This window comes from Delftia lacustris, assembly GCF_040267515.1.
In the GTDB taxonomy this organism is placed as follows: Bacteria; Pseudomonadota; Gammaproteobacteria; order Burkholderiales; family Burkholderiaceae_C; genus Comamonas; species Comamonas tsuruhatensis.
On sequence record NZ_CP141274.1, the window covers coordinates 6162895 to 6219822 of the forward strand.

A 56928-nucleotide genomic window follows, 5' to 3' on the forward strand; every position below is an offset into this window, starting at 1 on the left:
GGTCCATGAGGTTGTCGATCATCAGCCGGTAGTCGGCCTGGATGTGGAACATGCCGCCGCCATAGGCCCATTCGGGGTTGTCGTGCCAGGGCAGCTTCGGGATGAGCGCGGCATCGGCCAGCGCCTTGTCGCCGGGCCAGACCCAGATGAAGCCATGGCGCTCCTCGACGGGATAGCTGCGGATCTCGGGGAAGCCGCGCACGCGCTGGCCCGGCATGGCAATGGTCTTGCCGTCGCAGCCCATCTCCAGCCCGTGGTAGCCGCAGACCAGCTTGCCCTCGCAGACAAAGCCCAGCGACAGGGGCGCGCCGCGGTGCGGGCAGAAATCCTCCACGGCGGCAATGCCGTGCTGCGCGCGGTAGAACGCGATGCGCTCGCCGCAGATGCTCCGGCCCAGCGGCTTGTCCTGGATCTCGTCGGACGTGGCGGCCACGTACCAGGTGTTCTTGGGAAATGTGCTCATGGGGGTCTCCTTTATGGGTGGGGTCCGCAGTCCTTGGCGCTGCGGTGGCTGGGGCGCAGGCGGCCGAGGCCGCCGGCGCACATCAAGGGCAGATCAAGCGCAGATCAAGCGCGGGTCAGACTCGAATCAGGCTCGGATCAACTGCACGCCAGGAACCGCATGGCTGCCGGGCTCGCTCACGGCTTCGCGCAGGTTGCGGCGCGCAATGCGCGAGTGCTCTTTCATCAGCGCCTCGGCCCGCGCGCCCTCGCGCGCGGCAATGGCGTCCAGCACCTGGCGGTGCTGGTCCTGGGCCACCATCAGGCTGTGGCGCGCACGCGGGGATTCGGCCCGCGCCAGCACAAAGCCCGAAGGCGAGGCGAAGGGCATGCGCACCACGCGCTCCAGCTCGCGCTGCATGACGCTGCTGCCGGCCATGGAGTGCAGCAGGTCGTGGAATTCGGAGTTCAGCGCCACATAGCGCGAGAAGGCCTCGTCGCCCCAGTCGGGCGTCTCCAGCACACGGTCGATGGCGTCCAGGCAGCGGCCGGCCTGGGCCAGCAGCGGCTCGGCCACGCCGCGCTCGGCCGCCCAGCGCGCGGCCAGGCCTTCCAGCGTGCCGCGCAGCTCGATGGCATCGGCCACATCGGCTTCGGAGAACAGCCGCACGCGGTAGCCGCGCCCGCCGGCCATGGCTTCGAGCAGGCCTTCCTGCTCCAGCCGCATCAGCGCGGCGCGCACCGGCGTGCGCGAGATGCCCAGGCGCTGCACCACGGTGAGCTCGGCGATGCGCTCGCCTGCGGGCAGTTCGCCCGCAAGAATCATCTCGCGCAGTTGCAGCTGGGCCTTGATGACCTGGGAGTGGCTCTCCGCTTCGGAGGCGGCGGGGGCAAGCTGGGGGCTCATGGGGCTTTGTCTGGATGGAATGGCGTGAATGTATACATCCAAGGCGATTCATGGTGCATTTTTCCGCAAAAACACGGGAAAACACCAATCAAATGTATACAACCAATCCCAGAAAAGACAGTGACCCGCCTGTTTGTATACATCGCCATGGCATCATGGCCGGCTCCCTTTTTCCCCTGCCGCTGCAACCCAGGAGGTCACCCTTGCCGACGTTTTCCCGACACCCCGCCATGGCCGCCCACATCCTCAACCTGGCACGGGATGCCAGCGCCGATGCGCAGGCTCCGCAGGCCTATCCGATCAAGGACTTCTTCCGCAATCCGGAACGCGGCTTCTTCCGCCTGGCCGATGACGGAAGCATGCTGGGCTTCATGCAGCCCGTCAGCGTGGACGGCCATCCGGCGCGCATGAACATCCATGTGCAGGCGCTGGAGGGCAGCACCCCTGTGGGCGAGCCGCGCCGCATCACGGCCGAGACCGAGCGCGACATCAGCAACTTCTTCTGGAAGGGCCCGGATGTAGTGCTCTACCAGAAGGACTTCGGCGGCGACGAGAACTTCCATGTGCTGGCGGTCAACGCGCGCAGCGGCGAAGCCACCGACCTGACGCCCTGGGACGGCGTGCGCGCCAGCATCGAGGACGACCTGGAAGACGACCCCGACCATGTGCTGATCAGCCACAACCAGCGCGATGCCGAGGTCTTCGACGTATACCGCGTGAACGTGCACACGGGCGCGGCGCAACTGGTGGCGCAGAACCCCGGCAACATCGTCGGCTGGCAGACCGACCACGCAGGCCGCGTGCGGGCCGCCGTGGCCAGCGACGGCCTGAATAGCGCCCTGCTCTACCGCGACGACGAGGCCGGCGAGTTCCAGCCCCTGATCACCACCGACTACCGCACCAGCGTCAGCCCGGCCTTCTTCACCTTCGACGACCAAAAGCTCTACGCCCTGTCCAACCGGGGCCGCGACAAGCTGGCCCTGGTGGTCATCGACCCGGCCCGGCCCGACGAGGAAGAAGAAATCTTCGTGCCCGAAGAAGTCGATCTGGGCGCGGCGGCCTATTCGCGCAAGCGCTGCGTGCTGACCCTGGCCGCCTACCAGACCGACAAGCCGCAGTACCGCTTCTTCGATGCCGAGACCGAAGCCCTGTACGGCCGGCTGGCTGCGCAGTTGCCGGGCTACGACTTCGCCATCCAGGGCGCCAACCGCGCCGAGGACAAGTTCATCGTCGCCGCATTCAACGACCGCACGCCGGGCGCGCGCTACATCTACGACGCGGCCGCCGATGCGCTGACCAAGCTGGCCGACATCAACCCGGCCATTCCCGAGTCCGCCATGTCGCGCGTGCAGCCCGTCAGCTACACCAGCCGCGACGGCCTGACCATCCACGGCTACCTGACCCTGCCGGCCGGCCGCGAGCCCCGGAACCTGGCCTGCATCATCAACCCGCACGGCGGCCCCTGGGCCCGCGACGGCTGGGGCTACAACCCCGAGGTGCAGTTCCTCGCCAACCGAGGGTTCTGCGTGCTGCAGGTGAACTTCCGGGGCTCCACGGGCTATGGCCGCGCGTTCTGGGAAGCGGGATTCGGCCAATGGGGCCTGAAGATGCAGGACGACATCACGGACGGCGTGCACTGGCTGATCGACCAGGGCATTGCCGACCCTGCGCGCATCGGCATCTACGGCGGCAGCTATGGCGGCTATGCCACGCTGGCCGGCGTGGCCTTCACGCCCGACCTGTATGCGGCGGCCGTGGACTATGTGGGCGTGTCCAACCTGTTCACCTTCATGAAGACCATTCCACCCTACTGGAAGCCGCTGCTGGACCAGATGCACGCCATGGTGGGCGATCCCGAGCGCGACAGGGAGCGCCTGGCCGCCACCTCGCCGGCCCTGCATGTGGACCGCATCAAGGCGCCGCTGTTCATCGCCCAGGGCGCGCGCGATCCGCGCGTGAACAAGGACGAGAGCGACCAGGTGGTGAAGGCGCTGCGCGAGCGCGGCGTCGAGGTGCAGTACATGGTCAAGGAAAACGAGGGCCACGGCTTTCACAACGACGAGAACAAGTTCGAGTTCTACGAAGCCATGGAGCAGTTCCTGGTCACGCACCTCAAGCCCTGAAGCCGTCCAGGCACCCGGCCGCCCGGTCCCTCGGCCGCCCCGCGCTACAGCACGGCGGGCTCCCCGCTTTGCTGCAGCGCCCACATGTCCGCATAGCGCCCGCCCGCCGCGACCAGCTGGCCGTGGGTGCCGCGCTCGACGATGCGGCCCGCGTCCATGACCAGGATCTCGTGCGCATCGACCACGGTGGACAGGCGGTGGGCAATCACCAGCGCCGTCTTGTTGCGCGCGGCGCTTTGCAGCTCGGCCTGGATGGCGCGCTCGTTGGCCGAGTCCAGCGCCGACGTCGCCTCATCGAAGATCAGGATGGGCGGGTCCTTGAGCAGGGTGCGCGCAATCGCCACCCGCTGCTTTTCGCCGCCCGACAGCTTGAGGCCGCGCTCGCCCACGCGCGTGGCATAGCCCTGGGGCGTGGCCTCGATGAAGTCGTGGATGCGCGCGGCGCGCGCGGCCGCCACCACCTGCTCGCGGCTGGCGCCAGGGCGGCCGTAGGCGATGTTGTATTCCACCGTGTCATTGAACAGCACCGTGTCCTGCGGCACGATGCCCACGGCGCCGCGCACGCTGTCCTGGGTCAGCTCGCGCAGGTCGTGCCCGGCGATGCGCACATGGCCGGACTGCACGTCGTAGAAGCGGAAGATCAGCCGCGCCAGCGTGCTCTTGCCCGAGCCCGAAGGGCCGACCACGGCCACGGTCTTGCCGGCGGGAATGGTGAAGCTCACGTCCTTGAGGATGGGCCGCTCGGGGTCATAGGCGAAGTCCACATGCTCGAAGCGCAGCTCGGGCGGTGCGCCATGGGTCTGCAGCGGCTGGGCGCCGGGCGCGTCGGCCACCTCGCGTTCCTTGTCCATGAGGGTGAACATGCGCTCCAGGTCGGTCAGGCTCTGCTTGATCTCGCGGTAGATCACGCCCAGAAAGCCCAGTGGAATGTAGAGCTGGATCATGAAGGCGTTGACCATGACCAGGTCGCCCAGCGACAGGCGGCCATCCACCACGCCCTGCGTGGCGCGCCAGAGGATGGCGACCAGGGCCGTGGCGATGATCAGCTGCTGCCCGCAGTTGAGCATGCTCAGCGTGGTCTGGCTCTTGAGACGCACGCGGCGCAGCGCCTCCAGGTTCTCGTCATAGCGCCGCGCCTCGAAGCCCTCGTTGCCGAAGTACTTGACGGTCTCGTAGTTCAGCAGCGAGTCGATGGCCTTGGTGTGCGCCGCCGACTCCTGGGCATTGGCCTCGCGCCGAAAGCGCGTGCGCCACTCGGTCACCGTGACCGTGAACGTGATGTAGAACACCAGCGCCGCCAGCGTGATGACCGCGAACCAGATGTCGAAGCGCAGCGCCAGGATGCCCAGCACCAGCGCCATCTCGATGAAGGTGGGCAGGATGCTGTAGAGCGAATACGAGATCAGCGACTCGGTGCTGCGCACGCCGCGCTCGATGTCGCGCGTCATGCCGCCGGTCTGGCGCTCCAGGTGAAAGCGCAGGCTCAGCGCATGCAGGTGCTCGAAGGTGGACAGCGCAATCGCCCGCGAGGCGCCCTGCGTGGCCTTGGCAAAGACCAGGTCGCGCAGCTCGGTGAACAGCGAGCTGGAAAAGCGCAGCAGCCCGTAGGCCAGCAGCAGGGCCACGGGCACGACGAGCACGGCCCGGGCGTCGCCGGCCTTCAGATCCAGCTCATCGACCAGGTGCTTCAACAACACCGGCACGCCCACGTTGGCGAGCTTGGCCCCGATCATGAAGCCCAGCGCCGCCAGCACGCGCCACTTGTATTGCCACAGGTAGGGCAGCAGGCGCCGCAGCGCGTTCCAGTCCCGCGACGGTGCCGGGGTTGGGACTAAGGGTAAATCCGTAGGGGAAGCGCTCTCGCGTCGCATGAAAGACAATTCTCGGTTGTTATATTGACCCGATTGTGCCCATGCCACCCCGCCCAGACCTCCCGCCCCATCCCTTGCCCGCAGACAAGGAGCTGGTTCTCAAGGTCATTCCCATGCCTGCCGATGTCAACGCCAATGGCGACATCTTCGGCGGCTGGGTCATGGCGCAGGTTGACTTGGCAGGTTCGGTGCTGCCCTCGCGCCTGGGCCAGAGCCGCATGGTCACCGTGGCCGTGAACGAGTTCATCTTCAAGCAGCCCGTGCGTGTGGGCGACATCCTGTCGTTCTACTCCAGCGTGCAGCGCGTGGGCCGCACCTCGGTCACGGTCGATGTCGAGGTCTATGCCGAGCGCTTTGCCGACCAGGGCCGCTTCGTCAAGGTGACCGAAGCCCTGCTGACCTACGTGGCCATCGACGGCCAGGGCAAGCCCCAGTCGCTGCCGGACAACGACCAGGTGCGTTCCTGGCGCGCAGCGGCCGAGCGCAATGCAGAACGCAAGCAGCAGCAGGCCGGCTGAACCCGCCCCGCCTCTGCAGCCATGAAAAAGCGACCTTCGCAGGTCGCTTTTTCATTTCCGGCGCAGGGGTGGCTCAGGCCAGCGAGGGCGTGACGCGCGGCTGCAGCGAGGCGGCTGCGGTGGCCGCAGCCAGGGCCGCGGAACTGCTGGCGGCGCTGTCGCTGGAGGCGGCCGACGAGGAAGAGGACAGGCTGGAGGCGCTGGACGCCACGGCCGAACCCGAAGATGAACGCGGCGAGGAACCGGCCTCGATCTGGCCCGTGAGCTCGCCGCCCTCTTCGATCACCACCTTGCCGTAGCGGATCTTGCCGCTGACCTTGCCCGTGCCGTAGATGACCAGCTTCTCGCGCACGGTCAGCGTGCCGTCGAACACGCCATGGATCTCGGCGATGTCGATTTCGGCCGTGCCGTGGAAGGCACCCTGCTCGGCGATCTGGATCACGCGCGAGTCCATGGTGGCCTCCACCGTGCCTTCGACGACCAGCGTGTCGCAGTCGGTGATCTCCACGCCCTTGAGCTTGATATTGGGGCCTACGGTGAGCTTGCTGCCCTGGGAGTCCTGCGCCACGGCCGATGCCTGGCGCTGGGCGGTCGACGGACTTGTCACGCTGGAGCTGGGCGTGACGGCACCGGAGGGGCTGCCGCCCGTACCGGTGGCGCCTATGCCGCTGCCCAGGGTGTTGCGGGAGGTGAAAGCATCGTTGTCGCGCTTGCCAAAGAACGGGTTCTGAACAGCCATGGGTGGGTCTCCTTCGGAAAAATCCGATGCTACGCACACGAACTGGCAACAAATGCCGGCATCTCGCAAGAAAAGTAACCAGATAGTTCTCCCGTTTCATGTGCTTGCAAGCCTTTCTCGATCACACACCGCGCATGCGCAGGTCGCGCAGCGGACATGCGCAAATCAATAGGTGCATCTACACTCATTTCCATTACAGGCCACCTGCCCCACGCCCCATGACCTCCTCCACCTCAAGCGCCGCCAGTCCGGTCTGCACCTGCTTCATGGTGCGCAGCCTGTCGCGCAAGATCTCCCAGCTCTATGACGACACGCTCGCGCCCAGCGGCCTGCGCGGCACGCAGTTCAGCCTGCTGGTGCAGGCGCGCAATGCGCCCGACGGCCCGCCCACCGTCTCGGCCCTGGCCGAGCAGTTGCACACCGACCGCACGACGATGACGCGCAACCTGCGCACGCTGCAGCAGGCCGGCTTCATCGACCTGGTTCCCGGCGCGGATGCGCGCAGCCGCTGCGTGGTGGTCACGCCCGAAGGCCGCGCCCGCATCCGCGAGGCTGCCGCCCTGTGGCGCCAGGCCCAGCTGCGCGTGCGCGAGCTATGCGGCAGCGAGCAGATCGGCGCGCTGGAAAGCCTGGTGCTGGGCATGCTGCCCGTGCTGGAAACCGCCACGCAGGAGAGCGCGGAATGAGCGCCGCCCTGTCCTCCGCAGCCCCTGGCGCTGCGGCCAGCGGGTCCGCGCATCCGTTGGTCAGTGGCCCCATCGCCTCCACCCTGATGCGCCTGGCCGTGCCCAACATGGTGGCGCTGAGCATGTCGGTGCTGGTCGCCGTGGCCGAGACCTACTACGTAGGGCAGCTGGGAACCGTGTCGCTGGCGGCCATGGCCCTGGTGTTTCCGCTGGCCATGCTCACGCAGATGATGAGCAACGGCGCCATGGGCAGCGGCGTGTCCTCGGCCATCAGCCGCGCGCTGGGCGCGGGCGACGGCGCGCGTGCCTCGGCACTGGCCCTGCACTCCATCGTCATCGGCACCATCGCAGGCCTGCTGTACTCGCTCATCTTCGTGCTCTGCGGCGCCACCTTCTACAGCTGGCTGGGCGGGCGCGGCGAGGTGCTGGCAGCGGCCACAGGCTTTGGCGCCGTGCTGTTCAGCGGCGCCATCCTGGTGTGGCTGTGCAATACGCTGGCATCGGTGGTGCGGGGCACGGGCAATATGCGCATGCCGTCGGCCGTGATCTTTGCGGCCTCGCTGGTGCAGATCGCTGTCGGCGGCACGCTGGGGCTGGGCCTGGGACCCATGCCGCGCTGGGGCATGCCGGGCGTGGCCGTGGGCAACATCGTGGCCATGGCACTGGCCGTCGCAGTCTTCCTGGCCTATCTGCAATGGGGCCAGCAGCGCCTGCAACTGGACTGGCGCAGGCCCCGCCTAGCCTGGCCCATGTTCCGCGACATCCTGCGCGTGGGGGCCCTCGCCTGCCTGTCCCCCGTGCAAACGGCGCTGGCCGCGCTGCTGCTGACAGGCATGGTCGCCCGCCTGGGCCCGCTGGCACTGGCCGGCTACGGCATTGGCCAGCGGCTGGAGTTCCTGCTGATCCCCATGGCCTTCGGCGTCGGCATGGCCGCCGTGCCCATGGTGGGCATGGCCATGGGCGCCGGCCAGGTGGCCCGTGCGCGCCGCGTGGCCTGGTCGGGCGGCGCCATGGCTGCGGCCCTGCTGGGCGTGCTGGGGCTGGTGGTCATGGTCTGGCCGCAGCTGTGGTCGGGCATTTTCACCGGCGACCCGGCCGTGCGCGCCTACGCCGACCTCTACCTGCGCACCGTGGGCCCGGCCTTCGGGCTGTTCGGCCTGGGACTGGTGCTGTACTTCGCGTCCCTGGGCGCAGGCCGCGTCTGGGCGCCCGTGCTGGCCGGCACCGTGCGCCTGCTGATCGTGGTGGTGGGCGGCGGCTGGCTCATGTCCAGCGGCCTGGGCAGCGCCCAGTCGCTGTTCATCCTCGTGGCCGTGGCCATGGCCGCCTATGGCGCAGGCACGGCCTGGGCCGTGTGGCGCGCGCACTGGGGGTGAAGAAACACAAAAAGAAGGCCCGCAGTCAGCGGGCCATGCTTCAAGAAACGATGTACGCCGCCGTCCCCGTGGACAGCAAGCTGCCATCGGCCCCCAGGAATTCCATGCGCGTGTTGGCCACGCGCGAACCCAGCCGCAGCACCTCGGCGCGCAGGATGAATTCGCTGCCTATGCCGGGGCGCAGGTAGTCCACGCGCAGGTCGATGGTGCCCAGGCGCGAGAAGCGGTGCAGGCGCTGCAGCGGTGCGTCGTCCATGTGCTTGGCGCCGATGGCCGCCATGACGGCCAAGCCGCCCATGGAGTCCAGGCCGGCGCTGATCACGCCGCCGTGGATGCGCTGGTAGGCGGCGTGGCCTATGAGCTCGGCCCGCATGGTGATGCGGCCTTCAACCCGCTCGGGCAGCACTTCGGTGATGCGCAGGCCCAGCACCTGGTTGAAGGCGATCTGGCGCTCGAACACTTCGCGCAGCCCGGCGATGAACTCGGGCTCGAACTGCACGGGCGCCTCGGAGGCCTCGGAGGCCTTCGTGGATTTCAGCACTGGCTGAAGTCCGGCTTGCGCTTCTCCATGAACGCGGTGAACGCCTCCTTGGCAGCAGGCCCGCCCATCAGCTTGCCGAAGCTCGCGCCCTCCTCGGCCATGCGCTCGCGCACCAGGCCGGACTGGCCGGCCTTCATGAGGCGCTTGGTCTCGATCAGGGCCGACAGCGGCTTGGCCGCCAGCTTCCTGGCCTGGGCCTGGGCCAGCGCATTGCATTCGCTGGGCGGCACGACGCGGTTGACCAGGCCCACTTCCAGGGCGGCCTCGGCCAGGAAGGGCTCGCCCAGCAGCAGGGCCTCGGCCGCGCGGTGGTAGCCGAGCATCTGGGGCAGCAGCAGGCTGGAGGCCGCTTCGGGGCACAGGCCCAGGTTCACGAAGGGCAGCGAGAAGGCCGCGTTGTCGCCCGCATAGACCAGGTCGCAGTGCAGCAGCAAGGTGGTGCCGATGCCCACGGCCGGGCCGCAGACGGCGGCGATCACGGGCTTGGGAAAGGCGGCGATGTTGTGCAGGAAGCGCCAGACAGGGCGCTGCTCGCCCTCCGGCCTGGCGGCGCCGCCGGCCGACTGCTTGAGGAAGTCGGCAATGTCGTTGCCCGCGCTGAAGATGGCCATGTCGCCCTGGAAGACCACGCAGCGCACGGCGGCGTCTTCGCCGGCCTGGGCCAGCGCATCGGCCATGCTGGCGTACATGGCCTCGGTGATGGAGTTCTTCTTGTCTGCGCGGTTGAAGGTGATGGTGCAGACACCGGCTTCGGTGTGCACGAGGATGTCCTGGGTGGTTTCGCTCATGATGGTCTTGCCTTGCTTATTCCTTGAAATACACGATCTGGTGGCTGCTCGCCAGCATCACGCCGGCCTCGCTCCACAGCTGGGCGCTCTGGTCGAAGAAGCCGTTGCGAAATTCCTGGCCGCGCGCCTGGGCCAGCAGGTGGCCCGTGCCTGCGGCAGCCAGTTCCTCGCGCCCCGCATGGAAGTAGACGGTGATGGACACCGTGCCCGCCGGGGTGCGCTGTGCGCGGCGCAGCCACACGCGCGGGAAGAATACGTCAGCCAGGCCGGCCAGCGCGCAAAAATCCAGTGCGCGCGGCGGCTCGTCGCGCACCCACAGGCGCGTGAGGCTGTCGGTCTCGCGGCCATCCCAGGTCTGGGGAATGATGCCGTCGAGAAAGCGCATGTCGTAGCGGTTGAGCCACTCCACGCCGCCCAGCGGCGGCACGCGCGGCACGGCGGCAGGCGACGGCACCTCGGGCATGGCCAGGTCGGTACCGCCCCAGGTGCTGCGCCGCACGGCCGTGACGGCCGTGGCCGTGGTGACGACCTGGGCATCGCCATCCTGGTCGGGCTGGGTGATGGTCAGCAGCCAGTGCTGGGTGGAGCGGTTGGTGCGAACGGGGCGGGCCTCGATGTCGAAGCGCCCCGCGCCCAGCGCGGCCGCGTAGTTGACGGTGATGGACAGCGGATCGCCCAGACACAGCGGATGCTGCTGGATGGCCCGCACCAGCGCGGCGGCGGTGATGCCGCCGTACGGGCCCACCATGTTCCAGTAGTCCTGCGTGGTCTGGCCCTGGTAGTGGCCCACGGCGCCGGTGGGCGTGAGCGCCACGGCCTGGTCGAGAGGATGGATGTCTGTGCTCATGGCAAACGAGTGTGATGGCAAGCGGCGCCCGCGTCCGTCAAGCCGGCGACTCTGCGGGTGAGGGAAAGCGCGGGTGGGCCGCGGCGGCCGGCGCCTTGGTCCAGCCCGAGAACACGTCCACGGCCCGGCCCCAGAGCGCGTCGCGCATATCGGCGCGGAAGAAGCCGAAATGCCCTATGCGCCGCAACTGCAGGGCCTTGGGTTCGATGCGCTCGATGCGGCTGGGGGCATTGGCGTAGAGCGCGAACAGGTGCTCGGTGCCACGCCAGGTCATGAGTTCGTCGTCGCTCATGGACAGCGCCATCACCGGAAAGCGCACGGCGGCGTAGCTGCGCGCGGCGGCCTCGCCCTCGGCACCCACGCTGTAGCGCGGATTCAGGCACCAGCGGCGCCACTGCAGCATGACGCCGGCCGGCAGGTCGCCCACCTTGCGCAGGCGCCGGCCCGGAAAGTAGCCGCACAGGCGCGTGGCCACGGGCACCAGCACATGCCAGAAATAGGGAACCATGCGCTTGAGGCGGGGCGCATTGTCGCGCCAGTAGCCGCTGCCGGCCGCAATGCTCAAAAGGCCGTCCACCAGCTGCGGGGAGCGCAGCAGGCCAGGCAGCTGGGCGCCCAGGCTGTGGCCGATCAGGAACAGCGGCTGGTCCGGCAGCTGCGCCTTGGCATGGGCGATGACCGCCTCGTAGTCGCGCGCCCAGTCGCACAGGTCGGCACGCACCTGGCGCAAAGAGCCTTGCAGGGAATCGCCATGGCCCCGGTAGTCAAAGCTGGTCACCCGATAGCCCTGGCCCGCAAGCCAGGTGGCAAAGGCCTCGTAGAAGGCCTGGCGCACCCCCATGGCCCCGCCGATGACCACGCTGGCGCGTGGCGGGCCAGCGGGCGTGTAGACGCGCAGCGCCAGCGTGGCGCCATCGCTGCTGAGTTGGTGTTGTTCCATGGCTGTCTCCTGGTCAGTGCCGTTTCTGTGCCGGCTCGCATGGATGGGAAAAAATGGGATGAGCGAAAAAGACAAAGCCCCGCGAACGGGGCCTTGAGCAACGGTCAGACCCGCTCGAAGATGCCGGCGGCGCCCTGGCCCATTCCGACGCACATCGTCACCATGCCGTAGCGCAATTGCTTGCGGCGCAACGCATGCACCACGGTAGCCGAGCGGATGGCGCCTGTGGCACCCAGCGGGTGGCCCAGGGCAATCGCGCCGCCCATGGGATTGACCTTGGCGGGGTCCAGGCCCAGCGTGTTGACCACGGCCAGCGACTGGGCGGCAAAGGCTTCGTTGAGTTCGAACCAGTCGATGTCGTCCTGCTTGAGGCCCGCATAGCGCAGCGCGGCCGGGATGGCCTCGATAGGACCGATGCCCATGATGGCTGGCGGCACGCCCTTGCTGGCATAGCTCACGAAGCGCGCCAGCGGCGTGAGGCCGAAGCGCTGCACGGCGGCGCCGCTGGCCAGGATGAGCGCGCCTGCGCCATCGCTGGTCTGCGAGCTGTTGCCGGCCGTCACCGAGCCGCGCGCCGCGAACACGGTGCGCAGCTTGCCCAGGCCTTCGAGGCTGGTGTCGGGGCGTGCGCCCTCGTCCAGCTCCACGGTGCGCGTGCGCACCACGGGCTCGCCCTTGGCCAGGTCCAGGCTCCGGTCAGTGACCTCGATGGGCGTGATCTCGTCCTTGAACTCGCCGGCCTGCTGCGCGGCCAGGGCACGGCGGTGCGACTCCAGCGCAAAGGCGTCCTGCGCATCGCGCGAGACCTTCCACTGCTGGGCCACCTTCTCGGCCGTCAGGCCCATGCCGTAGGCAATGCCCACGTCGCCGTCGCGTTCGAAGATGGACGGCGACAGCGAGGGCGCGTTGCCCATCATGGGCACCATGCTCATGCTCTCGACGCCGGCCGCGATCATCACGTCGGCCTCGCCCACGCGGATGCGGTCCGCCGCCATGGCCACGGCCGACAGGCCCGAGGCGCAGAAGCGGTTCACGGTGATGCCACCCACGCTGGTGGGCAGCCCCGCCAGCACGGCGCTGATGCGCGCCACGTTCAGGCCCTGCTGGGCCTCGGGGATGGCGCAGCCGCAGATGATGTCCTCGATGGCAGCCGGGTCCAGCCCCGGCACCTGGGCCAGCGCGGCCTTCAGCGTGGTCGCCAGCAGGTCGTCGGGACGGTAGTTGCGGAAAAAGCCCTTGTGCGACTTGCCGATGGGCGTGCGCGTGGCGGCGACGATGTAGGCGTCTTGGATTTGTTTCATGGAGATTGCTCCTAGATCTCAGTTATTCGCGGCCCGCAACGCACGCATGTCCCAAGTCAGGGACAGCAAGCAAGGGCCGCCCCGCCGCGAGGCTGTCGTCCCCCTGGGGGGAAGGCGCGAAGCGACTCAGGGGGGGCATATCAATTGCGGACGGGCTTGCCGGTGTTCAGCATTCCGAGAATGCGTTCATGCGTCTTGGGATGGCCGATCAGGTGGCAGAACGCCTTGCGTTCGAGCTTCATCAGATAGGCCTCGTCCACCAGGGTGCCCGCATCCACGTCGCCGCCGCAGACCACGTTGGCGATCAGGCTGGCCACATGCTGGTCGAACTCGCTGATGAAGCCGCCGTCACGCATGTTGACCAGCGAGCCCTTGATGGTGGCCACGCCGCTGCGTCCCGCCACGGGGAAGCTGCGCGGCAGCGGCGCACGCCAGCCGCCTGCGGCCATGGACTTGGCCTCGTTGATGGCGACGAAGAGCAGCTCGTCCTTGTGCGGCACGATGAGGTCGCTGTCCAGCAGGTAGCCCAGCTTGCGCGACTCGATGGCGCTGGTGCCCACCTTGGCCATGGCCGCGGCCGTGAAGCCTTCGGTCAGGAAGGGCAGCAGGTCCTTGCCCGTGCTGGTGGCGGCGTTCTCTGCCGCGCGGCGCGCGATGTAGGTCAGGCCGCCCGCGCCGGGCACCAGGCCCACGCCGACTTCCACCAGGCCGATGTAGCTTTCCATGTGCGCCACGCGGCGTGCGCTGTACACGGCCAGCTCGCAGCCGCCGCCCAGCGCCATGCCATGGATGGCCGCAACCACGGGCACCTGGGCGTAGCGGATGCGCAGCATCAGGTTTTGCAGCTCCTGCTCCACGCTTTCGATGGCGTCGGCGCCACCGATCACGAAGGCCGGCATGGTGGCTTCCAGGTCGGCGCCCACGCTGAACGGCGCATCGCCCGACCAGATGACCATGCCCTGGAAGTCGGTCTCGGCCACGTCCACGGCCTCCATCAGCGCTTCCATGACTTCGGGGCTGATGGCGTGCATCTTGTTCTTGATGCTGGCGATCAGGATCCGGCCGTCCAGCGTCCAGGTGCGCAGCGCCTTGGATTCGGCGATCGTGGTGCCGGCCGTCTTCCAGTCGGGCAGGCTGTCTTCGCCCAGCAGCTTTTCGGGGAAGATCTGGCGCTCGTAGACGGGCAGCACGCGGCGGGGCACGAACTGGCCCTTGGCAGGGCTCCACGAGCCCTGCGCCGTGTGCACGCCGCCGGCCTCGGCCACGGGGCCTTCGAAGACCCACTTGGGCAGAGGTGCCTTGCTCAATGCCTTGCCGGCATCGATGTCCTCCTGGACCATCTTCGCCACTTCCAGCCAGCCGGCTTCCTGCCACAGCTCGAACGGGCCCTGCTTCATGCCGAAGCCCCAGCGCATGGCCTGGTCCACGTCGCGGGCGGACTCCGCAATGCTCTCCAGGTGGATGGCCGCGTAGTGGAAGCTGTTGCGCAGGATGGCCCACAGGAAGCGGCCCTGCGCGCCCTCGGCATTGCGCAGCAGCTTCAGGCGCTCGGCTGCGGGCTTCTTGAGCATGCGGCCATAGACCTCGTCGGCCTTGCCGCCTGCGGGCACGTAGTCCTCGCTGTCCAGCTCGAACTGCAGGATGTCGCGGCCGACCTTCTTGTAGAAGCCCTTCTTCGCCTTCTGGCCGAGGTTGCCCAACTCGATCAGCTTGGCCAGCACGGGCGGCGTGCCGAAGCTGGCGTAGAAGGGATCGGTCTCGGCGCTGAGGTTGTCCTGCAGCGTCTTGATCACATGGGCCATGGTGTCCAGGCCCACCACGTCGGCCGTGCGGAAGGTACCGCTGGATGCGCGGCCCAGCTTCTTGCCGGTGAGGTCATCAACCACGTCGAAGGTCAGTCCGAAGTTCTCGACCTCCTTCATGGTGGCCAGCATGCCGGCGATGCCGATGCGGTTGGCGATGAAGTTGGGCGTGTCCTTGGCGCGCACCACGCCCTTGCCCAGGCCGCTGGTGACGAAGGCTTCGAGCTGGTCCAGCACCACGGGCTGCGTGGTCGGCGTGGCGATCAGCTCCACCAGCGGCATGTAGCGCGGCGGGTTGAAGAAGTGGATGCCGCAAAAGCGCGGCTTGATCGCGTCGGGCAGCGCCTCGGACAGCTTGGTGATGGACAGGCCCGAGGTGTTGGACGCCACGATGGCGTGCTTGGCCACATGGGGCGCGATCTTGGTGTACAGATCGAGCTTCCAGTCCATGCGCTCGGCAATGGCCTCGATGATCAGGTCGCAGCCCTTGAGCAGCTTGAGGTGCTCCTCGTAGTTGGCGGGCTGGATCAGGTCCGCGTCCTCGGCCACGCCGATGGGCGAAGGCTTGAGCTTCTTGAGGTTGGCGATGGCGCGCTCGGCGATGCCGCTTTTCGGGCCTTCCTTGGCAGGCAGGTCGAACAGCACCACGGGCACCTTGACATTGACCAGATGGGCCGCGATCTGCGCACCCATCACGCCAGCGCCGAGCACGGCGACTTTCTTCACATTGAATCGGGACATGGATGTTCCACAAGTGGGAGGGAGGTGGCCGCTGCGGCCGCCTTCCGGAATGGTTTACTGCACGCGCACCCAGGTCTGGGTGCGGCCAAAGGGGCCGATGGAGCCGCGCACCTCGAGCTTGGCGCCGCCTTCGATGGGCGTCAGGCGCAGGGTGTAGGTCTTGCCGTTTTCGGGGTCGAGGATCTTGCCGCCTTCCCAGACGTCCTTGCCCTCGGCCTTCTTGGCGCCGCGGATGATCTCCAGCCCCTTGAGCGGCTGGCCCTTGCGGTCGTCAGAACACTCGGTGCAGGTGGCGGCCGGATCGGCGCCCTTGCGCAGGATCTGCTCGATGCGGCCCGTGACCACGCCGTCGTTCTCGGCCACGCGGATCTCGGACTTGGCTTCGCCGCTCTTGTCGTCCACGCTCTTCCACAGGCCCACGGGCGTCATCTGCGCCTGCGCCGCGACGGCCGTGAGGCCCAGCACCATTGCTGCCAGTGCTTGATATGCCTTCATTTCAAACCCCTTTCGCCTAGAAAGGCGCACAGACCACGCTGATGCGCACAGCCCGTGCTCCCATGTTGGAGTGAAGCCGTTCAGGCCAGCGCCGCGTCCGTGTCCATCAGGGACTTGCTGCCCGCGCGGGCCGTGCGCATCAGCGTCGCGGTCTCGGGGAACAGCTTGGCGAAGTAGAAACGCGCGGTCTGCAGCTTGGCCTGGTAGAACGGGTCGGTGTTGCCCTTGGCGATTTCACGCAGCGCCACCTGGGCCATGCGGGCGAAGAAGTAGCCGAACACCAGGTGGCCCGCCACACGCAGGTAGTCCACAGAGGCGGCGCCCACCTCGTCGGGGTTTTGCATGCCCTTGAAGCCGATCTCGGTGGTGAACTTGGTCATCTGGTCGCCCAGGTAGGCGATGGGATTGATGAACTCGGCCATCTTCTCGTTGACGCCCTCTTCCTCCACCAGTTGCGCCACCAGCTTGCCGAACTTCTTGAGCGATGCGCCCTGGTTGCCCAGCACCTTGCGGCCCAGCAGGTCCAGCGCCTGGATGCCGTTCGTGCCTTCATAGATCATGTTGATGCGCGCATCGCGCACGAACTGCTCCATGCCCCATTCGGTGATGAAGCCATGGCCGCCATAGACCTGCTGGCTCATGGTGGTGGCCGTCCAGCCGTTGTCGGTGATGAAGGCCTTGACGATGGGGGTCAGCAGCGCCACCAGCTCGGCGCTGTCCTTGCGCACCTTTTCGTCTGGGTGGTTGAACTCCTTGTCGATCAGGAAGGCGCAGTAGGTCACCAGCGCGCGGCCGCCTTCGGCATAGGCCTTGGCCGTCAGCAGCATGCGGCGCACGTCGGGGTGGACGATGATGGGGTCGGCCGGCTTGTCCTTGGCCTTGGTGCCCGACAGGCTGCGCATCTGCAGGCGGTCCTTGGCATAGGCCAGGGCGTTCTGGTAGGCCACCTCGGTCAGGCCCAGCGACTGGTTGCCCACGCCCAGGCGGGCGGCATTCATCATCACGAACATGGCCTGCAGACCCTTGTTCGGCTGGCCCACCAGGGTGCCGATGGCGCCGTCGATATTGATCTGAGCCGTGGCATTGCCATGGATGCCCATCTTGTGCTCCAGTGCGCCGCAGAAGATGGGGTTGCGCTCGCCCAGCGAGCCATCGGCCTTGACCACGAACTTGGGCACCACGAACAGGCTGATGCCCTTGGAGCCCGGGGGCGCATCGGGCAGGCGGGCCAGCACCAGATGGACGATGTTCTCTGTGAAATCGTGCTCGCCAGCGCTGATGAAGATCTTGTTGCCGGTGATCTTGTAGGTGCCCTCGGGCGCGCCGGCCACGGGCTCGGCCTTGGTGCGCAGCAGTCCCAGGTCGGTGCCGCAATGGGGCTCGGTCAGGCACATGGTGCCGGTCCACTCGCCGCTGGTCAGCTTGGGCAGGTACAGCTTCTTTTGCTCTTCCGTGCCATGCACATGCAGGGCCTCGTAGGCGCCGTGCGACAGCCCGGGGTACATGGTCCAGGCCTGGTTGGCGCTGTTGAGCATCTCGTACAGCGCCGAGTTCACCGCAAAGGGCAGGCCCTGGCCGCCATAGGCCGTGTCGCAGGACAGCGAAGGCCAGCCGCCTTCCACGTACTTCTGGTAGGCCTCCTTGAAGCCCTTGGGCGTGGTGACCTCGTGGGTTTCCTTGTTCAGCACGCAGCCCTCGGCATCGCCGCTGATGTTCAGCGGAAACGTCACATTGGCCGCGAACTTGCCCGCCTCTTCCAGCACGGCGTTGATGGTGTCGGCATCGACCTCGGCATGCGCCGTCATCTGCCGGTAGTCATCCGTGACCTTGAACACCTCGTGCATGAGGAATTGCATGTCGCGCAGGGGCGGGTTGTAGCTGGGCATTTGTCTTCTCCTGTGTTGGCGGGGTTTGCAGTGGATGCGGTGAAAACGGTGAAACTGAAAAATCAGGTCGGGCTGGCGTAGCGCGCCAGAATGCTCTCGAAGCCGTCGATGGCGCGCTGCATGGAGCCTTCGTTGCGCAGGAAGCGCGCCTCGTAATGCAGGGCCAGGATCAGGCCGTGGATCTCGAACAGCAGCTGGTTCTCGTCCAGGTCGGCACGCAGGTCGCCGCATTCGCGGCACTGCACGATGGTGCGGCGCATGGCTGCGTGCCAAGTCTGGACCGAGGCCGTCAGCGCATCGCGCACCGGCCCCGTGCGGTCGTCGAACTCCACGGCGCCGCTGATATAGATGCAGCCCGAGTCCAGCTCGATCGAAGTGCGCTTCATCCAGTTGTCGAACAGCGCCCGCAGACGCGCCACGCCGCGCGGTGCCTGAAGCGCCGGGAAGAACACTTCCTGCTCGAAACGGTCGTGGTATTCATGCACCACGGAAATCTGCAGCTCCTCGCGCGAGCCAAAATGCGCGAACACGCCCGACTTGCTCATGCCCGTCAGCTCGGCCAGAGCGCCGATAGACAGGCCCTCAAGGCCGATGTGCGTGGCCAGGTTGAGGGCAGCCTCCACAATGGTGGCCTTGGTCTGCTGACCCTTGTGCAGCGCGCGGCGCGGCGCGGGCGCAGCCGCTTCGTGCACGGAAGAGCCGGCCTTGGGATCGGCATTGGAGTTGGTCGGAGAGCGAGCGGTGCGGCGTGGGGCGGAAACGCTGGACATGCGAAATTCTTGTTAAAACGAACGTTCGTGCTATTTTGCATGGAAAGCTTGTCGCGGCGAAGACATGCGGGGGAAAACACCTAGCTTGTGGGCAGGCGCAAAAAAGCCGGCAGGTGCCGGCTTGGTTGGTTGTCACGCCTCAGAGCAAGTCATGCCTCCACGGCAAATACCTTGATGCCCTTGAAGCGCATGTGGCGTTCGGGAGGAAGGTCGGAATTGACCATGGCTTCGGTCACTTCCCAGACCCGACTGTCTTCGAAGTGGACAGAGAAACGGATGAAGCCCTTGGCCATGGAGGCCAGCACCACGCGCTCGCGGCCATCGCGCGACCGGATGGGCAGTCGAAAGCTGTCATCCTTGGCCAACACCTGCGCGCCTGCCCGCAGCTCGGCAGAGAAGGCCAGCGTGGCGCCCACCGGCACCGTCGCATCGGTGAAGTCGGGAGTATGTACAAAGTCCTCCTTGTCGGCCGCGATGCCGGTGATGACGATCTCCGGCATCGCGGGTTCGGGCACCGGCTCAGGCGGGGCCTCATAAGGCAGTTCGACCCAGGCTAGGCCCGTGAAGTTGCTGCGCGGGCGGCCCGCTATCTCGTGCGTCTGCATGTTGTCGGGCGGCAGTGTCGTCGTGCGCGCGCCGGGCGTGGTGGACATGCCTGCGTACCAGCCCCAGAGGTTGAATTCGTAGTTCATGCGGCACCCAGTTCGTAATAGAAGTCGCGGTCGTTGACGGTGTCGGAGATGAATGCATGGTCTGCATCGGGCCACGGGGTCACATAGATACCTTGGCCGGGGGCCAGCGCAAAAAATCCGTTTGTCGGATCAGTAAATGAGCTACTTGCAACCAGAGAGGGCAGGACACGCCAATTCCTGCCATCCATACAGGAAAAAACCCTCACGCGACCAACACCAGCGATATCACTGGTCGTCCCACGCATATATATTGCATCGCCTGTGCTCGTTGACTGTATATTCCACCCACGAAATGCCTCTCCGTCTACACCAGTCTCAAGATACTGATCAAATTGCTCAAAATTAATACCATCTTCCGTCGCAATAGTATGGATGATTTTTCCAGCTACGCCCACTAGCACGAACTTCCTCCCAACCACCGCTGCCTCCTTGAAATACATACCGGAAGGAATTTTTGAGCGCACGCTTGCAAAATTGGTGGAAAGATTGAAAGCAGAGCCGTTCTCTGAATAAGCCAATTCATAGAAGGAGTTATTAATATAACTCAATGAAAGATAGATACTCCCATTGTGCAGAACATGGCTCCATCCTGCCGATGATGGCGGCATTGCCGTAGCACTCCAAACGGTATCCAGACCTGTCGCTGAACGGGCCATGCTAGAGGAAATAGCATAAAAATAGCTACCCGCCCTGACATAGTTAGGAGTGGCGGTTATGTTCTTAAAGGTGATGCCGCCATCAACACTGGCATAGCTTACATACCCCCAAGAAAACCCTGTCCAATACCTGGCCCCAATAATGACCGTATCATTATTATGTGCCATGGATACGATATTGGCATTTTCACCATTCACCAACAGGCGTTGAGTAAGCACCTTCAAATCGGGGCTTGTATAGAGCGTGGCACCTCGCACAAGAAAGTACTGCTGACTACTGTATAAACCCATACTCACAGAAATATTTACTGGAGAAACACTTCGCACGGGCTTGAATGCATTGACGATTCTCACCGAAACCCCTGGAACCTTACGCTCCTCTCCCCTCCAAATACGCCGACGCATCAGCGCAGCAGGTTGTCCATAGATATTGTTGAAGGAAAGCATCAGATCCACCCCAGGGTTGCGGTTTGAGTAAATACGCGGTCGGCATAGCGCGAGTCCAGCGCCAGGTCGTCCTCGATTCCGGAAAACTTGCCCCCGTTGCGTCTGAGCACGGGCGTCAGCGCACCGGAGCGGTTGGTGACGCGCAGTTGCTCCTGTGGCGCGGACCCGGCCGGCATCAGGCATTCGCACTGCGGGTGCAGGACGATGTAGTGCATGCCGACGATCAGGTGATGGGGCCCTGCCGTTGTCAGCTCCTGCTGCGGCATGGACTGCGGTGAACCGGACAGCCGCCAGCCCGCGGGATCCTGGGCCGGGTCGAGCGCGCTGGCCGTGGTGCCGGCTGGTACGCGCCGATAGGTCAGCAGCGACTGGGGCGACCACACGGCGTCGCCCTGGGCGTAGCTGCCCGGCGCCCATCGGGAGGCACCGGCGACAATGGCAGCGTTCTGGGCGCTGGTCGCGGCGGCGGAGGCGGCGGCCTGCGCAGCGTTCTTGTTGCCCTCGACCGTCAGCATGGCCTGGGCCATTTCCGTCAGAAACGTCGTGAGCCACGTCACCAGGCCTGCTGTCCAGTTACGAAAGCCCGTCAGCCAGTTCAGATAGACATCCGTCTTGACGTCGAAGACGTCCTGCGGGTCCGTGCGACGATTCGGGATCGCCACCGATTCCTCGGGTGCACTAGGTGGGGGTGTGAAGTTCATCGTCTTCCAGTCCTTCAATGGTTAGGTTGCAATCGGAGAAGCCATGGGCCACCAGAACCTGGTCGAAACCCGTGATGTAGCCGTAGGTGGTGAGCACGCCGTAGCCACGCGCACCTATCCAGACGACCGGTCTGGCGCGATACGCCAGGATTTCGTTGCGCACGCGCTCGTACTGCGTGCCGTGAACGAGGACCTGCAGCTTCAAGCGGTCGCTGTAGGCGCCGGGCTCGGCCATCCAGCCGCCCCAGTCGTCGCGCTTCTTGAGGCTCCAGTCGTCGAAGCTGACCGAGGGCCTCCACTGCGTGTTGCCCAGCCAGACGGCACGGCCGATGACGACTTCGGCGCAGCGCGCCTTGGCCCCCAGGTTGGCGATGCGTATCGTGATGCTGGCCTGCGTGTAGGCCGGCAGTCCCGAGATGGACAGCTTTCGTTCGCGCTCTATGGGGTTGAAGAAGTAGCCCCAGTGCGAATTGCCCGAAGGGCGCAGCACCAGGCGCTGCCCGCTGTGGAACACCTCGCCGGCCACGGGGTCGGTCATCACCACCTCGACCGTGTGCGCCTGCAGGCCCAGTAGCTCGATGTCCGTGACCACGCGGCCGGGCTTGATGGTGACCTCGATGAGGTCGTCGGCCTCGGTGTACGAGCCCAGGCTGGCATCGAACATGCGCAGCCGGTTTTCCACACCGAGCCTTTGCCACTTGCCTTCCGAACTGGTGGGGTCATTGCCGGTATTGCTGCCGGCCATGCTGCGCCAGATCACGCGCGAGGCGTCGATGATCTCGTCGTTCAGCGCATAGGCTTTGCTGGCGGACCAGGGCTGCAGGCCGCTTGCGGCGACGTTCGTGCTCATGTTGTCGAGCGTGATCGGCAGGGGCGGCACAAATCCCATGCCGCGTGTGAATTCGTCGTTCATGCGGTCTCCCTTTGCTTGACGCCGATGGCGTCGCTCTTGCGAGCCATCTTTTCGAGGCTTTGCAGCAGCACGATCTGCTGGCGCCCCAGGTCATAGGTCAGACGCTGCAGGGACTCGAGGGCCCTGTGCAGGTCGCCGCCCTGCATGCCCTCCAGCAGGCGCCGCGTCTGCTGGGCGCTGTGGATCCGTGAAGGTCCGGTGAACTCGAGCTCGGGGCCGTTTTCCCCGACCAGGCGCAGGCCGCCGAAGTGCTCGCCACCCGAGGCGAAGCGCGGAATGCCGAACTGGTCCAACGCCGCCAGCACGTCGCGCTCCGAGTAGCCATACAGATAGGCAAGATCCAACGCCGTGCCCCCCTGGGCCTTGATGTCATTGGCCAGTCCCACCAGGTCTCCGGTGCCGTCGTACTTATGGAAGGTTGGCGAGAGCGCATCGAGCTTCTTGACTCTCTCGGGATCCGTTTCGTAGTCGTAGATCGCGAAGCCATCACCGAGCACAGCAATAGGCATCTTGTACTTGCTGTACACGGCGGAGCTGCCGCCTCCACTCCCAGGACCTGGCCCCGGACCAAGTTCCGCGCCCCCGCTGCCACCACCGGAACCGCTTCCGCCAGAACCAGCACCACCTCCGGTACCAGCTCCTTCCTTGAGCAGTGCCGCGCGGAATTCCGCCCATGCGAGATCGGACGACAGCAGCCGCGTGTCGATGCCACGCGCTATGTCCAGCGCCTCCTTCTCGGTCTTGAGCAGCCGCTCCAACGCATCGACCTGGCTTTTTTCCTGCTCCAGAATCAATTCATCGGCAGACAGCTGCTCGCCCGCCGCGTCATGCAGTACTTCGAGCTTGTTGGCCAGGATCAACTGCGCGGCCTCATAGTCCAGGCGCGAGCGGAAGTTGCCCGAGGAAATACCGCCGCGCGCAGCTGAGACGGCCTCGCCGATGTCAGCCGATTCGGGCAGATAGCCCGTGCGCCGGTACGCAGCCAGTGCCTGGTCAATGACCTCGTTGGCTCTGGCCAAGGCCATGGCCTGGGTGCTCTCGATCTGGCCGCGCAGTTCGACGACATGCCCGCGCAAGGTGTCCATTAGGGCGCGCTCGGTATCCACGCGCTCCTGTGCGACATCGATGCGTGCCTGTATGGCCGAGCGCTCTGCATCGACGGAACGCTGCAGCAGGCTCCACGCCGCATCCGTATCGGCCTCGTTCTTCTTCTTCGCCTCCTGCGCCTGCTCCTCCTGCTTGCGCTTGGCTTCCTCCGCCTGTTTGGCCGAAGCCGCCGCAGCATCCTCGGATGTCTTGGTAACGGCCTTGAACGTGTCGTTGAGCTTGAGCAGCTCGGCAGCGGTCTCGGCCGAAGATTTGCCGGTGCCGCCGATATTGCCGATCAGCTTGTCCATACCGGCAGTGAAGTCGGCCAGCGACGCGCTGGTGTTTGCCAGATTTTCAAGGTCGGCCGCGAGTTTTCCGATATCGCCCGAACCTTCTCCCAGAGTGGTGCTGGCCCAGTCCTTGAAGGCGCCAGTCTTGGCCATGTCCTTGAGGCCTTGCGTGCCCTGGACCTTGGAGATGGCGTCCTTCAATACCTTGGCATTCGCCTCCTCGGAGTTGGCTGCCTTGAGCTTGTCTTCCACCAGCTTGCGGAACCGGGCCTGGGCGTCATCGGCGTCCAGGTCGATGTCCACGCCCAAGTCCTTGAGCTTGCTGCCCATCTCGCGCTTGGCGATGGTCTTGCGCTCATCCTCGCTGTAGAAGTTCTGGTAGAAGCTGCCCGCGTTGGCATTCAGCGCCTCGATGCCGCCCGAAGCCTTGATCAGGGACTCTAAGGCCAGGTCGGTAAGGTCGGCAAAGCCCGTGATCTTCTTGCCCAGTTCCTCGAAGGAGCGGCCGATCAGGTCGATGGTCTGGAAGGCGGCCTGCAACGCCTCGACATTGGGTGCTTCGCCCAGCGAGTCCAGCGTGGTGCGCATCCAGCTGGGCAGGTCCGCCTTCTTGAGTTCGGACACCAGCAGGGAACCGGTCTGGCCCAGGAAGGCCTTGTAGGCCTCTTCCGGGTTGTTGCCCAGCGAGCGGTTCTCGAAGCCGGCCAGGATCATGCCGGTCGTCTTGTCGATGATCTTGGCGTAGCCGTAGGCGTCCTCGTCGGTGTACTTTCCGTTGGCGGCAAAGCCGCCGACCAGGTCAATGCCGCGCGCGCTACCCGTCGCGTATTTGCTGAGGGACCCATAGACCGAGGCAAGGCCGTCCAGGCTGGTCTTGAGCTGCTTTTCGACGGCATCGCTGTGGCGCTGCGTCAGGTCGTCATACCAGTCTCCGGCCGCACGGCCGAACAGCTGTTCGGCGGCCTTGTCGTTGCCGACGCCAGCGGTGCTGTAGGCAGCGCCGGCGTGGTTGGGGCCGCGGGAGCCGAAAACATCGCTGCTGAGCAGCGAATACAGTGCCAAGCCCCCAGCGATCCATGGCATCGCAGCACCCAACCCCATTGCGCTACCCGCGGTTCCGGAGCCCAGCCCAGCGCCGATGGAGCTCGCACCTGCCCCGGAGGCAGTCAAGCCCAGCCCGCCTCCAGCCGTAAGGCCTAAACCGCCTCCAGCGGTCAACCCAAGACCTGATGCAGCTGCTGTCGAACCGCCGAAGCCAAGCCATCCCCCAACGGTTCCCGCCAGACTGCCCAGCATTCCGCCGCTGCCAGCCAGAGACAAAAAGTTGCCTGCGTTGCCGGCCAACCCGAGCAAGCCGCCTGAACCCGCCCCGCCGAGCCCCAGCGCCGCGCCAAGGTTGCCGATGAATCCTTGCAGTTGCGCTATCACAGGCATGACAAGCGGCCGCGCGAACGCCTTGTACATCTCATCGGCCACCGTGGCCTTGAACGTCGCGCTCAGGTTCTTGGTGAACGTGCGCCAGCCTTCCGTACCGTTGGCCAGCATGTCTGCGAAGCCCTTGCGGAACATCTCGTCCATCTGGTCAACGGACTTCTGGGTTTCCTGCATGCGGGTGCGCTCGGCGACATTGGCCTTGGCCTGGTTCGCAGCGGCCGTGGCGTCTTCCTTGAGCTTCTGGGCGGCAGCGGCATCCGTGGGATTCTTGGCCGCGATGTCCTGCAGCTTTTTCTGGAGATCTATCTCGATCCTGTACTGCGCCAGGGCAATCTCCCGATCGCGCTGCGACATGGCGGCCAGGGACTGCTCGAACTGGGTCGCCTCGTTGGCCTCCTTCACGCTTTGCGCATACTCGGCCACCATGCGTGCCGAGTCGTTGTAGCCCTTGACCCTGGCGAGTTCGCGCGTGGCATCGGCCTCTTTGCCCACGGCCTCGGCGACGTCCTTCGAGCATCGGACGCTCTCTTGCTTGGCTGCGTTGTCTTGCAGTTCCGCGATGGTCTTTTCGACCTGCTCCTGCCGCAGCTGTCCCAACGCATCGCCAGTCAAACCGATCGCGAGGGTCTCCTGCCGGGCGAGTTCCAGGTTCTTTTCGGCCAGTCCGGCCTTGGTCTGGTGCTCCGTGACGAGCTGCGCCACCTCCTGCTGCCTTTTCTGCAGTTCCTGATCGCGCTTGAGCTCCTCATTGTCCTGCTGCGTTCTGGCTGGCACGGCCGGTGGTGCGTAGCTGACGGTGCGGGGTACCGCAGGCGGCTCTTTCTTCTGCGCAGGCGCGTCGGTTTTCTTGCTTTGCTCCTGCGGCTGTGGCTGTCGCACCAGCGGCGGATTGATGAACCCACGGCCGCCGCCTGCATTGCGCTGACCCTGTGCCGCCATCAATTCGCGCTGCACCTGCTGCAATTTTTCGACCAGGCGCTGGGCATCGTCATGGGCCGTGCGCACCCATACATTGCGCGATGTGGCTGCCCCCTTGGCCTGCAGCATCTCCAGTTCAGCCCTGGCGCGCGGAAGCTCCTTGGCCAGATAGGCTGCCTTTTCCGCATTCGACTGGAAGGCCGTGCTGATGTATTGCAAGCCCACCGCGCGCCCGGCGATGTTGCCCAGGCCGCTGCTGATCTGGCCCAGGAAGCCCGACCCGTTGTCACGCGCCCGCGACATGGACTCCGAAAAGGCGTTCATGTCGTTGGCCGCTGCATTCATGCCAAAGGAGATCATCTGGCTGATGCCGGAATCTCCCACGGCGGACTTGAGCTTGTCCCAGGCGTTGGCCATGCGTTGGGTGCCGGCATCCAGCCTGTCCGCCGCCTTGTCCGTCCCCTCTCCCAGGGAGCTTTGCAGCGCCTGCGAGAAACGGGGCAGAAAGTCCTGCGTCACGACCTCGCCGGTCTGCAGCATCTGGGAGAACCGCTCCTGTGTCACACCCAGGGCCTGAGCGCCGACCAGCGCCGCATCCGGGATATGTCCCAGTTTCTCGCTGAAGTCCGACGCGCCTATCGTCCCCTTGCCCATCAGGTCGAGTACGGCTGCCAACGAGGCATTGCCCTGCTCCACGGAAAGGCCCATGGCCGCGTTGGCCGAGGCAATCCCCGTGAAGATGGTCTGCACCTGCGCGCCCTCCAGCGCCGTACCTCGCGCCTTGGTGGCGAAGTCGGCGTAGGCCTGGCCGGTGGCGTTGAGCTGCAGGCCCAGCCGATCGGCCAGGGCCGTGACATAGGCCAGTTCCTGCGCGCCCTTGCCGCCGGTGGCAAGGTCCAGCCGTGTACGCAGATTCTCTGTCTGGGCACTGGCCGTGTAGAGCGCCTCTCCCACCTTGGCCGCCGAACCCGCCACTTCCAGCATGGCATTGGCGCGGCCTGCAATCTTGCCCATGGAAGTAGACAGGCTCTCGATATCGACGCTGGCACGCGCCGACACAAGCGCCGTGTCCGTTGAGGCACCTGCGAACTGTGACATGCCGGCATACGCCTGCTGCAGCTTGCCGTGGAGTTTGTCGAGCTCCTGGGAGAACTGGGCATTCTGCGCACGCAGCTCGCTCAGGCTGGGCGTCTCGGCGATGCCTATGCTTTTGACCGCTGTACTCATGCTGATCTCTGTTCGGTATGCTTGACCGCTTGTGTTTGTCTTGAAAGGCCGGAGCCGAGGCCCCTATGCCTCAGCCCCGGTTGAGCTGGCGCAGCGCCTGCGCCTCCAGTACCTGCAATTGCGCGAAGACCTCGCCGCGCTGCGCGGCGGGCACCGCGTAGCGGCGCATCACGATCTCGACCCCGGCGTAATCCAGCCCGTCCCAGTGCCACTGGCCCCAGGGCGTGGCCGTCCTGCGCCACTGGGTGGAGCAGCCGAGGTACACGCTCCAGGCCATCGCATGCTCCGGCCACAGTTCGTAGTCCTCGGGGTGCTGCCGTTGCAGATCGCCGGGCACCATCCGGTCGGGGTCGATCCCCATCTGCGCGCACTGGGCACGCAACTCGTCGTCTACGAGATAGCGGTCTGCGCCGTCGAGGCCGAGGTGATGCCGGACAGCGCCACGGAGTTTTTTGTGGCGGCATCCCGCTGGTGCACGTTGAGTCCGTCGAACCAGGCTACGGCCATGGCCTGCTCCAGTCCCGGGTAGGCCTCCTCGGCCGCCAGGCGTTCGTCGCGGCTGTAGGGCACGGGTGTTCCTTCGTCGCCCAGCATCCCCTCCCAGCCCACAACCACTTCGTCGAGCAGTTCAGGGATGGTCATGCGCCGTACCTCCTGCGAGCCATCGGGCTGCGTGGCGGGCTTGCCGACGACGATGAGTTCATTGATCTCGTCGCGCCGCGCCTTGCCCAGGCGCTTGAACACAACGGCAAAGTGATGGGCTCCGAACCTGCCCTCATCGACGGGCAGGTACAGCGTTGCGGGAACGGAGATGGTGGGCTTGAGCCCGGAAATCTTGACGGCCATGGTGATCCTTGGATGTGTAGTTGTCAGGCAGGGAGGTACGGCGTCAGATCTCGATGGACCACTCGTCGTTGCCCGCGTCGGAGGGAATGAACGACAGGGGGATCGTGATCATCTGCACGCCATCGCTGTCGCTGTAGGTCGGCTTGCCGATCTGGGCGCGCGCGCTCTTGAAACTGACGGTGTTGGTTGCGCCGGGGCCATGCTTGAGCGTGACGGGCACGATGGCGCTGGCGCGCGCCAGGCCGATCCAGTCCTTGGTGGCCACGCTGGTGTTCTCGAAGGTGACGCTGCCCGTGGACTTTCGGTCCGTGATTTCCACGGTGTCCACGTTCATCAGGTCGCGCTTGACCACCTGGTTGCCGCACTTGAAGCTGAAGGCGCTGCAGGCCACCGCCAGGCCGTCGAGGGTCAGTTGGGTGTTGGTCTTGTTGACGCCCAGGGGAGCGACGAAGTCGCTGTAGTCCACTGCCGGCAGGGCCTCATCCACGGCGGGGACGAAGGAGCCCGTGAACTCGAACTTCCACTTGGGAATGGCCTTGGCATCGGTGCTGAACTCCACCTCGCCGCGTGCGCCATGCATCTTGTAGAGGGTGCCGTCCACGTTGCCGTAGATGGTCACGCTCTGGATGCCGTCGGTCACGGGAGAGAAGACTGTCTTCACGCCAGTCTCGGTGCTGGCGCTGGCGGCACACGCACGCAACAGGTCGGTCACGCCGGGACGCTCGCCCGCTGCGGCCACACCCGCGAATTCCACGGAGAACGCCACCTTCTGGTATTCGGTGACCAGGGTGCTGCCGCTGGAGCCGAAGAAGGGACGGATGTTGTTGCGCTCGACCACGTCGCCCTCGATGGGGGTGAGGGTCACGTCGCTGACCAGCATGGCATTGGCCGCCAGCGGTACGACGGCCGTGCCGACAACGGTTTCAACCAGGGCCAGGAGGGCCATCTTGCGCATGATCTTTGCTGCCATTTGGAAAATCCTTTGAAGAGATGAGGAGAGGTTTCGCGGCCTTGGGCGCCGTTCTCCAGCGCCGCGGACCACAGGGGTTGCGGGAAAGTTGCGAGGTGTCCGGTCTAGGCCCGGTTCGGTGGTGTGCAGGTCACAGGTAGCTCCAGGTTCTGAGTTGCAGGACAACGGAGTGGCAACGCACTCCCGCGAAATCCACCGGCTCGGCACGCATGACCTGCACGCCATCGGTGCTGTCGTCGCTGCCTGCCAGAGGACCGGGCTGGCACACGCCACCCAGGGTCGGATCGGCTCGCACCAGGGCGCGGAACTGCTCGACCAGGTCGTCCAGCAGCAACTCGCTGGCCTGGGCGTCGGCGATGGCCAGGTAGCCATGCAGCGTCCATTGGTGCACGCTTACCGTGCGGGCCGTGCTGCTGCCGTGCTCGACCGTGCTGCTTCTGCGCAGCCACCAGCCGCGGACATGGGCCGTGCCTGCTGCAGGCAGCGTATACGTGAACAGGGCGGCCAGCTCGGCATCGCTGGCGGCATGGCGTTCGCGGTCCTGCACAACGCCGATCTGCGGCACCGAGGCCAGGACGGACACGATGGCGTTGCGATGCTGGGCCAGTGCATTCATGGGCGCAGCACCGGAAAGGCCGCTGCCACGCTCGCCGCAGCCTCGGCCACGATGGGCCGCAGATGAGCGGCAAAGAGCAGGAACAGTTGTGCGATGGCGTACATGGGTCACTCCGTTGGGGGACGCAGAAAAAGATGCGTCGTTGCGATGGAGTGACTGTGCCGAGGTAGGCAAAAATGAATAAGGCCTGCATATGCAGGCCCGGTTTCAGCGTCCACAGGCGCGCGCCTTCTCAGGCGCAGCGGACCTGGATGCCAGGCACATGTGCCTTGGCCCGGCACATCCCAACGGCCAGGCAAGCGCAAACGTCCTGCCGCTCCGGCAGGCACGGATGCACGAAAGAGGAGGACGAGAAAGGCTGGGAGAAGACGGAAGCGCGCAGGCTGGCCTCAGGCCTGCGGCAAAGTCTCTGGAGCGATGCCGGGCGGCGCGGCCCGGGGGCTAGAGTTCTCCGCCGTGCCAGAGGACCCGGCCGCAGATGCGCAGCCGGTTGGCCGCTTCGCCTTCCAGAACCTGGGGCGGATAGGCGGGGTTGTAGCTGACGATGCGCACACCGCCCGTGCTGAAGTCGCGCTCCAGCAGCTTGACGTAGTTCTCACCCTCCAGCTCGATCACATAGACACCATCCTGGGTCAGCGTATCGACCGAGGTGTTGACCAGCAGGATGTCGCCGTCGTTGATGCGGTCCGCCATGGATCTTCCACGGGCACGCACGATCTTGGCGTTGTGCCTGCCCAGTCCCTTGGACTGCAGCCAGGACGAACGGAAGGCGAAGCGGCCTATCACCTCGTCGGGGCCATTGACCGCCCCATGCCCTGCGCTGACGTGCGCATCGAGCATCTCGATCTGTGTGAACTCGTCTTCGGCCGCCCCACCATGCCGAGCGACAGGCTTCGCCGCGCCCGTGCCGTTGAAATACTCCAGCGGCCGGCCCGCTCGCTGCGAGGCCCGCAACAGTTGCCGTGCGGGCACTTCGCCGCGCTTGCGCCATGTCCTCACCGTTTCAGGCTGAACCTCCATGCCGGCCATCCAGTCGGGTCCCAAGGCTTCAGCCATGCGCGCCAGTACCTCATCAACGTTGGATGTAAGCGTATCAGTCACAGGTTTTGCAGGCATGGCGAATCTTGACAGTGGTTCGTTATGGACCAAGAATGTGGTTCAAATTGAACCGTTTCCTTTTGAACCAAGAGCGTACAGCCAAAATGCATTCCGAACACCATCCGGCACCTGTCTTCCAGGGCTTTCGGCCTGCTGCCCTGCCCCCCACCATCGGCATACCCACGCCCGCAGCAGCTGCCATTGACCCGCGCCATGGCACTTGCAGTGATCTGCTCCCGCCCCTGCTGCAGGACTTCGAGCGCCTGATCGGACTGCAGCCCACGATGGCCTTGGTGCAGCGCTGGGGTGGGCTGCGCATCTACGTTCCCACGCCGGACAAGGTCACACCCGAGCATCCCTATGCGGCCACCATAGGCGTGAAAGCCTTGCTCCAGCTCGCCCGTGAGTATGGAGGCCTGCCCCACTTCCAACTGCCCAGGGCAGCGCGCGCACTGCAGGCACTACGCAACCAGCGTATCGCCGCAGACTACGCCACGGACAAGACGGCCCGGCAACTGGCTGCCGAGCATGGGATTACGGAAGGCCAGGTGGGGCGCATCGTTGCGGCGCTGGGCGTGACAGCACCGGCCAGGCGACGGCGCAATCTTGCCGGCTGAGCACTGCCACCGCGAAGAAGCAAGGCCCTGGTCGCAAAAAAGCCACCGGCGCAAGCGGGTGGCTTTGCTGCAAAGCGGACCCTAGGGTCCGCTGGGCCGTGTTCAGACCATCAAGGCCAGGCTGGCTTCCAGATGCTCGGTCGGCAGGCGGCGGAAACCCGAGCGTGCGTAGCGCTGCAGGCGGCCCAGCGCGAACGACGTCAGCACGCTGGCGGCGACCTGGGCATCGACCGTCGGGGCGGAGGAGCCCAGCGCACCGGCGGCGGGGCGCAGGCACTGGCGCAACGTGGATTCGATGCGGTCGAAGAACTGGTTCATGCGGGCCTGCAGGCGCTCGTGCTCGAAGACGATGGCATCGCCCACCATGACGCGCACCATGCCGGGGTTGCGCTCGCCGAACTGCAGCACCAGCGAGATCACGCGGCTGGCCTGGCGCATGCCATCCACTGCGGGACGCTCTTCCTCCGGCACATCCCGCCCGACGATCTGCTGCACCAGCGTGAAGACGGATTGCTCGATGAACTCGATCAGGCCTTCGAACATCTGTGCCTTGCTGGCGAAGTGGCGGTACAGGGCCGCCTCGCTGACGCCCAGGTGAGCGGCCAGCGCTGCCGTGGTGATGCGTTCTGCGCCGGGCTTTTCCAGCATGGCCGCAAGCGCCTGAAGGATCTGCTCGCGCCGCTCCCCGGGTTTGGGGCGTTTGCGCGCAGGCGTGGGGGCGGAAGCGGAGGCGGCTTCGTCGGAAACGACATCAGCGCCAGGAGCGGATAAAGGCGACAGGACTTCAGACTCGGACATAAGCAGATCAACTATTTGTAAGTAATTCTCTCACAGCCCTCGGCGGCAACTCCGCACAAAGCTGTCCCCATGAGCGCAACCGTCAGGATCGCGTCCCTGTTGGCTGCGCTGCTACTGTTTCCGAGAGCACGGCCGGCATTTGCAATGGAAGCTCCAAGCGTACCAGCAGGCCCTTGCCCTGCGCGCCGGCGCCAAAGGCCAGAGTGCCCTGGTGCAACAGGGCGATTTCATCGGCAATCGCCAATCCCAGCCCCGTTCCATCGCCTGACGCACCCTGGGCGCGGTAAAAGCGCTGCGTGATCTGCGAGCGCTCGGCCTCGGGCACGCCGGGGCCATCGTCCTCGATCTCCAGGAAGGCCCACCCTGGCGGCTCATCCGCAGACTGCCCCGCGCCATGGTACATGCCGCAGCGCAGCGTGACGCTACCGCCGGGCGGCGTGTACTTGATGGCGTTGTCCACGAGATTGGACACCAGTTCGCGCAGCAGCCAGCTGTGACCCCAGACACTGGCCGGAGCAACGTCAAGGCCGAAGTCCAGCCCCTTGGCGCTGGCCTGGTCGAAGAACATTTCCAGCATGCTTTCGCACAGGTCCTTGAGGTCCACCTGCTGCAGCGGCTGGACTTCGGCATTGCGGGCGTCGGCACGTGACAGCGCCAGCAACTGGCGTGCCAGCTGCGAGGTGCGCCGCGTGGCGTCGCGCAATTGCTCGATCTGCGTCACGCTGAGCACCACCTGGGCCTCGGTGCCCTTGCGCCTCGCTTCGGCCTGGGCAGCCTGCGCGCTCAGCGCCCAGGCCTCGACCTGGGCTTGCAAGGCCGCCAGAGGCGTGCGCAATTGATGGGCGGCATCGGCCACAAAGCGCCGCTGGCCTTCGGCCTGGGCGTTGACCAGTGCAAACAATCGGTTGAGCGAGCGCACCAGCGGGCGGACCTCGGCCGGCGAGCTGTGCTCCGAGATGGGACTGAGGTCGCGCGGCGAGCGCCGCTCCACAGCCTGGGTCAGGGTCAACAGCGGCCGGAAGGCCCGGCTGACCGACCAGTAGATGGCGATGCCAGCGCCCGCGATCAGCAACACGCTGGGCAGCAGCACATGCAGCAGCAACTGGCGCACCCATTGCTGGCGTACGTCGCCACCGTCGGCCAGCACGAGCACCATTTCACCGGCGCCATAGGTTTCGGCGCGCATGACGGCCACGCGGTAGGTCAGGCCGTCATGCTCCTGGCTGTGGAACTCGGCCAGCGGCGTGGAAGGCACATCGAAGCGGATCCAGGTGTCGCCGGCAACGACATGGCCCTGCAGGTCGCCCACGGCATATCCGACGTCGTTGCCGCGCTGGCGCAAGACTTCCTCGATGGCGGGCGTCAGCGCAACCAGCGGCGGCGTTCCCTCGGCAATCGACGGTGCCAGCACGGAGTCGGCCAGCGCAGGCAGCAGGCGCAAAAGGCGCTGGTCATGCTGGGTGGAGGCCTCGTCTGCCGAGCGGTAGCCGAACCAGCCGCCCATCAGCGCCAGCAGCGTCAGCGGCACCACCAGCAGCACCAGCAGGCGAAGTCGCAGATTGGCTGTCATGGGCGGTCAGCGCCTGGGGCCATGCGCCATGTCCGCATCAGGCAACGGTATGCGAGAGTTCCAGCCGATAGCCGAAGCCCCGGATGGAGCGCAGGGCCACGCCGTGCGGCTCCAGCTTGCTGCGCAGGCGAGAGACATAGACCTCGACCGCATTGGGCGTGATCTCTCGGTCCCAGCCCGTGAGCGCCTGCAGCAGCTTGTCCTTGCTGGCCGGCTTGGGCGCGTGGATCAGCAGGTATTCCAGCACGGTCCATTCGCGCGGGCCCAGGTCGATGGGCAGCAGCTTTCCCTCGCTCTCATCGTCTTGTGCAGGCTGGCGCGCGCCGGCGCGGCGGCCTGCCGTGTCCAGCTCGATGGGACCGAAGCTGAGGACGGCCGATGTGGCTGCCTGTGATCGGCGCAGCAGCGCGCGCAGCCGGGCCAGCAGTTCAGGAAGCTCGAAGGGCTTGACCATGTAGTCGTCGGCGCCCTGGTCCAGGCCCTGCACGCGGTCCTGCAGCGCATCGCGCGCCGTCAGAATCAGCACGGGCATGGCCGAGCTCTCCACCGCGCTGCTGCGCAGGCGGCGCGTGAGCTCCAGCCCGTCGATACCGGGCAGGCCGATGTCGATCACGGCCAGGTCGAAGGCTTCCTGGGCCAGCACCTCCAGGGCGCGCTCGGCACTGCCGACCCAGTCAACGGCATACCCCGCATCGGACAGCCCCAGCTTGATGCCACTGGCCACCATCACATCGTCTTCCACAAGAAGCAAACGCATATCAAACCTAAAAAACAAAAGCCGCCCAAAGGCGGCTTGCAGCAGACCGGCCCAGGCCGTCAGACCACGCCCGGGCCATGCGCGATGGTAACGCGAACCGCAAAGTCCGCGCCATCGGGCCTCAATGGCTGCGGATCATGGTGCCGTAGGCCTGGTCGGTCAGGATTTCCAGCAGCATGGCATGCGGCACGCGGCCATCGATGATGTGCACGGCGTTGACGCCGGCCTTGGCGGCATCCAGGGCGCCGCTGATCTTGGGCAGCATGCCGCCCGAGATGGTGCCGTCAGCGAACAGGGCGTCGATCTCGCGCGCCGTGAGGTCGGTCAGCAGGCTGCCGGCCTTGTCCAGCACGCCGGGGGTGTTGGTCAGCAGCACCAGCTTTTCGGCCTGCAGCACCGTGGCCAGCTTGCTGGCGACCACGTCGGCGTTGATGTTGTAGCTCTCGTTTTCCTCGCCAAAGCCGATGGGGCTGATCACTGGGATGAAGGCGTCATCCTGCAGCGCGCGCACCACGCTGGGGTCGATGGAGACGATGTCGCCCACCTGGCCCACGTCGTACTCGATGTTCGGATCCTTGTTGTCGACCATCTTGAGCTTGCGTGCGCGGATCAGGCCGCCATCGCGCCCTGTCAGGCCCACGGCCTTGCCACCGGCCTGGTGGATCAGGCCCACGATGTCCTGCTGCACCTCGCCGGCCAGCACCCATTCCACGACTTCCATGGTTTCCGCGTCGGTCACGCGCATGCCCTGGATGAACTCGCCCTTCTTGCCCAGGCGGTTGAGAGCCGTCTCGATTTGCGGCCCGCCGCCATGCACCACCACCGGATTCATGCCCACCAACTTCAGCAGCACCACGTCTTCCGCGAAGTCGGCCTGCAGGGCCGGATCGGTCATGGCGTTGCCGCCATACTTGATGACCATGGTCTTGCCATGGAACTTGCGGATGTAGGGCAGGGCCTGGGCGAGGATTTCGGCCTTGTCGCGGGGGGCAATCGAGAGGATATCGTTCATGGTGCTAGCCCTGGGGCGTGGAAGTAGTCAACAACAAGGCGGGCATTGTGCCGCAACTGCGCCGCAGTGTTGCATGCCCGGATGACGGAACGCCCATGGCGCCCGGCCATCATCCATTGTTCTGCATCCAGCCCGGCAGCTTGAAGCGCACGATGGCTAGATAGGCCACCACGTAGCTGACCACGAACAGCAGGCAAAAACCCACCAGAACGGGCGTATTGCTCCAGAACAGCAATGCCGGCACCACGGTCAGCAGCGTGAAGGCCCACAGATAGGGCGAAGTCCGGTTATTGCGGCGAAGCATGCGCCGCGCCAGATCATCGTCGAACACACCGCGCACCATGCGCCGATAGATAAGCTGGTGGAAATGCAGGGCATCCGCCATGCCCGGCGACATGCCGCGCATCAGCTTGCGGTAGATGGAGAACACCGTCTCCCAGACCGGATAGATCAGCAGCAGCATGGGAAACCATGGAGAGACTGCGGAATTGCGCTGCACCAGGGCGATGCTGGCCAGGGCAATCGCCAGGCCCCAGACATAGGCTCCGCCATCGCCGGCAAACATCATGCCGCGCGGGTAGTTCCAGACCAAGAAGCCGCAGGTGGCGGCGGCCAGCGTCACCAGCATGGCCGCCAGCGTGCGGTCGCCCACCTGCAAGGCCACATGGGCCAGCGCCAGGCAGATGATGGTGGCCACCATGCCAGCCAGCCCGTTGTATCCGTCGATGATATTGAAGGCGTGGGGCAGGCCCGTCAGCGCCAGCACCGCCAGGCCCATGCCCAGCCAGGGCATGGCCGGACCCAGTGCCTGTTCCAGCCAGGGCCAGCCGAGGCGGGGCACGGAGAGGCCGCATAACAACACGGCCAGCACGGCGCTGAGCAGGGTCAGCACCAGGCGGTAGCGCACGCTCAGGCGCTGCGAGACATCCTCGATGACGCCGCCGACCACGGCCGGCAGCATGGCGGCCAGGCACACAACCACCCACAGCTGCATGCGCAGCGAGGAAGGATCTCCGCGCATGCTCAGCCAAGTGCCCACACCCCAGGAGACAGCCAGCCCGAGGTACATGGGCACGCCCCCCAGCCGGGGCACCTCGCCCATGTGGAAACGCTGCGGCTTGTCGTATCCGTAGGAGGACGTTGCGGACCGCCGGGCCCAGCGCAGCAGCAGCGCACAGCCGATGAAGGAGACCATGAAGGCCAGTACCGACATCCAGATCACGATGGTTCTCCACGCAGGCTGCGCAGCGAGAGCGCTGCCTGCGGCAGGGCCCTGGCCTTGCGGTAAGCCGGCCGGCTCCACAGCCGCAGCAGGCTGGCCACGTGCCATGCGCCGTGGCGCAGGCTGCGCCGGCTCGCCCTCTGGCCCGCATGGACCACAGGCAAACCGCCGCGCCTGAGTTCTCCGCCCAGCACCCGCAGGCGAAGGCACAGATCCACATCCTCACAATACATATAGAAACCTTCGTCAAACCCACGCAGCCGCAGCCAACTGTCCCGGCCCAGCACCAGGCAGGCCGCATTCACCCATTCCACACGCCGCTCCACGCGCCCGCGCAGCTTGCGCCGCAGCAAATTCCACAGCGATGGCAGCTCCCGTTCGAAATCCTGCAGCGCGCCGTCTTCACCGATCTGCGGGGGATAGGCCAGGGCCAGTCCCGGACGGGCCACCAGCGCCAGAAGGTCTTGCAACGGCTCCTCCTGCTCGCTCCAGAACACATCGGGATTGATCACGCAGACAAACGGCTCCCGTGCGCTCGCCAGCGCCCGGTTGTGGTTGCAGCCGAACCCCAGAGGCTGCGCATTGCGCCGGATCTCCAGAGCAAAGGGCCAGCCGGCCACGGGCGCCTGGGGCTCCGCCTCGGGAATGTTGAGCGTCAACACCACACGGGACACCGGCGCAAGGCGCGCCGAAGCCAGGCACTCAAGCAGCCTCTGGATATGAGCGCCATGTCCGTGGCTCACCACCGACACGACCAACGATGAACCCATCAATGCCGCCCTTCAAATCTTCAAATTCCCGCACGGGAATCACGCGCCGCAGAAACGGCGGCACAGAGTATTCCGCCGGCAGCCTTTGTCAAGCGTCAGCGGCCATGCCGTAATGCAAAAAAATGCAACAGCCGCGCAATATGTCATTACCCGGCCATGCCATGCAGTCACTGCAGTGGCCGGGATTATGATGCGCGACAATCTGCCGCCCGGACTTCCGGGATTTTTTGCGCCCTGACGTGGGCGCAGCTTGCTGCCCGCTGCGGACTGGCCAAGGCCGTCTGGCATGAATGAATACGGCCGCGGCACCTGCTCCCAGCGGAGAGATTGCCCGGCACCCCTTTTCCTATGACCACACCCATTCCCGATCCCCACGTCTACCTGCGCACCGTCGATCTGAACGAGCGCACGTCGCTGTCCGTGCTGGCCGGCCATGTCCGGGCCCAGGCGCACATACTGGATCTGGGTTGCGGCAGCGGCGCGCTGGGCGCCTTTCTCGCCGAGCACAAGCAATGCGTCTGCGACGGCGTCACCCTGAGCCAGGAAGAGGCACGCCATGCAGCGCCCTTCTACCGCCATGTCCATGTGGCCGACCTGGAAGACTGCGACCTGGACCAGCTCTTCGGCGAAGCACGCTATGACTACATCGTCTGCGCCGACGTGCTGGAGCACCTTCGCCAGCCCGAGCGCATCCTGGCTGCATGCCGCAAGCGGCTGACGCCCGAAGGCCGTCTGCTGATCTCTGTGCCCAATGCAGGCTACAGCGGCCTGGTGGCAGAACTGCTGCATGGCGAATTCCGCTACCGCGAAGAAGGCCTGCTGGACCGCACCCACCTGCGTTTTTTCACGCGGCGCTCGCTGTCGCGCTTTCTGGCCGAACAAGGCTGGCAGGTGGACGACATCGACACCATCGAACGGGCGCTCCCCGAATCCGAATTCCGCGTCGCCTACGACAGCCTGCCCCCTGCCGTTGCCCGCCACCTGCTGGCCACACCCGATGCACTGGCCTACCAGTTCATCGCCAGTGCGGCGCCAGCAGCCCAGGCGCAACCCATCGAACCTCCCCTGAACTACCCACAGGGACATGCACTGTTCACGGCACAGCTCTATATCGCCCGCGATGGCCGGTATGAGGAACACAACAAGCTATCGACTACAGGAAGCATCGGCCAAGCCCGCCAGACCCTGCGTTTCCAGTTGCCATCTGACGGGGCGGCTGTAAGTCATCTTCGACTGGACCCTGCTGACCGTCCTGGCTTTGTGCATTTGCACCGGATTTCGCTGGTGGATACCCACAATGGCACAGCTTGGCAATGGGTACCGAAGGATACTGAATCAGCACTACTGGGGCAGCGCCCCCATCAACAGATCGCATGGAATGCGCTCTGCCCTCCCGCAGCCTTCTCGTTGATGCTGCTGCTGACCGGTGACGATCCCTGGTTCGAACTGCCCATTCCCTCTTCTATCCTTGAAACGCATCCAGGAGCCTCGCTTGAGATAGAACTGGGCTGGCCCATGTCCGCAGACTATCTGGCACTCTCGCAGGTGGTTCGGCCATTGCAGAGCCAGCTTGAGCAGGCAGCCGCCGCACAGGACCGATGGAACCATCAACGCTCCGAGTTGGAGAAAGATATCCAGCACCGCGACCAAACTATAGGTCAGCTCAAACACCGCAACGCCCTGCTCGACGAAAGCCACCAAGCACAAAGCCAAGAGCGCGCACGCTGGCAGCAGGAAGCCAGTCGGGTACAGCGTGACTTTGCGCAGCTTGTGCAGCATCTGCACAGTATCGAAAACTCCACCATATTCCGGGCAACGCGCCCGCTCGTCCACGCAAAGATGCGCCTTGATCGACTTTTGGGCCGCAAACCGGTAGCGGCGGCTGTCCGTACACCCGTACCACAGACGATTCCCGACCTCCCCGTAGATGTGATTGTTCCCGTGTACTGCGGCCTGGACGACACGCGCAACTGCATCGAATCCGTTCTGGCCAGCCCCTGCCGCACGCACTGGCAACTCGTGGTCATCAACGATGCCAGCCCGGAGCCCGAAGTCACGGCCTGGCTGCGCGAGAAGGCTGCGCAGGAGCCCCGCATCACTTTGCTGGAGAACGAGGAGAACCTCGGCTTCGTCGGCACCGTCAACCGCGGCATGGCGCTGAACACCGCCCATGACGTGCTGCTGCTCAACAGCGACACCGTGGTTGCCAATGACTGGCTGGACCGCATCCGCCAGGCTGCCTACGGCGATGCACGCATCGCCTCCGTCACGCCGTTTTCCAACAACGCCACCATCTGCAGCTACCCGCGCTTTTGCGAGGGCAACGACCTGCCGCCCGGCATGGACACGGCCGCCATCGACGCACTGTGCGCGCGCACCAACCCCGGCCAGGTGGTGGACGTGCCGACCGGCGTGGGCTTTTGCATGTACATCCGCCGCGACAGCCTGAACGCCGTCGGCCTGTTCGACACCGAGCACTTCGGCAAGGGCTATGGCGAGGAAAACGACTTCTGCCAGCGTGCCGCAGCCGCTGGCTGGCGCAACCTGCATCTGCTGGACACCTTCGTGCTGCACACAGGCGGCGTGAGCTTCGGAGAAAGCAAGAGCCCGCGTGAACGTGCCGCCATGGAAACCCTGCGCAGGCTGCATCCGCGCTACGAAGCCGATGTCATGGCCTTCGTCCAGGCCGACCCTGCGCGCACGGCACGCCTGGCGCTGGATGTGGCACGCCTGCAGGCCGAGGCAGCGCAGCAGCCCGTGGTGCTGGCCGTGCTCCACGATCGGGCGGGCGGCACCGTGCGCCATGTCCGCGAACTGGCGCAGTTCCTGCAAGGCAAGGCACTGTTCCTCATGCTGTCCCCAGCCGCAGGTGGAGTCGTGGTCCTGCGCCGTGCCGAAGAGAAGGAAGCCTTCGAGCTCGCCTTCCGCATCAACGACCAGATGGAGGAGCTGGTGCAGGCCCTGCGCCAGCTGGGCGTGGTGCACGTGCACTACCAGCATCTCCTGGGCCACAGCGAAGCCATCCTGGACCTGCCCGCACGCCTGGGAACGGCCCATGACTTCACGGCCCATGATTTCTACACCTACTGCAAGAATATCTCGCTGACCGGCATCGACAACCGCTACATCGTGCCGCCCCGCGCGGGCGAATGCGGCTGCTGCGAACCAACGGACACAGCCCCCTATGCCGGCACCGTGGCCCAGTGGCGCCACCGCAATGCGCTGCTGCTGAACAACGCGCGCCATGTGCTGGCCCCCAGCCAGGACACAGCCAGCCGGATCGCCGGCTTCGTGCCCGGGGCACGCGTCCAGGCCGTTGCCCACACCGACATGCCGGCACAGTTGCCGGCCCCGGTGGCACACCCGCTGGCTGCGACGGCCCCGCTCAAGATCGTCGTACTGGGAGCCATGAGCGCCATCAAGGGCGCCGACGTATTGGAAGCCGTGGCGATCGAAGCCGCCAAGCGGGGAGCTCCTGTGGAATTCCATCTGCTCGGCTATGGCTACCGCAGCCTGCAGACCCAGCCGCGCGCACGCCTGACCGTGCACGGCGGCTACAAGGAAGAAGAACTGCCTGCTCTGCTGCAGTGGTTGCAGCCCGACTTGGCCTGGTTCCCTGCCCAATGGCCGGAGACCTACAGCTACACCCTGAGCGCCTGCCTGGCCGCCGGGCTGCCGATCGTCGCGCCCGACATAGGAGCCTTTCCCGAAAGGCTGGCGGGCCGCGACTGGTCCTGGGTCATGCCCTGGGACGCCAACGCCGTCCAATGGCTGGACTTCTTCGCGCAAATACGCGAACGCCACTTCATTGAAGGGCAGCCACCGCAGCAACCCGCCGCAGCAGGGAGTGCGTCCGCCCAGCCGGGAGCCACTTTCTATGGCGACGGCTATCTCCAGGGGCTGCAGCCGCGCGATCAGGCCCTGCTCCAGCCACTGGATTCGGCTTTCCTGGCCACACATCGCCTGCAACGCCAGGACCATGCTGCAAGATCGGGGGCCTTGATCCTGCTGGCCAAACTGCGCACGCTACCCATCCTGCGCGGCGTGGCCAGGCGTATTCCCGCGCACTGGCAGCGCCGGGTCAAGAATTGGCTGCAGGCCTAGGTGCCGCCCAGGCAACGCCAGCCATCGCTGCGCCATCCGGATGCAGGGCCGCTCCACGCCATACCATGACATCAAGGCCAGGCCCAATGTCAAGGCAAGCGACAGCAGCATGCAGATGCTCAATGACCAGCCCTCACGCAGGCAAATGGCCGTCATGGCCTGCTGGACGGGGAAGGCGTAGATGTAGACGCCATAAGAAAGATCGGTGCGCCAACGGTGGCTTGCGGCCACATGGCCTGCATGGGCAAGATAAAAACTTGCGCAGGCCACCAATCCCCATACTGCCACCTGGCGCATCCAGGTGCTGGCGGTGAGCAATGCGCATACAGCCAGCACCAGCGCGGCTGCAGCCATCCATGTGCGATGGCGTATGCCATAGGCAGCCATCGTGCTTCCCAGAAAGAAGGGAACACCAAATCCGCAGAAGTCCCGCCAGCGGAACATATCGACCAGCGGGGTGTGGATGGCATCCAGGCCCTGGTCCCACCCCTTGACTCTGGCCATCTGCCACAAGATCGCCAGTACGCCAGCCATGAGGGGATGGATCCAGCGCTTGCCTCTTGCAAGCCATGCCAAGGTGGCCAGCACAAGGTACATCGCCAGCTCATACCGCAACGTCCACAGGGACCCGTTGACCGTATAGGCAAAGGGATTGGATTCGAATATGCCCGGCAGTATCTGAACCGTGGCCTGCCCTGTCATGTTGTTGATCAGATGACTCCAGGTTTGCGGTGACTGCCAGTACTGCAGCGAATCAAGCGAGGTCATCGCCCAGCCGATGACGAAAACCGAGAAAACCACGGCCATGATCAGGCCTGGAAAAATCCGCATCAGCCGCCTCAACCAGAAGGCATGCCAGACCGGCTCGCGCATCCAGCTCTGGCATACCAGATACCCGCTCATGAAGAAGAATACATAGACCGCAAGCGACCCCAGGCTGTGGCCGGCAAAGGGTTCGGCAAGACGCAGGCGGTAAAGAAACTCTCCGTGCGCAACAAACACTGCAAGCGCCGCCGTCAAGCGCAGCATGTCAAAGCGGTTCCCCCTCTCTTCAACGCTGCGCATGACACTCCCTTCTAGGTGCGGTACACCAAGTGTTTGAGCCGCAGCATCGGCGACTCGACCAAGTGCCAGGAGGCATAGCCAGCAGCCAGCGCAAGCAGCCATGCAAGCGCCAGACTGGAGTGGAATGGCAGCTGAGGCCACAGTGCCTGAACTGCCTGCTGGATGGGACAACCCAGCACGTAGACACCATAAGAAGGATCTCCGAGTCGATGCAACCCGGAAAACACCCTAGAACGCATGGAACCCAAATAGATGAGCAGCGGCGGCAGCAGCAGCAGGCCGGCAGAGTGCTCCAGCTTCAAGCCAAAGAAAAGCACCCCAGCCACAGGCGCCAGGATCAACAGCAAGTTTCGACTATGGGCAGCAAAGGCAGGCTGCAATAGCGCGATCAGCGAGCCATAGGCGAAATAGGCCGGATACTCGAACCAATGAAACATGGTTCCAGCCAAAGCGGCATTGCGCCGTGTCAGGAAAAAGACCAGATATCCTGCTGCGGCCAAGCTGGCAAGAAGCCTGGACTGCAGCACGCCCAATATGCCCAGTGCAGCAAGCACCACGCAGCACATCAGCTCGATGGGGATGGTCTACAAAGGGCCGTTCATCAACCCTGGCAGCGGATTGGAAGCAAACACGTCCGGCATGAAGGCGTAGTCCTTGATCAGCAGCAGATTGCGCCAGTGATCCAGGGTCTGCGGATGAAGCCAGAACTCCTTCAGCGGCAATGAAGTAAAGGCCGGACCGAACAGCAGCACGCCAACCACAACAGCCACCAGCATGCCCGGCCACACCCGCAACAGACGCTTGGTCATGAAGGCCGCCGCACGCGGATCACGCAGCCAGCTCAGCGTGACAAGAAAGCCGCTGATCGTGAAGAAAGTCATCACTGCCACGCCGCCCACCATGTCCGCATGCAGCCACGATGGCGGTATGGTGCCCGTGATATGGAAATGATGGCTGTAAATGACTGCAGATGCAGCGGCTATGCACAGTGCATCAAAGCCATTGGAATATGCAGACCGCACGGGTGAAGAGATCGTGGGGGCCGGCCCCTGCATGACTTCGTCAGGTCTTGCCCAACAGCAGCAAAATCTCGTTGTTGCGCAACCACTCCTCGGGATAGCGCCCCGCCAGCGCCTCGGGAATGGGCATGTCCACCTGGCGCCGCTCCTCGCGCAACACTTCAAAGCCGGCCTGCCTTGCGATATTGACCAGTTCGTCTGCAGTAAACCGGTTCAGCGCCTGGTACTCCTTGAAGACAAAGCGCTTGTAGCCATCGACACCGAAATCGGCAAAGCCGAAGTCCACCTCGGCGGCGTCCAGCGGGCCCTCATGCTTTTCGATGATGCGCCACAGTTCCTCCTCCGACGCCAGCAAGTGGTGCCAGGGCACATCGTCGTAGCGCCGCAGATGAGATCCCCATGGTGAATAGAAGAGCGGCTCGATCTGCAAAAAGAACACCCCGCCTGGGCGTAGACAGGCATGCAGATCGGCCAGAATGGGCAGCACCTTGTCGCGTTGCACATGCTCGAAGGTAGACCATGTAAGCATCCCGTCGTAGCCCGCATGCCGCGTGGCCAGCGGCTCGTTGGGCACGATAGTCTCAAAGCTGAGCGCCGAAGGCACTCGCGACATCCCCAGTTGCTCGCGAGCGATGCGTGGCAACTTGGTGTACTCCTGGCGGATGTCAATGCCGTGGATACGGGTGGCCCCATGGCGCAGCACCAAGGCCAAGTCTGTGATGCCGTCGCCGCAGCCGAAGTTCAACAGCCGCGCCTTGGACATGTCCAACTCCTGCCCCAGCCAGCTATGCACCACGTCGGCCGCATAGTCGAAATGTGCGCGAAACCACTCATCCGTGATCTTGCCTGCATCCCACGGAGCCAAGCCGAACAGTCGCTCCTGCCAACGGCGCCCCCACAAGCTCAATCGATCCGCCATATTCCTCCTTCAGTTCAACATCATTGCCGGGCGCAAAAGCGCGGCCATTGTCCCCAGAGATGCCACGCTGCCGGGCTCTTCCAGATCAGCGCCTCCAGCTGAGCGAGCATTTCCAATGTCATATCCTGCGCGCCAGCACCGGGTCCGAAGCACACGATTTCCAGAAATCTCTGGCCGGTGGCCACATCCAGCCCAGTTGCATAGACCGCATAAGCCTGCGGCTGGCGCGCTGCCATCTCTGGTATGGCCATCGACAGCAACACCTGTTCGCCCAGCAGCCCAAACACCTGCCCCTTGCCAGAGCCGTCCTGGGGCACATCGAGCAAGGCCAGAATCTGTTCATTGCGCGCAAGCGCGTCCTTGACCTGGCGCAATCCCCTTGGCACAAACACCAGGGGTTGTTCGAGAGCCTGCTCCACGGAACGCAATCGCGCCTTCACGTAGCGCATGAGCACCCATCTGCCATGGAAGCTTGCATTCTCAGCCGGGGCGGAGAGCGCGTGCACGCTCAGACCCGCTTGCCGCGCATGGCGCAGGCCCCACATGCCCGCACCCCAATGGAACGTGAACAGAAATGAAGGCCTTCCATGTTCCATCCAATCGCCACGGACCTGCAAGTGGCGGCGCATCCAGGCATCGGAACGCGTGCGATGCAAGTAATGGTCCGCATGGTCCACCAGTTGCACCAGCTTGCGCTCCCATAACCAATGGAGCCGATCCTGCGCAAACCCCTTGGCATGGGCCTGCCGCCAGTCTGCCTCGCAGGCTTCACGATACAGCCATTGCCATCGCGCCAAACGCCGGAAAATCCGAAAGCAAAATGTCCAAGGCAGCACGGCAGCCAGCCCGGGAATCAGCACCAGTTCCAAAAGGTCCCTGCCCTCGCACCACAGGCGCCGCACCATGGCTTTCAAGGCGCCTCCCAGCGGTGCGGCAAATGCACGATACCCGGCAGCGGCTGGTCAGAGATAAAGCGCAGGGACCGAAAACGCAGCCACTCATCCATGACCATCAGACCCGTCTCATCAAACAGATAGGCGCTGACCACGTAGTCGCCTGTATGCAGCGGCAGCTCGGGAAAGCGCAAGTCCATGCCCCAGCTGCCGTCTGCCTGCCGCACAGGCTTCACGCCCTCCGTATGCATGGCCACTGAGGTGATGCCCACACCATTGAGCTGCTCCAACATGAAGCCAAAGCTGGGCGCCGCCTCATTCGGCACATGGGCTCGGAAGCGCAACTCCAGGTCATGACCACGCAGGATCGGCAGTCCGTCGGCCGAGGCCTGTGCAGCATCAAGCCCAGGCATGTCCACCGACAACAGATGAGCGGCATCGCTGGCATGCGGCTTGTTTGAAAGCGCAGCATCCGCCTGTGCCTGCTGCTGCGGCAAGGCCTGCGGGTGTTCCCCGGAAGATTGTCCTGGCTCCTCACCCGCACGACTTGCGGCTTCATAGGCGGCCAGCACGCTCTCGGTTTCGCCCAGTGCATGCACCTGCCCCTTGACCAGCCACAGCGCACGATCACACAGGTGGCGGATGTGATAAGGGCTGTGTGAACAGAACAAAATTGTGCAACCGCTGCGCCGGAAATCCAGAATGCGCTCTATACACTTCTTCTGGAAGCTCTGATCACCTACAGCCAGCGCCTCGTCGATGATCAGTACGTCGGGCCGCACAGCCGTCACCAGCGCAAAGGCCAGCCGCACCGTCATACCCGACGAGTAAGTCTTGACGGGGCGATCCAATGCTTCGCCCAACTCGGCAAAAGCAACGATCTCCGCCTCTAGCGTGCGCATCTGTGCTGCATCAATGCCAATCAGGCTGCCACCGAAATACAGGTTGTCGCGCCCGCTGAACTCTGGATGGAAGCCCGCTCCCAGCTCCAGGATCGCCGTCACGCGCCCGTCGCGCGAAATGCTGCCGGTGGACGGGTGAAGCGTGCCGGCCAGCAGCTTGAGCAACGTACTCTTGCCGGCGCCGTTGTCACCGATAACACCCAAGCATTCGCCGCGGTGCAGGGCGAAGGACACATCGCGCAGTGCCCAGTGGCTGCGGTGCAGAGCCTTGCCCGTCAGCAGCGCACGTGCGCGGCGACCCGGTGAATCGTAAAGCTTGTACTCCTTGCCAACGCCCTCGACGCGCAATGCCACGTCCTGCGATCCCTTGTATTCCATCGCTGCGTTCATAGCCAATCCACCAGTTCATCCCGGCTGCGCTTGACCAGGATCGAAAGCACCACGGCCAGCAGCAGCATCCAGGCCAGCAACGCCACCCAGACCTGCCACTGCGGCCACATCCCCTGCAGCAAGGCCGACTGGTAACCCAGCACCAGCGCCGTCACGGGATTGAGCCACAGCAGCCAGCGCCACTGCTCGGGAAACAAGGTCAGCGGAAACAGGATGGGCGACAGATAAATGCCCACGGACAGCAGGAAACCCACCAACTGCACCGTATCGCGCAGGGCTGCGGCCAGGATGGCCAGCGCATAGCCCAGCAGCAGGCTCAGGCACAACTGCGCCAGCAGCAGCGCAAGCACGCTGGCTACTGGCCACTGGAATCCGTGCAGCGGCGCATAGGCCAAGGCCACCAGCAGCAGCAGCGGTGCAAAGATGATCTGGCTGGCCAGAACGGCCCGCACGGGAAACAGCACCGTAGGCAAGGCATTCTTTTGCAGTAGCCCGCCTGCGTCGATCAGGCTGTTCATGCCGCGCGATATCGCATCGCACATGGCCATCCACGGCAAGGCCCCCACCACCAGGAAGGCGCCGACGGCGCGCGTGGGAGCGCCATCGCCCAGCCGCATGCGAAACACCACGTCGAACACCAGGTAGTAGGCAGCCACCGTGCACAGCGGCTGCAGGTACAGCCACACCACGCCCATTGCCGTGCCCTGGTAGCGTGCCGCGACCTCGCGCCGCGTCAACACCCACATCAACTGGCGCGAGCGCCACAAGGCGCTCCATTCATCGCACAAGGTCCGCATGCCACTCCATCGGTTGCAGCCACCGGCCCGACACCACGCCGGACACCACAGCAAAACGGCCTGCCTCAGACAGGCAGGCCGCGAAAAAAACAGGCGAGAGTCTAAGCCAAGCGGCCCGCTACGTCTGTCAGAAGATGCACCTTCTTATTGGGCCTTTGGCTGGGCGGCCTGGCTTTGCGAGTACGCCTGCACAGCGGCCTCGTCCACCTTGAACTCCTTGCGGATGGCATTGGCTGCAGCCACACGGCCTTCAGCCTGGGCCTGTTCGATCACTTCCTTGACCAGGGCATCACGCACTTCGGCGAAGGCTTGCTGGCCTGCAGGTTTGCGGTCCAGCAACTGCAGCACATGGAAGCCGAACTTGCTCTGCACAGGGCCACTGATCTCGTTCTTCTTGAGCGCAAAGGCGGCCTGCTCGAACTCGGGCACCATCTTGTCCTTGCCGAAGAAGCCCAGGTCGCCACCGCGCGCGGCAGAACCCTTGTCGGCAGAACGCTCCTTGGCCAGCGCCGCAAAGTCGGCGCCACCGCGCAGGTCGGCAACCAGCTTTTCGGCCTGCGTACGCGCTGCATCTTCCGTGCCGGCAATCAGGATATGGCGTACATGCACCTGCTCTTCCACCGCGAAGCGCTCGGGGTGGGCCTTGTAGATATTGTGCGCCTGGCTTTCGGCAACTGCGGCCGAAGGCGTGTTGTCCGCATCGATCTTGGCCAACCAAGCATCGGACAGGATCTTGTCACGCGCCACGTTCAGCGCAGCCTGTGCGCTGGCGGAATTGCCGAGACCTTGTGCCTGGGCCTTTTGCGCCATCACGCGGCGCACCAGCAGGTTGTCGGCGATTTGGCTCACATTCTGGGGGCGAGCCAACAGGCCCGAACGCACCTCGGGAGGAATGCGCTGCGCATCGGCCTGCAGATCATCCACCGTCACGCTCACACCAGCACCGGAAGCCAGCACCGCGGGCGAAGCAGCCGCCGCTGGTTGCGCGGCCAGAGCCAGCACCGGAGCACACAGTGCCAGGCCCAGGAGGCTGTGGCGCAGGACGTGGCGGGAGAAGGGGAACTGCATTGTCATATCCATCTTTCCAAAAAACCAATAAAAAAAGCGGGGTTACCCCCGCTTTTATAGATGAGCCCGAAAGACCGGGCTCATGAACCCGAATTACTTCAGGTAGACGTGAGGCCAAGTCACGCCATAGTTGCCGACCATGTTGGCCTTGGCAGAGGGGTTGGTACCCTTTTGGAAGGCAGCGCCCAGCACCGGAACGGTCTTGTTGAAGGACACGGTGCCCCAGCCATCGGTGTAGGGAGTCACGGCATTCTTCTGCGACACAGCAGCGCCCAGCACGGAAGAACCACCGAAGCTCACCACGCTCACTTCACCGCAAACTGCCAGCTTGGTGGTGGTGCCGGGCGAGAACACGGCGCCGTCCTTCTTGCTGGTTTCTTCGCGGTCATAGAACGTTTGACCATCAGCCGTTGCGCAGATCTGGCCAGCTTCGTTCACCGTGGACAGAGCAGAGCTGAACGTGAACAGGAATTCGGTACCAGCAGCAGGCTTGACATCCGTGTTGAACACGCGGTAGACCTTGTCGGTCTCGGCAACGTTGGTGTCGAAGTTAGCCGGGCCTGCGGCTGCAGCCGCCAGACCACCAGCGGCCAGAGCGACACCGAAAGGCTTGCCCACGGGCGCAGCGTAGTTAGCTGCAACCATGTAGCGACGGGTGGGCATCGAGAACACCCAGTCAGTCGTAGCCGAAATGGTCTTGTCGGTAACGTACTGATTGGACACCGTGGTGCGAGCCAGAGCGGAGGTCAGAGCAATCGCTTGCGCATTGGCACCCGCAACCGTCACAGCGCCTTCCAGCGGTGTGGACAGGTCAGGCACGTCGTAGTGCTGTGCTTCGATCAGCTTGCCGAGCAGCAGCGGGTCTGCCGAAGGCAGTACTGCAGGCTTTGCCAGCTGAGGCGAGTACAGGTTGTTCAGGGCAACAGCATCAGACTTGATAGCAGTGGCAGAACCCGAGTACGTGGTGGAATCAGGCACGTTGATCACGTACCAGGAACCAGCCAGACCGTCTGTAGGAGCGATCAGGCCGTAGGTCTGTGCGCCAGCTGCGTTAACAGCAGCGTTCTGAGCAGGGTTGATGTCATCCAAGCCAGCCAGGACGGATGCGGTGCAAGGAGCCTTACCGCTCACGTGCTTGATAGCAGTGTACAGGGCCGAAGCGGAAGATCCATCCGCATATGCAGCACCGTCAATCTTACGCTTGCCGCTGGACTCGTAGCGCTTCAAGCCATCGATGTCAGCCATATTGAGGATTTCAATATAGCCTTCGCGGGTCTGAGCGTTCTTTTGCGTGTCGGTCCACGAAGCCAGGCTCAGACGGTCCTTGATGAAAGGAACAGGTGTACCAGGAGTGATGGCGGGCACCGTGCAGGTGTTGTCACCGGTCACCAGTTGCGCCAGGCCGTTGGCGTCAGCGGACACAGCAGCGGTCCACACGTCGCCAGGCGACAGGAACACTTGGAAGTCCAGCACGTCGTCGGAGTTGGAAGCGCCACGGAAGCGAACCTTCACAGCCTTACCGTTCACCAGGTCGGTGTTGGTCAGGTGGAACACCGTGGAGTTGCCGTTTTGGGCGGTGTAGTAGGGAACGACCAGGATGTGGCCAGTGCCGCTTTCGTTCACAGCCAGGGCAGCGGAGGCCGCACCGGCAAAGCCCAGACCACCGATCATGGTGGCAATGCTCAGGGCCAGAACATTTTTCTTCATACAAGTTTCTCCAGTAAGAAAAGGAAGGGGAGTTTGATAACTACCACCACGATTGATCGCCCGGGAATCCTAGCATAGTGAACCTCGCCAAGACACCATTCGCCGTGCACAATTTCTTGCCCAGCGTTTCAAAAAAACGACAAACGGCTGCAAGCGACCCTGTTTACCACGGTAGAAGCTGCGCCCTCGCCGCACCTCCATGGAAAGCCCGACGATGGTAACTGAAAAGTTGCAACGCAAACCATGGGCCACTTCGAGACTCCGGCTTTTTACATCATGCGTTGTTGCCACAGAGCCACAAGCCGCTCCGGCTTGGCAAGCGGTCCGCCGCTCGCATGGCCGCCACCTCTTCCCTGGGACAAGACAGGGTGCATATATAAAAAGGACAAGGCCTATGACTACCGGCGATTGCGTCGGTAGCCGTAGGCCTTGTCTTGCACTGAATGAGCAAAAGCCCTATGTCATCCAGTCGCCATTGCACAGATTGACAAAGGGCCCCCCAAATCAAGTGCGCATGCGCTCACTTCTTGAAAATCCACCACTGACCATCTTCGCGGATCCACACTTCATCAGAATAGACCGGTACCTTGGTGCCACGCATCATGGGAGGCTCGACATCGAATTTCTGCTTGAGCACACACCGGCCGTCTGCCTCTTCGCAGATCACCGAGACCACCTCACGCTTGTCGACCATGGGAATGCCTGCATAGTCGGCCCGAAAACGCTCCACGTCCTTGAGTTGCCTATAGGACGGTGGCGTGAACTTGTAGGCCTCGGCCGCATTGTTCTTCATGCGGGCATCCCAGAACGCGTTGGACCGTTGGGTGATCACATCTTCGGTGGAGCGGCCGGGCATCTGGGCGCAACCCACGATGGTGGCAGACACAGCCACGAGCAGCAGGGGAGACAGCTTGGTAGAGGAAAATTTCATTTTGTGCAGAATTCCATCAAATAAATCGCAGGTTTGACCCAGCGCAAGAGGCTTCACTGGGCGCGTTCCGGCAGGGCCGGTAGCTTGGAGCTGTTTTGTTGTGCAGGAGTTCTAAGGAGCGGAGACAGGGAGCGCATGTGCTCTCGCAGATCTTCGCTGACGTCACGCACATCCACATCGGTGCGTACTACACGGGGGGTGATGATCACCAGCAGTTCGGTGCGCCGCATTGAATTGTTGGTTGAACCAAAAAGGTTCCCAACCACCGGCAGCTCATGCAACACGGGAATGCCGCTGCGGCCGTCGGAAGTGTTCTCCTGAATCAATCCTCCCATAACGATGGACTCCCCCGAGCGCACAGACACTCGGCTGGACAACTGCCGCTGCAGGAAGGTGACCTGTTGGGTGATTTCGTCTTTTGCTCCCACATCGGTCACCATCTGGTTGACGGTCATGGTGACGATGTTGCCGGCGTTGACCGAGGGCGTGACCTGCAGGTTCACGCCCGTATCCTTGTACTGGTAGCTGACAGCATTGCTGCTGCCAACAGTCGTCGTGGAAATCTCCCCCGAGCGATAAGGTTGTTGTGTACCGACCGAAATCGCTGCAGTGTGGTTGTCCAGCACCATCAACGAGGGGCTGGCCACGACCTTAACGTTGGTCTTGGTGGAGAGCGCGTTGAGTGCTGCCTTGATCGTTCCCGCCGAATTCTTCAACGTGTAGTTGAAACCTTGCCCAATGGCAGCGGCGATATCAGCTGTGGTTCGCTTCGATTCAGTAGAGATCAGCCCCGAGCCCGAGTACCCCTTGTTGCCCACATCTCCACTAAAAGCCCACTGAAGCCCATACTCCAGGCCATCGTTGAGCGTAACCTCAACGATGCTGGCTTCGATCAAAACTTGCGTGGGGGGCAGATCCAGCCGCTTGAGTGCAGCCTCGATGCGTTCGTATTCAGCGGGAGTACTCCAGACCAGCACCGAATTGTTGAGCTCATCGGCCATGACCCGCACGGTGCCCAGGTTGGCCACGGTGGAACCCGTGCCCTGGTTGATGCCGGTTTGTGAGCCAACGCCCGATTGCCCGAAACCCGTGCTGCCCGTGCGCAGTCCAGTGCCCGAGTTGAATCCACTATTGCCAAAGCCGCTGTTGCCGAACCCGCTGTTGCCGAACCCGCTGTTGCCGAAGCTACTGTTGCCGAAGCTACTGTTGCCGAAGCTACTGTTGCCGAAGCTACTGTTGCCAAAGCTGCTGTTGCCGAACCCCGTGTTGGTCGAGGTGCCCAGACCCGGCGCGACGCCGCTGTTGGTGCCGGTGCCGCCCGTGGAACCACCGAAGATACCGGACAGCACACCCGCCAGATGCCGGGCATTGCCGTTTTGCACGCGGTAGATGTTCAGTTGTGCCTGACTGCCACCGCTGCCAGGCTGGTCCAGCTTGGCAATCCAGCGGCGAGCCTCCTCCAGATAGGCTGCACGCGGCGTGATGACGAGGATGCTATTGAGCCGCTCTATGGGCATGATGCGCAAAGCGCCAAATAGCGGGTTGCCTTCACCCAGGCCAGCGACCGCGCTGGCGGCCCCGGCCGCTGCCGTACCGGGCACCGTACCAGAGCGCACGGCGGCGGCACCTGCCGGAGCCACGGCACCCTGGGCACCTGCGGCGGCGCCCCCACCGCCGACCAGCTGCAGGGCCGCGCTCACCTCCTGCACCGAGACATACTTGAGTGGGAACACACCCACCGACATGCCTTCAAGCAGGTTGATGTCGAAAGTGCGAACCATGTCGAGCCAGCCTTCGGCCTGGGCGCGCGAGCCCGCCATGACCAGCAAGTTGCGCACGTTGTCCACGCGCACGATGGCGTCGGAGGGAACCATGGGACGCAGGATGGCCGCCATTTCATTGGCGCCGATGTACTGGAGCGGCACGAGGATGGTGCCGTAGCCGGGAGCCATCTGAGTGCCGACGCTTGCCTGGCGCACGCTCGCGCCAATGCTCTTGAGTGCATCGATGCGGCCCACGTGGTAAGTGCCCCGCACATCGCGCACCATGGCCATGCCGTTGGCCTGCAGTGCGGTTTCGAGAAGATTGAGCGCCTGATCCGCCGAGACGGCACTCTGCGTGCTCATCGTGACCGTGCCGGAGATGGGCGGGTGCAGCACATAGTCGACCGACAGCAGGTCGCCCAGTATGGTTCGCACGACCTGGGCCAGGGGGGCTTCCTCGAAGCTGAGCTTGATGGAGTCCCCCTTGACGGCAGGCGCATCCTGGGCCTTGCCCAGCAGCTTTCCGGTGCCTTCGATCACCCGGGGCTGGGACTCGTCGGACTCGCTCTTCTTCTTGCCCGTTTTCACGGAGCCATCTGCCTCGTCTGCAGCAAAGGAAAAATCCTGCGCAGAGCTTGCTTCACTGAAGTGGCTGACGAAGTTGTTTCTATTGGGTTGCGCGCAAGCCAGCAGCAGTTGGCAGACAGCCAACGCCAGCACGGTGCGCACGGGGCGGTTGGGAAATTTCATGGTGTTCTTAACCCATCTGTTCATGGTTTGTCGGCACGCTGTGCCCTGGATCCGCCGAATACAGCCCTGGATGTGCGCTGCGGCGGTGCCGGAGCATCGGCTGCGGCAGGCTCCGGAGCCGCTTGCGCGGGCACCGGCTCGGACGGCCGCTGAGTCGGCGCACGGGCACCTGCTGGTAGATTCGGCCCCTTGTCAAGCGCGGCTCGTTTGAGGTCTATGGTGCGCCTGGTGCCCGCGCGTTCAAGCTCGATATAGCGCCCCTGGATACCAACGAGCTTCCAGCCACCCAGGCTCTGATTGAGCATCAGGCGTTGGTCCTTGCCTTCCAGGCGCACGATGGCGCCCGATGCCTGCCCCTGGAAAGTGCCCAGCACACTGGCGTCTTTCCACACGTCCGGCGGCTCGGGCGGCGGAGCCTCCACCTTCTTGACGGGTGGTGGCGGCTTGCGGCTCATGGAAAACAGGGGGCGCTCCTGCATGGTCAACAGCCAGCGCTCCTCCTCCCCCCTGCCGGGAGCTGCAGCCGGGGGCGGCATCAGCGCCTGAAGGTTGGATTTCAGTGGCTCAGGCGGTGTCCAGCCGGTCTGGCGCAGGTGCAATTGCGGAGTCAGCCATGACCATGCCAATGCGCCGCACAGCGCCAGCAGCATCACGCCCTCGGCGGCGCCCAGTAAATTGCGCTGCATCATGACACCTTGCTCCGGAAGATGCTGACGGTGAACTGGGCGCTGAGATCGGGCGCCAGTTGGGGATTGGTGTTTTGCAAACTGCCGCGAAGGTTGACCTGCAGGTCATCCACCCAGATCGTCGGCTGTATGGCGCGCACGGATGCCAGCGCCATCTGGACGGCAGGCCATGGCCCTTCGGCGGTCATGGAAACGGAGATACGCTCGTAGGGTCCCTCTTCCGACGTCGCCTTGACTTGGCTGCTGGTCACCGACAGGCCCGCGCGGTCCATCACGGAACGCAGTTGCTGCTGCACGCCGTTGCCGGTCTGGGTGCTGTCACTATCCCCGGGATATACATGCTGGGCCCTTATGCCCTGCAGTTGCTCCAGAGCCTCCTGGATCTCGGTCTGCTGCTGCTGCATGCCCAGCACGCGCGCATAGCGCGGCTCCAGCGATGCGAGCTGCCCATCGGCCCATTGGTGCTTTCCGTATACCCACAAGGCCACCAGCACCAGGGGAAGCACCAATACAGCCGCCGACAGCGTCAGCAGCAGGATTTGCCGCCCCGACAGACCGGGCGTTGGATTGATCATGGTGTGCCTTTCTTTTCTGCCGCAGCAGGGGTTTCAGGCGTTTCGCTGGTAGCGTCAGGAGCTGCCTGTGCTTCTGCTTCAGGCGAAGCCAGGACGCCAAAGACCTTGGGGTCCAGCACGGCCTCGACGGTGTAGCTTTCCTTGTTGGATCCCGACGCCCTCGTCACGGCTGAGGGCATGCGCACCTCCAAAAAGCCCGGAGCCTTGGACATGAGCTGCACCACGTTGGATGCATTGCTGCTGAGGCCTTGGATCGCCAGCTTGGATCCACTGAACGATACCCGCTGTACAGCCGTGTCATCGGGAAACAATTGTGTGAGCGCTGCCATGACCTGCAGGTGATTGATCTGCTCGCGCTGCAGCTTCTGAAGCGCGGCAATCTCCTCGACCCCGGTCACCAGGCCCTGGCGCTGGGCCGTCACCTCCCGTGTCTCGCGCACGATCTGGTCGAATTTCCTGCTGGCGTCGACGGCTTGCAGATACAGCTTGGCAGTCGGCGTGATGGCCAGGGCCAGGCCTGCCGCCACGATGGCCGCAAGGCCGGCACCAATCCATCGGCGTTGCCGGGATTCACGGGCCAGCCGCGGCCCCTCGCCAAAGCCTGCGAGCAGCACAGGCATGGCCGATGTGCTGGCCCAGATCTCCGGCTGCGCCTGTCCGGCCAACTGGCCAGCGGCATCCCGCAGGGCTTGCTGCACCAGCGCATTCGACGTGATCACCAGCTCCACACGCTGCCCTCCTGCGGGGTCCGTGGCCACCACATAGGCCCAGAGCGTCTCGAGCGCGGGAAACGGCGACATGGTCTGCACATCCAGCGCCACCGCACCGTGCAATGCCTGAGCAGACAGCGAAGGCATACGCAAGGTGCGCAGCAGCAGTTGATCACCGCCCATCAGCACGGCCGAGCCTGAAGGCTTGCGTCCGCTTGCCTCGCGTTCAACGGCCCAATGCCACTGGCCTGCACGCACCCACGCATGGGCGAGCCCTCCATCAGCCTTCACGACACGCACCAAGGCAGCGGGAAGGCTGCGGCGCAGCAGCGGCAGGCCCATCAGTTGGCCCCATGCAGCACGCAATTGCCCAGCCGCCGCACTGAGGTCCAGTCCGAACAGCTTTGTGTCAGTACTCAGTGCCATGGGCTCCCATCCATTCGCAACACGGCCTGTCCACGCAGGCCCCTTGGTTCATCATTTGCCTGATCATCGCAATCCACTCAAATCTTTCCAATCCAGGATTGGGAGGCGGACAACACACTCCATGGCAGGCGTCCCACACCGGCTCCCGAGCGAACATTCACCATTCGCCGGACAGCGACCATCCCCGCCCCCTCGAAGAGCACTCTCGCAGTGATGGCATAACGTGTGCCGGACAAGCCTTGCTGAGCGGGGACCGCACCACCGGCACTTTCCAGCCACCCTCTCAAGGGCTGGGGCGCAGCGTTGGGATTGATGCCCTGGCGGTTCCCGGAGTCGGCGACCACGAAATCGCGGATGCTCGCATAGATGCCGTAGGTCATGCCAGGCACTTGCAGCAGATCCTCTGGCGCCTCCCACCCCCCCGCCGCAGAACCTGACTGCTGGCGCATTGCATCCCGGGCTTGCCGGACGGTCTGGGCCATCGCCATGGCGGCCCCCTGCGACAGGCCGGCCGCATGCTGAAAGAGCACTGCAAGCAGCTCCGGCGTCGCACCGTTGATATCCACCAGGCCGCTCCAGGGAACGACTTCCACCTCGACGATCTGACCACCCGGTAATGTAACGGGTTCAAGAACAGGCTCCCGCAGCGCCTCGGGCCTGGTGGCCATGCGCTGTAGTGCGAGATAGATGGCTGCTTCACCAGCAGCCCGCCCAGTTGCGAGATTTCGGCTCACGCCTCCCACGGCAGCTTCCTGCCGGACCACGCCGCCGAGACTGCTGGCGAAGACAGCCAGGGCCGCAACGATCC

The 56928-nt window shown here is 64.6% G+C and carries 50 protein-coding genes (2 of these 50 cut by a window edge); 6 read left to right on the top strand and 44 right to left on the bottom strand.

What is annotated here, in order from left to right; all coding sequences use genetic code 11:
* Both U6958_RS29640 and U6958_RS29645 read right to left on the bottom strand, forming a co-directional pair.
* Positions 1–463: the 5' end (the start) of an aromatic ring-hydroxylating dioxygenase subunit alpha gene (locus tag U6958_RS29640; protein ID WP_074920482.1), read on the bottom strand. It extends 629 nt beyond the left edge of the window; the window shows 463 of its 1092 coding nt (coding positions 1–463); it begins with the start codon at positions 461–463; its stop codon lies off the left edge, out of view.
* Between the two features lie 126 nt (positions 464–589).
* Complete coding sequence (locus U6958_RS29645) at positions 590–1348, bottom strand: GntR family transcriptional regulator (RefSeq protein ID WP_016451803.1); 759 nt, start codon at positions 1346–1348, stop codon at positions 590–592.
* 230 nt (positions 1349–1578) lie between these two features.
* Here U6958_RS29645 and U6958_RS29650 point away from each other — a divergent pair, with 230 nt between their 5' ends.
* Entirely contained in the window at positions 1579–3471 is a 1893-nt protein-coding gene (locus tag U6958_RS29650; RefSeq protein WP_143044495.1) for a S9 family peptidase, read from the top strand.
* 44 nt (positions 3472–3515) lie between these two features.
* Here U6958_RS29650 and U6958_RS29655 read toward each other — a convergent pair whose 3' ends face one another.
* Complete coding sequence (locus tag U6958_RS29655; protein ID WP_074920484.1) at positions 3516–5342, bottom strand: ABC transporter ATP-binding protein/permease; 1827 nt, start codon at positions 5340–5342, stop codon at positions 3516–3518.
* Between the two features lie 41 nt (positions 5343–5383).
* Between U6958_RS29655 and U6958_RS29660 the strand changes: the two genes are divergently transcribed.
* Positions 5384–5860 carry an acyl-CoA thioesterase gene (locus U6958_RS29660; protein WP_012203278.1) on the top strand — a complete coding sequence of 159 codons (477 nt, stop codon included), beginning with the start codon at positions 5384–5386 and terminating at the stop codon, positions 5858–5860.
* A gap of 73 nt (positions 5861–5933) precedes the next feature.
* Here U6958_RS29660 and U6958_RS29665 read toward each other — a convergent pair whose 3' ends face one another.
* Positions 5934–6599, bottom strand: coding sequence for a polymer-forming cytoskeletal protein (locus tag U6958_RS29665; protein ID WP_074920485.1), 666 nt, complete (start codon positions 6597–6599; stop codon positions 5934–5936).
* 218 nt (positions 6600–6817) lie between these two features.
* Between U6958_RS29665 and U6958_RS29670 the strand changes: the two genes are divergently transcribed.
* A complete protein-coding gene (locus U6958_RS29670) occupies positions 6818–7285 on the top strand; it encodes a MarR family winged helix-turn-helix transcriptional regulator (RefSeq protein ID WP_043789930.1) in 468 nt (155 codons plus the stop codon).
* Positions 7282–8661, top strand: a complete 1380-nt coding sequence (locus U6958_RS29675) for an MATE family efflux transporter (protein WP_074920486.1) — start codon at positions 7282–7284, stop codon at positions 8659–8661. Before U6958_RS29670 ends, U6958_RS29675 begins: the two co-directional genes overlap by 4 nt.
* 40 nt (positions 8662–8701) lie before the next feature.
* Here U6958_RS29675 and U6958_RS29680 read toward each other — a convergent pair whose 3' ends face one another.
* The 19 genes from U6958_RS29680 to U6958_RS29770 form a co-directional block, all read right to left on the bottom strand.
* Positions 8702–9202 (bottom strand): thioesterase family protein, encoded by a 501-nt coding sequence (locus U6958_RS29680; protein ID WP_074920487.1) that lies wholly within the window; start codon positions 9200–9202, stop codon positions 8702–8704.
* The gene (locus U6958_RS29685) at positions 9196–9990 is read right to left on the bottom strand and encodes an enoyl-CoA hydratase (protein ID WP_013804194.1); all 795 of its coding nucleotides are present in this window, start codon (positions 9988–9990) and stop codon (positions 9196–9198) included. The genes U6958_RS29680 and U6958_RS29685 overlap by 7 nt, the downstream gene beginning before the upstream one ends.
* A gap of 16 nt (positions 9991–10006) precedes the next feature.
* A complete protein-coding gene (locus U6958_RS29690) occupies positions 10007–10837 on the bottom strand; it encodes an acyl-CoA thioesterase II (protein WP_016446427.1) in 831 nt (276 codons plus the stop codon).
* Positions 10838–10874: 37 nt separating this feature from the next.
* Complete coding sequence (locus U6958_RS29695; RefSeq protein ID WP_016451807.1) at positions 10875–11777, bottom strand: alpha/beta fold hydrolase; 903 nt, start codon at positions 11775–11777, stop codon at positions 10875–10877.
* Between the two features lie 104 nt (positions 11778–11881).
* A complete protein-coding gene (locus U6958_RS29700; protein WP_017405913.1) occupies positions 11882–13078 on the bottom strand; it encodes an acetyl-CoA C-acyltransferase in 1197 nt (398 codons plus the stop codon).
* A 140-nt stretch (positions 13079–13218) separates the two neighbouring features.
* Positions 13219–15621 (bottom strand): 3-hydroxyacyl-CoA dehydrogenase/enoyl-CoA hydratase family protein, encoded by a 2403-nt coding sequence (locus U6958_RS29705; RefSeq protein ID WP_074920488.1) that lies wholly within the window; start codon positions 15619–15621, stop codon positions 13219–13221.
* A gap of 54 nt (positions 15622–15675) precedes the next feature.
* Positions 15676–16116 carry a DUF2147 domain-containing protein gene (locus U6958_RS29710; RefSeq protein ID WP_016446431.1) on the bottom strand — a complete coding sequence of 147 codons (441 nt, stop codon included), beginning with the start codon at positions 16114–16116 and terminating at the stop codon, positions 15676–15678.
* Positions 16117–16196: 80 nt separating this feature from the next.
* Entirely contained in the window at positions 16197–18002 is a 1806-nt protein-coding gene (locus U6958_RS29715; RefSeq protein ID WP_017405915.1) for an acyl-CoA dehydrogenase C-terminal domain-containing protein, read from the bottom strand.
* A 62-nt stretch (positions 18003–18064) separates the two neighbouring features.
* The gene (locus U6958_RS29720; protein WP_016446433.1) at positions 18065–18772 is read right to left on the bottom strand and encodes a TetR/AcrR family transcriptional regulator; all 708 of its coding nucleotides are present in this window, start codon (positions 18770–18772) and stop codon (positions 18065–18067) included.
* Positions 18773–18921: 149 nt separating this feature from the next.
* Positions 18922–19464, bottom strand: a complete 543-nt coding sequence (locus U6958_RS29725) for a hypothetical protein (protein ID WP_074920489.1) — start codon at positions 19462–19464, stop codon at positions 18922–18924.
* Entirely contained in the window at positions 19461–20567 is a 1107-nt protein-coding gene (locus tag U6958_RS29730) for a hypothetical protein (RefSeq protein WP_143044488.1), read from the bottom strand. Before U6958_RS29730 ends, U6958_RS29725 begins: the two co-directional genes overlap by 4 nt.
* The gene (locus U6958_RS29735; RefSeq protein WP_013804202.1) at positions 20567–21268 is read right to left on the bottom strand and encodes a hypothetical protein; all 702 of its coding nucleotides are present in this window, start codon (positions 21266–21268) and stop codon (positions 20567–20569) included. The genes U6958_RS29730 and U6958_RS29735 overlap by 1 nt, the downstream gene beginning before the upstream one ends.
* Positions 21246–22181: a hypothetical protein gene (locus U6958_RS29740; protein WP_074920490.1), complete on the bottom strand. Its 936-nt coding sequence runs from the start codon at positions 22179–22181 to the stop codon at positions 21246–21248. Before U6958_RS29740 ends, U6958_RS29735 begins: the two co-directional genes overlap by 23 nt.
* Positions 22178–27139: a tape measure protein gene (locus tag U6958_RS29745; RefSeq protein ID WP_074920491.1), complete on the bottom strand. Its 4962-nt coding sequence runs from the start codon at positions 27137–27139 to the stop codon at positions 22178–22180. Before U6958_RS29745 ends, U6958_RS29740 begins: the two co-directional genes overlap by 4 nt.
* Positions 27140–27209: 70 nt before the next feature.
* Positions 27210–27500: a DUF1799 domain-containing protein gene (locus tag U6958_RS29750; RefSeq protein WP_016446439.1), complete on the bottom strand. Its 291-nt coding sequence runs from the start codon at positions 27498–27500 to the stop codon at positions 27210–27212.
* Positions 27501–27529: 29 nt separating this feature from the next.
* Positions 27530–27985 (bottom strand): hypothetical protein, encoded by a 456-nt coding sequence (locus tag U6958_RS29755; protein ID WP_012203259.1) that lies wholly within the window; start codon positions 27983–27985, stop codon positions 27530–27532.
* 43 nt (positions 27986–28028) lie between these two features.
* Positions 28029–28955 carry a phage tail tube protein gene (locus U6958_RS29760; protein ID WP_012203258.1) on the bottom strand — a complete coding sequence of 309 codons (927 nt, stop codon included), beginning with the start codon at positions 28953–28955 and terminating at the stop codon, positions 28029–28031.
* 130 nt (positions 28956–29085) lie between these two features.
* The gene (locus U6958_RS29765; protein WP_074920492.1) at positions 29086–29571 is read right to left on the bottom strand and encodes a hypothetical protein; all 486 of its coding nucleotides are present in this window, start codon (positions 29569–29571) and stop codon (positions 29086–29088) included.
* A gap of 441 nt (positions 29572–30012) precedes the next feature.
* Positions 30013–30627, bottom strand: coding sequence for a S24 family peptidase (locus tag U6958_RS29770; RefSeq protein WP_026062523.1), 615 nt, complete (start codon positions 30625–30627; stop codon positions 30013–30015).
* A 146-nt stretch (positions 30628–30773) separates the two neighbouring features.
* Here U6958_RS29770 and U6958_RS29775 point away from each other — a divergent pair, with 146 nt between their 5' ends.
* Complete coding sequence (locus U6958_RS29775) at positions 30774–31286, top strand: Mor transcription activator family protein (protein ID WP_074920493.1); 513 nt, start codon at positions 30774–30776, stop codon at positions 31284–31286.
* Between the two features lie 102 nt (positions 31287–31388).
* Here U6958_RS29775 and slmA read toward each other — a convergent pair whose 3' ends face one another.
* The 6 genes from slmA to U6958_RS29805 form a co-directional block, all read right to left on the bottom strand.
* A complete protein-coding gene (gene slmA, locus U6958_RS29780) occupies positions 31389–32084 on the bottom strand; it encodes a nucleoid occlusion factor SlmA (protein ID WP_012203254.1) in 696 nt (231 codons plus the stop codon).
* An 82-nt stretch (positions 32085–32166) separates the two neighbouring features.
* Positions 32167–33654, bottom strand: coding sequence for an ATP-binding protein (locus U6958_RS29785; protein ID WP_016451814.1), 1488 nt, complete (start codon positions 33652–33654; stop codon positions 32167–32169).
* A 37-nt stretch (positions 33655–33691) separates the two neighbouring features.
* Positions 33692–34411: a response regulator transcription factor gene (locus U6958_RS29790; protein ID WP_016446445.1), complete on the bottom strand. Its 720-nt coding sequence runs from the start codon at positions 34409–34411 to the stop codon at positions 33692–33694.
* A gap of 121 nt (positions 34412–34532) precedes the next feature.
* Positions 34533–35423, bottom strand: coding sequence for an acetylglutamate kinase (argB, locus tag U6958_RS29795; protein WP_012203251.1), 891 nt, complete (start codon positions 35421–35423; stop codon positions 34533–34535).
* 109 nt (positions 35424–35532) lie between these two features.
* Positions 35533–36636: a glycosyltransferase family 4 protein gene (locus U6958_RS29800; RefSeq protein WP_083393561.1), complete on the bottom strand. Its 1104-nt coding sequence runs from the start codon at positions 36634–36636 to the stop codon at positions 35533–35535.
* A gap of 5 nt (positions 36637–36641) precedes the next feature.
* Positions 36642–37415 carry a glycosyltransferase family 2 protein gene (locus U6958_RS29805; protein WP_046239166.1) on the bottom strand — a complete coding sequence of 258 codons (774 nt, stop codon included), beginning with the start codon at positions 37413–37415 and terminating at the stop codon, positions 36642–36644.
* Positions 37416–37763: 348 nt separating this feature from the next.
* On the opposite strand from U6958_RS29805, the gene U6958_RS29810 reads away from it, so the two are divergent.
* Positions 37764–41519, top strand: a complete 3756-nt coding sequence (locus tag U6958_RS29810) for a methyltransferase domain-containing protein (protein ID WP_074920495.1) — start codon at positions 37764–37766, stop codon at positions 41517–41519.
* On the opposite strand, the gene U6958_RS29815 is transcribed toward U6958_RS29810, so the two are convergent.
* The 15 genes from U6958_RS29815 to U6958_RS29885 all read right to left on the bottom strand — a co-directional run.
* Positions 41442–42584, bottom strand: a complete 1143-nt coding sequence (locus U6958_RS29815) for an acyltransferase (protein ID WP_074920496.1) — start codon at positions 42582–42584, stop codon at positions 41442–41444. The genes U6958_RS29810 and U6958_RS29815 overlap by 78 nt on opposite strands.
* 11 nt (positions 42585–42595) lie before the next feature.
* On the bottom strand, positions 42596–43138 hold the full coding sequence (locus U6958_RS29820) for a hypothetical protein (RefSeq protein WP_244160430.1): 543 nt from the start codon (positions 43136–43138) through the stop codon (positions 42596–42598).
* Positions 43139–43168: 30 nt separating this feature from the next.
* Entirely contained in the window at positions 43169–43606 is a 438-nt protein-coding gene (locus U6958_RS29825; RefSeq protein ID WP_244160431.1) for an acyltransferase, read from the bottom strand.
* A gap of 40 nt (positions 43607–43646) precedes the next feature.
* The gene (locus U6958_RS29830; RefSeq protein ID WP_074920497.1) at positions 43647–44522 is read right to left on the bottom strand and encodes a bifunctional 2-polyprenyl-6-hydroxyphenol methylase/3-demethylubiquinol 3-O-methyltransferase UbiG; all 876 of its coding nucleotides are present in this window, start codon (positions 44520–44522) and stop codon (positions 43647–43649) included.
* 20 nt (positions 44523–44542) lie between these two features.
* Complete coding sequence (locus U6958_RS29835) at positions 44543–45436, bottom strand: hypothetical protein (protein WP_143044489.1); 894 nt, start codon at positions 45434–45436, stop codon at positions 44543–44545.
* Positions 45433–46707: an ABC transporter ATP-binding protein gene (locus tag U6958_RS29840; protein ID WP_074920499.1), complete on the bottom strand. Its 1275-nt coding sequence runs from the start codon at positions 46705–46707 to the stop codon at positions 45433–45435. Before U6958_RS29840 ends, U6958_RS29835 begins: the two co-directional genes overlap by 4 nt.
* Positions 46704–47504, bottom strand: coding sequence for an ABC transporter permease (locus U6958_RS29845; RefSeq protein ID WP_074920501.1), 801 nt, complete (start codon positions 47502–47504; stop codon positions 46704–46706). The genes U6958_RS29840 and U6958_RS29845 overlap by 4 nt, the downstream gene beginning before the upstream one ends.
* A gap of 144 nt (positions 47505–47648) precedes the next feature.
* A complete protein-coding gene (locus U6958_RS29850) occupies positions 47649–48578 on the bottom strand; it encodes a peptidylprolyl isomerase (RefSeq protein WP_244160432.1) in 930 nt (309 codons plus the stop codon).
* 87 nt (positions 48579–48665) lie between these two features.
* The gene (locus U6958_RS29855) at positions 48666–50279 is read right to left on the bottom strand and encodes a cell surface protein (RefSeq protein ID WP_074920505.1); all 1614 of its coding nucleotides are present in this window, start codon (positions 50277–50279) and stop codon (positions 48666–48668) included.
* 520 nt (positions 50280–50799) lie between these two features.
* Positions 50800–51210 carry a hypothetical protein gene (locus tag U6958_RS29860; protein WP_074920507.1) on the bottom strand — a complete coding sequence of 137 codons (411 nt, stop codon included), beginning with the start codon at positions 51208–51210 and terminating at the stop codon, positions 50800–50802.
* A 53-nt stretch (positions 51211–51263) separates the two neighbouring features.
* Positions 51264–53723 carry a type II secretion system secretin GspD gene (gene gspD, locus U6958_RS29865; RefSeq protein WP_074920509.1) on the bottom strand — a complete coding sequence of 820 codons (2460 nt, stop codon included), beginning with the start codon at positions 53721–53723 and terminating at the stop codon, positions 51264–51266.
* 20 nt (positions 53724–53743) lie between these two features.
* Positions 53744–54412 (bottom strand): hypothetical protein, encoded by a 669-nt coding sequence (locus U6958_RS29870; RefSeq protein WP_143044490.1) that lies wholly within the window; start codon positions 54410–54412, stop codon positions 53744–53746.
* Positions 54409–54984, bottom strand: a complete 576-nt coding sequence (gene gspM, locus U6958_RS29875; RefSeq protein ID WP_074920512.1) for a type II secretion system protein GspM — start codon at positions 54982–54984, stop codon at positions 54409–54411. Before gspM ends, U6958_RS29870 begins: the two co-directional genes overlap by 4 nt.
* Positions 54981–56120: a PilN domain-containing protein gene (locus U6958_RS29880; RefSeq protein ID WP_074920515.1), complete on the bottom strand. Its 1140-nt coding sequence runs from the start codon at positions 56118–56120 to the stop codon at positions 54981–54983. Before U6958_RS29880 ends, gspM begins: the two co-directional genes overlap by 4 nt.
* Before the next feature lie 77 nt (positions 56121–56197).
* Positions 56198–56928 carry the 3' portion of a general secretion pathway protein GspK gene (locus U6958_RS29885; RefSeq protein ID WP_012203235.1) on the bottom strand. Its footprint extends 58 nt past the window's final position, so only the last 731 of its 789 coding nucleotides appear in the window; its start codon lies beyond the right edge, outside the window; its stop codon occupies positions 56198–56200.

Bases quoted from the DNA above. Each gene is read 5' to 3' on its own strand.
- U6958_RS29760 (WP_012203258.1), bottom strand. From the start codon at position 28,955: ATGGCAGCAAAGATCATGCGCAAGATGGCCCTCCTGGCCCTGGTTGAA.
- U6958_RS29655 (WP_074920484.1), bottom strand. From the start codon at position 5,342: ATGCGACGCGAGAGCGCTTCCCCTACGGATTTACCCTTAGTCCCAACC.
- U6958_RS29810 (WP_074920495.1), top strand. From the start codon at position 37,764: ATGACCACACCCATTCCCGATCCCCACGTCTACCTGCGCACCGTCGAT.
- U6958_RS29770 (WP_026062523.1), bottom strand. From the start codon at position 30,627: ATGGCTGAAGCCTTGGGACCCGACTGGATGGCCGGCATGGAGGTTCAG.
- U6958_RS29745 (WP_074920491.1), bottom strand. From the start codon at position 27,139: ATGAGTACAGCGGTCAAAAGCATAGGCATCGCCGAGACGCCCAGCCTG.
- U6958_RS29650 (WP_143044495.1), top strand. From the start codon at position 1,579: ATGGCCGCCCACATCCTCAACCTGGCACGGGATGCCAGCGCCGATGCG.
- U6958_RS29710 (WP_016446431.1), bottom strand. From the start codon at position 16,116: ATGAAGGCATATCAAGCACTGGCAGCAATGGTGCTGGGCCTCACGGCC.
- gspD (WP_074920509.1), bottom strand. From the start codon at position 53,723: ATGAAATTTCCCAACCGCCCCGTGCGCACCGTGCTGGCGTTGGCTGTC.
- U6958_RS29645 (WP_016451803.1), bottom strand. From the start codon at position 1,348: ATGAGCCCCCAGCTTGCCCCCGCCGCCTCCGAAGCGGAGAGCCACTCC.
- U6958_RS29660 (WP_012203278.1), top strand. From the start codon at position 5,384: ATGCCACCCCGCCCAGACCTCCCGCCCCATCCCTTGCCCGCAGACAAG.
- U6958_RS29830 (WP_074920497.1), bottom strand. From the start codon at position 44,522: ATGGCGGATCGATTGAGCTTGTGGGGGCGCCGTTGGCAGGAGCGACTG.
- U6958_RS29815 (WP_074920496.1), bottom strand. From the start codon at position 42,584: ATGCGCAGCGTTGAAGAGAGGGGGAACCGCTTTGACATGCTGCGCTTG.
- U6958_RS29750 (WP_016446439.1), bottom strand. From the start codon at position 27,500: ATGGGGATCGACCCCGACCGGATGGTGCCCGGCGATCTGCAACGGCAG.
- U6958_RS29700 (WP_017405913.1), bottom strand. From the start codon at position 13,078: ATGAAACAAATCCAAGACGCCTACATCGTCGCCGCCACGCGCACGCCC.
- U6958_RS29860 (WP_074920507.1), bottom strand. From the start codon at position 51,210: ATGAAATTTTCCTCTACCAAGCTGTCTCCCCTGCTGCTCGTGGCTGTG.
- U6958_RS29775 (WP_074920493.1), top strand. From the start codon at position 30,774: ATGCATTCCGAACACCATCCGGCACCTGTCTTCCAGGGCTTTCGGCCT.
- U6958_RS29880 (WP_074920515.1), bottom strand. From the start codon at position 56,120: ATGGCACTGAGTACTGACACAAAGCTGTTCGGACTGGACCTCAGTGCG.
- U6958_RS29765 (WP_074920492.1), bottom strand. From the start codon at position 29,571: ATGAATGCACTGGCCCAGCATCGCAACGCCATCGTGTCCGTCCTGGCC.
- U6958_RS29850 (WP_244160432.1), bottom strand. From the start codon at position 48,578: ATGACAATGCAGTTCCCCTTCTCCCGCCACGTCCTGCGCCACAGCCTC.
- slmA (WP_012203254.1), bottom strand. From the start codon at position 32,084: ATGTCCGAGTCTGAAGTCCTGTCGCCTTTATCCGCTCCTGGCGCTGAT.
- U6958_RS29725 (WP_074920489.1), bottom strand. From the start codon at position 19,464: ATGAACTACGAATTCAACCTCTGGGGCTGGTACGCAGGCATGTCCACC.
- U6958_RS29690 (WP_016446427.1), bottom strand. From the start codon at position 10,837: ATGAGCACAGACATCCATCCTCTCGACCAGGCCGTGGCGCTCACGCCC.
- gspM (WP_074920512.1), bottom strand. From the start codon at position 54,984: ATGATCAATCCAACGCCCGGTCTGTCGGGGCGGCAAATCCTGCTGCTG.
- U6958_RS29685 (WP_013804194.1), bottom strand. From the start codon at position 9,990: ATGAGCGAAACCACCCAGGACATCCTCGTGCACACCGAAGCCGGTGTC.
- U6958_RS29695 (WP_016451807.1), bottom strand. From the start codon at position 11,777: ATGGAACAACACCAACTCAGCAGCGATGGCGCCACGCTGGCGCTGCGC.
- U6958_RS29840 (WP_074920499.1), bottom strand. From the start codon at position 46,707: ATGAACGCAGCGATGGAATACAAGGGATCGCAGGACGTGGCATTGCGC.
- U6958_RS29715 (WP_017405915.1), bottom strand. From the start codon at position 18,002: ATGCCCAGCTACAACCCGCCCCTGCGCGACATGCAATTCCTCATGCAC.
- U6958_RS29805 (WP_046239166.1), bottom strand. From the start codon at position 37,415: ATGGGTTCATCGTTGGTCGTGTCGGTGGTGAGCCACGGACATGGCGCT.
- U6958_RS29855 (WP_074920505.1), bottom strand. From the start codon at position 50,279: ATGAAGAAAAATGTTCTGGCCCTGAGCATTGCCACCATGATCGGTGGT.
- argB (WP_012203251.1), bottom strand. From the start codon at position 35,423: ATGAACGATATCCTCTCGATTGCCCCCCGCGACAAGGCCGAAATCCTC.
- U6958_RS29755 (WP_012203259.1), bottom strand. From the start codon at position 27,985: ATGGCCGTCAAGATTTCCGGGCTCAAGCCCACCATCTCCGTTCCCGCA.
- U6958_RS29785 (WP_016451814.1), bottom strand. From the start codon at position 33,654: ATGACAGCCAATCTGCGACTTCGCCTGCTGGTGCTGCTGGTGGTGCCG.
- U6958_RS29720 (WP_016446433.1), bottom strand. From the start codon at position 18,772: ATGTCCAGCGTTTCCGCCCCACGCCGCACCGCTCGCTCTCCGACCAAC.
- U6958_RS29845 (WP_074920501.1), bottom strand. From the start codon at position 47,504: ATGCGGACCTTGTGCGATGAATGGAGCGCCTTGTGGCGCTCGCGCCAG.
- U6958_RS29670 (WP_043789930.1), top strand. From the start codon at position 6,818: ATGACCTCCTCCACCTCAAGCGCCGCCAGTCCGGTCTGCACCTGCTTC.
- U6958_RS29735 (WP_013804202.1), bottom strand. From the start codon at position 21,268: ATGAACTTCACACCCCCACCTAGTGCACCCGAGGAATCGGTGGCGATC.
- U6958_RS29870 (WP_143044490.1), bottom strand. From the start codon at position 54,412: ATGATGCAGCGCAATTTACTGGGCGCCGCCGAGGGCGTGATGCTGCTG.
- U6958_RS29665 (WP_074920485.1), bottom strand. From the start codon at position 6,599: ATGGCTGTTCAGAACCCGTTCTTTGGCAAGCGCGACAACGATGCTTTC.
- U6958_RS29740 (WP_074920490.1), bottom strand. From the start codon at position 22,181: ATGAACGACGAATTCACACGCGGCATGGGATTTGTGCCGCCCCTGCCG.
- U6958_RS29705 (WP_074920488.1), bottom strand. From the start codon at position 15,621: ATGTCCCGATTCAATGTGAAGAAAGTCGCCGTGCTCGGCGCTGGCGTG.
- U6958_RS29675 (WP_074920486.1), top strand. From the start codon at position 7,282: ATGAGCGCCGCCCTGTCCTCCGCAGCCCCTGGCGCTGCGGCCAGCGGG.
- U6958_RS29800 (WP_083393561.1), bottom strand. From the start codon at position 36,636: ATGTCGGTACTGGCCTTCATGGTCTCCTTCATCGGCTGTGCGCTGCTG.
- U6958_RS29790 (WP_016446445.1), bottom strand. From the start codon at position 34,411: ATGCGTTTGCTTCTTGTGGAAGACGATGTGATGGTGGCCAGTGGCATC.
- U6958_RS29730 (WP_143044488.1), bottom strand. From the start codon at position 20,567: ATGCTTTCCTTCAACAATATCTATGGACAACCTGCTGCGCTGATGCGT.